Annotated in this window: 53 protein-coding genes; 20 read left to right on the forward strand and 33 right to left on the reverse strand. The window is 63.1% G+C overall.

Annotated elements, in window-relative coordinates; all coding sequences use genetic code 11:
* Nucleotides 1-21: 21 nt before the first annotated feature.
* The 4 genes from ACRYLO_RS14140 to ACRYLO_RS14155 all read left to right on the forward strand — a co-directional run bounded on the left by ACRYLO_RS14140 (nt 22) and on the right by ACRYLO_RS14155 (nt 1,411).
* Entirely contained in the window at nt 22-291 is a 270-nt protein-coding gene (locus ACRYLO_RS14140; protein WP_482660746.1) for a hypothetical protein, read from the forward strand.
* A 93-nt stretch (nt 292-384) separates the two neighbouring features.
* Nucleotides 385-603: a DUF2061 domain-containing protein gene (locus ACRYLO_RS14145; RefSeq protein ID WP_482660747.1), complete on the forward strand. Its 219-nt coding sequence runs from the start codon at nt 385-387 to the stop codon at nt 601-603.
* 60 nt (nt 604-663) lie between these two features.
* Nucleotides 664-1,200 (forward strand): PepSY domain-containing protein, encoded by a 537-nt coding sequence (locus ACRYLO_RS14150; protein WP_482660748.1) that lies wholly within the window; start codon nt 664-666, stop codon nt 1,198-1,200.
* A gap of 82 nt (nt 1,201-1,282) precedes the next feature.
* Nucleotides 1,283-1,411, forward strand: coding sequence for a hypothetical protein (locus ACRYLO_RS14155; RefSeq protein ID WP_482660749.1), 129 nt, complete (start codon nt 1,283-1,285; stop codon nt 1,409-1,411).
* 12 nt (nt 1,412-1,423) lie between these two features.
* Here ACRYLO_RS14155 and ACRYLO_RS14160 read toward each other — a convergent pair whose 3' ends face one another.
* Nucleotides 1,424-2,062, reverse strand: a complete 639-nt coding sequence (locus ACRYLO_RS14160; protein WP_482660750.1) for an SOS response-associated peptidase family protein — start codon at nt 2,060-2,062, stop codon at nt 1,424-1,426.
* 9 nt (nt 2,063-2,071) lie between these two features.
* Nucleotides 2,072-2,422: a helix-turn-helix domain-containing protein gene (locus ACRYLO_RS14165; protein WP_482660751.1), complete on the reverse strand. Its 351-nt coding sequence runs from the start codon at nt 2,420-2,422 to the stop codon at nt 2,072-2,074.
* 111 nt (nt 2,423-2,533) lie between these two features.
* Here ACRYLO_RS14165 and ACRYLO_RS14170 point away from each other — a divergent pair, with 111 nt between their 5' ends.
* Nucleotides 2,534-3,280, forward strand: coding sequence for a glucose 1-dehydrogenase (locus ACRYLO_RS14170; protein ID WP_482660752.1), 747 nt, complete (start codon nt 2,534-2,536; stop codon nt 3,278-3,280).
* A gap of 290 nt (nt 3,281-3,570) precedes the next feature.
* Here the strand turns inward: ACRYLO_RS14170 and ACRYLO_RS14175 are convergent, their stop codons facing one another.
* Nucleotides 3,571-3,879, reverse strand: coding sequence for a LysR family transcriptional regulator (locus ACRYLO_RS14175; protein WP_482660753.1), 309 nt, complete (start codon nt 3,877-3,879; stop codon nt 3,571-3,573).
* A 333-nt stretch (nt 3,880-4,212) separates the two neighbouring features.
* On the opposite strand from ACRYLO_RS14175, the gene ACRYLO_RS14180 reads away from it, so the two are divergent.
* Nucleotides 4,213-5,784 (forward strand): P-loop ATPase, Sll1717 family, encoded by a 1,572-nt coding sequence (locus ACRYLO_RS14180; protein WP_482660754.1) that lies wholly within the window; start codon nt 4,213-4,215, stop codon nt 5,782-5,784.
* A 97-nt stretch (nt 5,785-5,881) separates the two neighbouring features.
* Here ACRYLO_RS14180 and thiC read toward each other — a convergent pair whose 3' ends face one another.
* The 3 genes from thiC to ACRYLO_RS14195 all read right to left on the reverse strand — a co-directional run bounded on the left by thiC (nt 5,882) and on the right by ACRYLO_RS14195 (nt 9,895).
* Nucleotides 5,882-7,756, reverse strand: coding sequence for a phosphomethylpyrimidine synthase ThiC (gene thiC / locus ACRYLO_RS14185; protein WP_482661749.1), 1,875 nt, complete (start codon nt 7,754-7,756; stop codon nt 5,882-5,884).
* Nucleotides 7,757-7,963: 207 nt separating this feature from the next.
* Nucleotides 7,964-8,827, reverse strand: a complete 864-nt coding sequence (locus tag ACRYLO_RS14190; RefSeq protein WP_482660755.1) for a hypothetical protein — start codon at nt 8,825-8,827, stop codon at nt 7,964-7,966.
* 213 nt (nt 8,828-9,040) lie between these two features.
* A complete protein-coding gene (locus ACRYLO_RS14195) occupies nt 9,041-9,895 on the reverse strand; it encodes a MipA/OmpV family protein (RefSeq protein WP_482660756.1) in 855 nt (284 codons plus the stop codon).
* A gap of 121 nt (nt 9,896-10,016) precedes the next feature.
* On the opposite strand from ACRYLO_RS14195, the gene ACRYLO_RS14200 reads away from it, so the two are divergent.
* The gene (locus tag ACRYLO_RS14200; protein WP_482660757.1) at nt 10,017-10,385 is read left to right on the forward strand and encodes a type II toxin-antitoxin system RelE/ParE family toxin; all 369 of its coding nucleotides are present in this window, start codon (nt 10,017-10,019) and stop codon (nt 10,383-10,385) included.
* Nucleotides 10,382-10,705: a helix-turn-helix domain-containing protein gene (locus ACRYLO_RS14205; protein ID WP_482660758.1), complete on the forward strand. Its 324-nt coding sequence runs from the start codon at nt 10,382-10,384 to the stop codon at nt 10,703-10,705. Before ACRYLO_RS14200 ends, ACRYLO_RS14205 begins: the two co-directional genes overlap by 4 nt.
* A 360-nt stretch (nt 10,706-11,065) precedes the next feature.
* Here ACRYLO_RS14205 and ACRYLO_RS14210 read toward each other — a convergent pair whose 3' ends face one another.
* Nucleotides 11,066-11,479, reverse strand: coding sequence for a DUF2141 domain-containing protein (locus tag ACRYLO_RS14210; RefSeq protein ID WP_482660759.1), 414 nt, complete (start codon nt 11,477-11,479; stop codon nt 11,066-11,068).
* Nucleotides 11,409-12,200 carry a sterol desaturase family protein gene (locus ACRYLO_RS14215; RefSeq protein ID WP_482660760.1) on the reverse strand — a complete coding sequence of 264 codons (792 nt, stop codon included), beginning with the start codon at nt 12,198-12,200 and terminating at the stop codon, nt 11,409-11,411. The genes ACRYLO_RS14210 and ACRYLO_RS14215 overlap by 71 nt, the downstream gene beginning before the upstream one ends.
* Nucleotides 12,201-12,254: 54 nt before the next feature.
* On the opposite strand from ACRYLO_RS14215, the gene ACRYLO_RS14220 reads away from it, so the two are divergent.
* From ACRYLO_RS14220 to egtD, 5 genes are read left to right on the forward strand one after another with little or no spacing between them, the layout of a single operon-like run.
* Nucleotides 12,255-13,268, forward strand: coding sequence for a glutamyl-Q tRNA(Asp) synthetase (locus ACRYLO_RS14220; protein WP_482660761.1), 1,014 nt, complete (start codon nt 12,255-12,257; stop codon nt 13,266-13,268).
* Nucleotides 13,269-13,277: 9 nt separating this feature from the next.
* A complete protein-coding gene (locus ACRYLO_RS14225) occupies nt 13,278-13,508 on the forward strand; it encodes a twin transmembrane helix small protein (protein ID WP_482660762.1) in 231 nt (76 codons plus the stop codon).
* Between the two features lie 18 nt (nt 13,509-13,526).
* Nucleotides 13,527-14,096 carry a cob(I)yrinic acid a,c-diamide adenosyltransferase gene (locus ACRYLO_RS14230; RefSeq protein WP_482660763.1) on the forward strand — a complete coding sequence of 190 codons (570 nt, stop codon included), beginning with the start codon at nt 13,527-13,529 and terminating at the stop codon, nt 14,094-14,096.
* Nucleotides 14,097-14,151: 55 nt separating this feature from the next.
* Nucleotides 14,152-15,411, forward strand: coding sequence for an ergothioneine biosynthesis protein EgtB (gene egtB / locus ACRYLO_RS14235; RefSeq protein ID WP_482660764.1), 1,260 nt, complete (start codon nt 14,152-14,154; stop codon nt 15,409-15,411).
* Complete coding sequence (gene egtD / locus ACRYLO_RS14240; protein WP_482660765.1) at nt 15,411-16,388, forward strand: L-histidine N(alpha)-methyltransferase; 978 nt, start codon at nt 15,411-15,413, stop codon at nt 16,386-16,388. Before egtB ends, egtD begins: the two co-directional genes overlap by 1 nt.
* Here the strand turns inward: egtD and ACRYLO_RS14245 are convergent.
* Entirely contained in the window at nt 16,385-17,482 is a 1,098-nt protein-coding gene (locus ACRYLO_RS14245) for a GNAT family N-acetyltransferase (protein ID WP_482660766.1), read from the reverse strand. The genes egtD and ACRYLO_RS14245 overlap by 4 nt on opposite strands.
* Nucleotides 17,483-17,554: 72 nt before the next feature.
* On the opposite strand from ACRYLO_RS14245, the gene ACRYLO_RS14250 reads away from it, so the two are divergent.
* Entirely contained in the window at nt 17,555-18,016 is a 462-nt protein-coding gene (locus tag ACRYLO_RS14250) for a DUF2721 domain-containing protein (protein WP_294019327.1), read from the forward strand.
* A 184-nt stretch (nt 18,017-18,200) separates the two neighbouring features.
* Here ACRYLO_RS14250 and ACRYLO_RS14255 read toward each other — a convergent pair whose 3' ends face one another.
* The 14 genes from ACRYLO_RS14255 to ACRYLO_RS14320 all read right to left on the reverse strand — a co-directional run bounded on the left by ACRYLO_RS14255 (nt 18,201) and on the right by ACRYLO_RS14320 (nt 37,020).
* Nucleotides 18,201-18,839 carry a DsbA family protein gene (locus ACRYLO_RS14255; RefSeq protein WP_482660767.1) on the reverse strand — a complete coding sequence of 213 codons (639 nt, stop codon included), beginning with the start codon at nt 18,837-18,839 and terminating at the stop codon, nt 18,201-18,203.
* A gap of 162 nt (nt 18,840-19,001) precedes the next feature.
* The gene (locus tag ACRYLO_RS14260; RefSeq protein ID WP_482660768.1) at nt 19,002-19,745 is read right to left on the reverse strand and encodes a FadR/GntR family transcriptional regulator; all 744 of its coding nucleotides are present in this window, start codon (nt 19,743-19,745) and stop codon (nt 19,002-19,004) included.
* A gap of 86 nt (nt 19,746-19,831) precedes the next feature.
* Entirely contained in the window at nt 19,832-22,681 is a 2,850-nt protein-coding gene (locus tag ACRYLO_RS14265) for a TonB-dependent receptor (RefSeq protein WP_482660769.1), read from the reverse strand.
* Nucleotides 22,682-22,787: 106 nt separating this feature from the next.
* Nucleotides 22,788-23,651 (reverse strand): rhamnogalacturonan acetylesterase, encoded by an 864-nt coding sequence (locus ACRYLO_RS14270; protein ID WP_482660770.1) that lies wholly within the window; start codon nt 23,649-23,651, stop codon nt 22,788-22,790.
* Nucleotides 23,648-24,400, reverse strand: coding sequence for an SDR family NAD(P)-dependent oxidoreductase (locus ACRYLO_RS14275; protein WP_482660771.1), 753 nt, complete (start codon nt 24,398-24,400; stop codon nt 23,648-23,650). The genes ACRYLO_RS14270 and ACRYLO_RS14275 overlap by 4 nt, the downstream gene beginning before the upstream one ends.
* On the reverse strand, nt 24,401-25,678 hold the full coding sequence (locus tag ACRYLO_RS14280; RefSeq protein ID WP_482660772.1) for an MFS transporter: 1,278 nt from the start codon (nt 25,676-25,678) through the stop codon (nt 24,401-24,403). It lies immediately after the preceding gene.
* Nucleotides 25,675-27,852 carry an alginate lyase family protein gene (locus ACRYLO_RS14285; protein ID WP_482660773.1) on the reverse strand — a complete coding sequence of 726 codons (2,178 nt, stop codon included), beginning with the start codon at nt 27,850-27,852 and terminating at the stop codon, nt 25,675-25,677. The genes ACRYLO_RS14280 and ACRYLO_RS14285 overlap by 4 nt, the downstream gene beginning before the upstream one ends.
* A complete protein-coding gene (locus ACRYLO_RS14290; protein ID WP_482660774.1) occupies nt 27,849-30,032 on the reverse strand; it encodes a chondroitinase-B domain-containing protein in 2,184 nt (727 codons plus the stop codon). Before ACRYLO_RS14290 ends, ACRYLO_RS14285 begins: the two co-directional genes overlap by 4 nt.
* A 131-nt stretch (nt 30,033-30,163) precedes the next feature.
* Nucleotides 30,164-30,331 (reverse strand): hypothetical protein, encoded by a 168-nt coding sequence (locus tag ACRYLO_RS14295; RefSeq protein ID WP_482660775.1) that lies wholly within the window; start codon nt 30,329-30,331, stop codon nt 30,164-30,166.
* Between the two features lie 72 nt (nt 30,332-30,403).
* The gene (locus ACRYLO_RS14300) at nt 30,404-31,123 is read right to left on the reverse strand and encodes a Crp/Fnr family transcriptional regulator (RefSeq protein WP_482661750.1); all 720 of its coding nucleotides are present in this window, start codon (nt 31,121-31,123) and stop codon (nt 30,404-30,406) included.
* Between the two features lie 311 nt (nt 31,124-31,434).
* The gene (locus tag ACRYLO_RS14305; RefSeq protein WP_482660776.1) at nt 31,435-33,126 is read right to left on the reverse strand and encodes a TniQ family protein; all 1,692 of its coding nucleotides are present in this window, start codon (nt 33,124-33,126) and stop codon (nt 31,435-31,437) included.
* Nucleotides 33,126-34,034, reverse strand: coding sequence for a TniB family NTP-binding protein (locus ACRYLO_RS14310; protein ID WP_482660777.1), 909 nt, complete (start codon nt 34,032-34,034; stop codon nt 33,126-33,128). Before ACRYLO_RS14310 ends, ACRYLO_RS14305 begins: the two co-directional genes overlap by 1 nt.
* On the reverse strand, nt 34,031-36,310 hold the full coding sequence (locus ACRYLO_RS14315) for a Mu transposase C-terminal domain-containing protein (RefSeq protein WP_482660778.1): 2,280 nt from the start codon (nt 36,308-36,310) through the stop codon (nt 34,031-34,033). The genes ACRYLO_RS14310 and ACRYLO_RS14315 overlap by 4 nt, the downstream gene beginning before the upstream one ends.
* Entirely contained in the window at nt 36,307-37,020 is a 714-nt protein-coding gene (locus tag ACRYLO_RS14320; protein ID WP_482660779.1) for a hypothetical protein, read from the reverse strand. Before ACRYLO_RS14320 ends, ACRYLO_RS14315 begins: the two co-directional genes overlap by 4 nt.
* 427 nt (nt 37,021-37,447) lie before the next feature.
* On the opposite strand from ACRYLO_RS14320, the gene ACRYLO_RS14325 reads away from it, so the two are divergent.
* Together ACRYLO_RS14325 and ACRYLO_RS14330 are read left to right on the forward strand one after the other, a co-directional pair.
* Nucleotides 37,448-37,627: a hypothetical protein gene (locus ACRYLO_RS14325; protein ID WP_482660780.1), complete on the forward strand. Its 180-nt coding sequence runs from the start codon at nt 37,448-37,450 to the stop codon at nt 37,625-37,627.
* 57 nt (nt 37,628-37,684) lie between these two features.
* Nucleotides 37,685-38,254 (forward strand): hypothetical protein, encoded by a 570-nt coding sequence (locus ACRYLO_RS14330; protein WP_482660781.1) that lies wholly within the window; start codon nt 37,685-37,687, stop codon nt 38,252-38,254.
* A gap of 345 nt (nt 38,255-38,599) precedes the next feature.
* Here the strand turns inward: ACRYLO_RS14330 and ACRYLO_RS14335 are convergent, their stop codons facing one another.
* Nucleotides 38,600-39,493: a helix-turn-helix transcriptional regulator gene (locus tag ACRYLO_RS14335; protein ID WP_482660782.1), complete on the reverse strand. Its 894-nt coding sequence runs from the start codon at nt 39,491-39,493 to the stop codon at nt 38,600-38,602.
* Nucleotides 39,494-40,005: 512 nt separating this feature from the next.
* Between ACRYLO_RS14335 and ACRYLO_RS14340 the strand changes: the two genes are divergently transcribed.
* On the forward strand, nt 40,006-41,952 hold the full coding sequence (locus ACRYLO_RS14340) for a hypothetical protein (protein WP_482660783.1): 1,947 nt from the start codon (nt 40,006-40,008) through the stop codon (nt 41,950-41,952).
* Between the two features lie 118 nt (nt 41,953-42,070).
* On the opposite strand, the gene ACRYLO_RS14345 is transcribed toward ACRYLO_RS14340, so the two are convergent.
* From ACRYLO_RS14345 to ACRYLO_RS14375, 7 genes are all read right to left on the reverse strand, one after another.
* Complete coding sequence (locus tag ACRYLO_RS14345) at nt 42,071-44,605, reverse strand: GIY-YIG nuclease family protein (protein ID WP_482660784.1); 2,535 nt, start codon at nt 44,603-44,605, stop codon at nt 42,071-42,073.
* On the reverse strand, nt 44,598-46,217 hold the full coding sequence (locus tag ACRYLO_RS14350; protein WP_482660785.1) for an Eco57I restriction-modification methylase domain-containing protein: 1,620 nt from the start codon (nt 46,215-46,217) through the stop codon (nt 44,598-44,600). The genes ACRYLO_RS14345 and ACRYLO_RS14350 overlap by 8 nt, the downstream gene beginning before the upstream one ends.
* Nucleotides 46,201-47,181 carry a DNA methyltransferase gene (locus tag ACRYLO_RS14355; RefSeq protein ID WP_482660786.1) on the reverse strand — a complete coding sequence of 327 codons (981 nt, stop codon included), beginning with the start codon at nt 47,179-47,181 and terminating at the stop codon, nt 46,201-46,203. The genes ACRYLO_RS14350 and ACRYLO_RS14355 overlap by 17 nt, the downstream gene beginning before the upstream one ends.
* Nucleotides 47,151-49,391 (reverse strand): GmrSD restriction endonuclease domain-containing protein, encoded by a 2,241-nt coding sequence (locus ACRYLO_RS14360; RefSeq protein WP_482660787.1) that lies wholly within the window; start codon nt 49,389-49,391, stop codon nt 47,151-47,153. The genes ACRYLO_RS14355 and ACRYLO_RS14360 overlap by 31 nt, the downstream gene beginning before the upstream one ends.
* Nucleotides 49,392-49,899: 508 nt before the next feature.
* Nucleotides 49,900-50,823 (reverse strand): ankyrin repeat domain-containing protein, encoded by a 924-nt coding sequence (locus ACRYLO_RS14365; RefSeq protein ID WP_482660788.1) that lies wholly within the window; start codon nt 50,821-50,823, stop codon nt 49,900-49,902.
* A gap of 70 nt (nt 50,824-50,893) precedes the next feature.
* Nucleotides 50,894-51,379 (reverse strand): DUF3592 domain-containing protein, encoded by a 486-nt coding sequence (locus ACRYLO_RS14370; protein ID WP_482660789.1) that lies wholly within the window; start codon nt 51,377-51,379, stop codon nt 50,894-50,896.
* A 15-nt stretch (nt 51,380-51,394) separates the two neighbouring features.
* The gene (locus tag ACRYLO_RS14375; RefSeq protein ID WP_482660790.1) at nt 51,395-52,303 is read right to left on the reverse strand and encodes a hypothetical protein; all 909 of its coding nucleotides are present in this window, start codon (nt 52,301-52,303) and stop codon (nt 51,395-51,397) included.
* Between the two features lie 203 nt (nt 52,304-52,506).
* Here ACRYLO_RS14375 and ACRYLO_RS14380 point away from each other — a divergent pair, with 203 nt between their 5' ends.
* The 3 genes from ACRYLO_RS14380 to ACRYLO_RS14390 are packed head-to-tail and all read left to right on the forward strand — an operon-like array spanning nt 52,507 to nt 55,282.
* Entirely contained in the window at nt 52,507-53,586 is a 1,080-nt protein-coding gene (locus tag ACRYLO_RS14380; RefSeq protein WP_482660791.1) for a sensor histidine kinase, read from the forward strand.
* Nucleotides 53,583-54,326, forward strand: coding sequence for a LytR/AlgR family response regulator transcription factor (locus tag ACRYLO_RS14385; RefSeq protein ID WP_482660792.1), 744 nt, complete (start codon nt 53,583-53,585; stop codon nt 54,324-54,326). Before ACRYLO_RS14380 ends, ACRYLO_RS14385 begins: the two co-directional genes overlap by 4 nt.
* Nucleotides 54,323-55,282, forward strand: coding sequence for an alpha/beta fold hydrolase (locus ACRYLO_RS14390; RefSeq protein WP_482660793.1), 960 nt, complete (start codon nt 54,323-54,325; stop codon nt 55,280-55,282). The genes ACRYLO_RS14385 and ACRYLO_RS14390 overlap by 4 nt, the downstream gene beginning before the upstream one ends.
* Here the strand turns inward: ACRYLO_RS14390 and ACRYLO_RS14395 are convergent.
* Together ACRYLO_RS14395 and ACRYLO_RS14400 are read right to left on the reverse strand one after the other, a co-directional pair.
* On the reverse strand, nt 55,273-55,653 hold the full coding sequence (locus ACRYLO_RS14395) for a hypothetical protein (protein ID WP_482660794.1): 381 nt from the start codon (nt 55,651-55,653) through the stop codon (nt 55,273-55,275). The two genes, ACRYLO_RS14390 and ACRYLO_RS14395, sit on opposite strands and share 10 nt — an antisense overlap.
* A gap of 85 nt (nt 55,654-55,738) precedes the next feature.
* Nucleotides 55,739-56,044, reverse strand: coding sequence for a hypothetical protein (locus ACRYLO_RS14400; protein WP_482660795.1), 306 nt, complete (start codon nt 56,042-56,044; stop codon nt 55,739-55,741).
* Nucleotides 56,045-56,134: the final 90 nt, after the last annotated feature.

Consider the following 56,134-nt stretch of genomic DNA (forward strand, 5'->3'; position numbering starts at 1 on the left):
CATCAACAGGAGGAAAATTCAATGAAATCCATCTTCAAGGCGGCGCTGGCCGGTACCGCGCTGGTTGCTCTGGCCGCATGCGGCGGCGCCGACGACCGCGCGGCGGACAATGTCGAGGCCAATGCCGAGGCGATGGCCGACAATCTCGAGGAACAGGCCGACATGGCTCCCAACGAGACGATGGAAGAGGCGCTCGAGCAGCAGGCCGACAATGTCGAGGAGGCTGGCGAGGCCAAGGCCGATGCGATCGACGACGCCGACGATGCGCGGATGGAAAACCGCGCGAACTGATCGAGCGGGGCGATCACTGAAGGCGTTTCTTCGCGTTTCAGATCGATTTCCCCGAACACCATATGGGCGGCATATCTTCACAGGGTGCCGCCCATGTCGCGTGATCTGACCAAGACCTTCACCTATCTGTCGATCCACCTGACGGTAGGATTCAGCGTCGCTTATGCGTTTACCGGATCGGTCACGCTGGCGGGCGGGATCGCGCTGATCGAGCCGTGCATCAATGCGGTCGCGTTTTTCTTTCACGAGCGGGCGTGGCAGCGATTCGATGCGCGGCGGCGGGCTGTCGGCACGCGGATTGCGACGGCCTGAGCTTGCATCCAACGCGCATGGCGCGCACGATGACACCGGTAACCTTCCCAGGAGAACGCGATGCGCTTCCTTGCCCTGCCCCTGATCGCGCTGGCCGCCTGTTCGCCCGGCGGCGGCAATGACGCGGCCCCGGCCAATGGCGTGCTGGCCGAGGGTCCGGAGACGGCGGTCACCAACGTCGCGGCGACCGATCTGCCCGCCGGCGTCGCCGAGCTGGCCGAGGCGACGGTGCCAGGGATGCGGATTGCCGAAGCCGAGCGCAAGGACCGCGACGGGCGGACCTATTATGATGTCGAGGGTAGCCGACCGGACGGCAGCGAGGTCGAGATCGACATGCTGGTCCAGCCCGACGGATCGTTGAAAGCCGTCGAGGTGCAGCGCGATATTGCCTGGGCGCAAGCCCCTGCCCCCGTCCGCGCCGCTGCGGCCGCGACCGCCGACGCCTTCAACCCCGAGCGGGTGATCGAGAGCCGGCAGGTCGAGGACGGCCGGATCCTGTACGAACTGTTCGCGCCGGGCAGACCCAAGGAACCGGCGATGGAGATCGCCTGGAAGGACGGCAAGGCGACGGTGCTGACGCAGCGCGCGGTGCATTGACCGGGGCGGCGAATTCGCAAGCCAGCGCGCCGCAAAGCGCCTAGGCTTTCCGGCGGGCGCTATGCCCGCGAAGGAACAGGTCATGGCCAAGAGCCAGAAGAAGTCGAACCGCGAAATCCGGAAGCCCAAGGCGGAAAAGCCCCCCAAGGGCAATGCGTCGAACCCGACGACCAAGGACAAGCCGGTCGCGATGGTGACGATCAAGGGGTGACATCGCCGCCGCCTATCGCACCCGCGCGGCGACCAGACCGCCGGCGGGAAGCGGGCGGCACAGCTTTGCGCTGGGCGTTGCGGGGTCGAGCCAGCGCGCCCAGTCGTCGGGTCGCAGCACCACCGGCTGGCGGTCATGGACCGGGGCGACATCCGGGCCCGGCGGACAGGTAAGCATCGCCCACGCTTCCCCCACCGCCGGGTCGCTGCGCCAGATTCCGGCGATGGCGAACCCCTCCGCCCCGGCCAGTGTGAAGGTCCATTTGGCCTTGAGCGGCTTGCCGGGTCGCGCCGGCGCGGGGGTGCCGAACAGGTCGGGCGCCCCGTCCTCCACCGGCGCATCGCCATATTCGTAAAAGCCGTCGACTGGGATCAGGCAGCGGCTGGCATGGGCGATCGCGCGGCCATCGGAGCGGAAATTATACACCGGTTTGCCATTGGCTGCAGGCCAGCTCCAGCGGCGGGTCACCATCTCTGCCACGCCGGGGACATCGGCCGCGGGGCGGATGATTTCCACCCGGTCGGTGATGCGAAAGCCGTCGAGCGGAGCGAAATTGGGCCGCCCCTCCGGAAAGCGCAGCGTCACATGCTGGGTCGGCCAGCTCGCGATCAGCTTGGCGAGTTCGCGCTTGCGATAGGCTTCGTTGCACATCGATGGAGGCTAGCGCGAGGCTGGGCGCGACGCTTCCCCAGCCCCGGCATAGGCGCCCATGATCGCCTTCAGCAGACCGGGGAAACGCCCGTCGATCTCCTGGCAGCGGGCATAGTTGCGCATTTCGACGCCGTGCCGTTCGGAGCGGATCAGTCCGGCTTCGCGCAATATGCGGAAATGCTGGGACAGCGAGGATTTGGGGATCACCCGCTCGCCCGTGTCGGCGAGCGTCGCGCAACCCTGCACACAGCCCAGCCCCGCGATTTCGGCATAGATGCGCGCGCGCTCCGGATCGGCGAGCGCGTGCAGGATCGCTTGGGGGCTCACGCTGTCGACGGGGGGGTGGACGAAAGGGCGCATGATAAAATTCAGATAGGCCCCCTTGCCGCAAGGTTCAACAGTTCCATATTCCCGAACTATCGTACTAACGCTGCCAAGCTGGCAGCGGGCGAAAGACAAGGAATTGCAGTCATGAGTCGTTTGCAGGGCAAGGTCGCGGTCGTCACCGGCGCGTCCAAGGGGATCGGCGCGGCGATCGCACGGGCGCTGGCCGCCGAGGGTGCGGCGGTCGTGGTCAACTATGCCAGCAGCCGCGAAGGCGCGGACGCCACCGTCGCGGCGATCGAGCGCGCCGGCGGCAAGGCGCTGGCGGTGCAGGGCGATGTCGCCGACGCAGCACAGGCCACCGCACTGATCGATGCGGCGACGCGCGAATTCGGTCGCGTCGACATCGTGGTCAACAATAGCGGCGTCTATGCCTTCAGCCCGATCGAGGACTTCGACCCGGTCGAATATCACCGCATGTTCGGGATCAACGTGCTGGGCCTGCTCAACGTGACCAAGGCGGCGGTGCCGCATCTGGGCGCGGGGGCGAGCATCATCAACATCTCGTCCAACATCACCCGCATGAAGATGCCGGGCGCGTCGCTCTATACCGCGAGCAAGGCGGCAGTGGACGCGATCACCCGCGTGCTGTCGAGCGAGCTCGGCCCGCGCCAGATCCGGGTCAACGCGATCTCGCCCGGCATGACGATGACCGAGGGCACCGACGCGGCGGGCATCGTCGAGGGATCGGACTTCGCCAACCAGATCGTCGCACAGACGCCGCTGGGCCGGGTCGGTCATGTCGACGACATCGCGGTGGCGGCGGTGTTCCTGGCGTCGGATGACGCGCGCTGGATCACCGGCGAGGTGATCGGGGTAAGCGGCGGGGCGTGACCCGCAGCGCCGTCGCGCGCGCCGCAGATCGCGGCGGCGCGGCGGCGTGTCGCTTCCGGGAACGGGGAGTTGCGCCTGACACCTTCCGGCGAAGCTGACGAAACCATGCGGGTTGCGGGGCGAGGCGACGGGATGACACCCACGAAGCGCCTGCGACGCGACAGGTACGCGACACATGCGCGACAGCCGCGCGACGGGTGCGCGCCGCGTGCCTGACAGCTTCACGACGCGATTTGAGCGCGAGACGACGGGCGCGCGATTGCTTGTCGACACGGCGCGACGACGGGGCGTCAGCGCGGCGACGGCGGCGCGGCGGGCGTGGGCTTTGGGGCGCGGGGGGCGGCGGGGTCGCGCGGGGCGAGCGGATCGGGGCCGAAGGGGTCGGCGAGCCGCGCCGCATGCAATTCGAGCGCACGGCTCCACGCATAGTCCAACGGCGTGCCGGTTAGCCGATTGCGCAGCGCATGGGCGCTGGACCGCGACATGCCCGCGGCACGCGCAGACCGCGCGATACTGCCAGTTTCGACAAGCGCGGCGAGGAAGACGCGCTGTTTGGCCGGCGTCCAATGCGCGCGGACGGGTGGGGTTTGCTGGGTCATCCGACAGGATGAAGCCGACTGCGGGCGTGTAGGACAGGGGGGCGCGGGGCGTGTTGGATGGATTTTGGGTGCGGTGTGGCGCGGGGGCATCCGTCAAACTTGAGGCATCTCGACCTCGACCCGCCAGCGGGGCGAGGGCGCGGCATCAGTTCCGAGAGCGAATGGGCGTCGACCGAGGAGGCGCTTTATTTACTGCGCTCCCCCGACATCCCGAGCGGTCGGGGGAGTACCCCCGCGACTACGTTTTGCATAAGCTTGGACTTTCCCAGTTCGTCGATCAGAGCTATAAAAGACCTGAGGAAAATATCACCCGCTAGATGTATGGGAACAGCGATGGCGATTGCGGTAGGCGACATCAAGTTCGGCGAGATTGACGCGAAGAATGAAGTTTTCGATCAAGACCGCTCGGGAACATTGGTATTCGAGAACTCTTTTCAAATCCCTCCCGGAGTTAGCTTAGACAAACTGCTGTCAGGCGCAAAATACTATATATACGGGCAGAAAGGTTGCGGAAAGACGGCCCTCCTTCTGTATCTCAAAAAGATGCTCGACGACAATGGCGCCGCAACAAAATCTATCTTGTTTAAGTCTGGGATCACAGAGCCTGAGAGGCGCAGAATCGCCGCCGGCAAAGGATTTGAATTCGTCAATACAGATAACATAACGTCTGTAGAGTACGATTACAAAATAAATTGGCTATGGTACATCTATCGTAATATTCTTAGGATGGTAAATCGAGAACAGGTTTACAAGAACTGGGAAATTATTGAATCCCTACGCAAGCTGGTAGGAATTGACGGAGAGGTTGCGACCTCCGCTCTCGCTGATCTGAATACTAATAAAATTAAAGCACACGCCAAAGCGGGATTCAAAACCGGCCCCTTTACTGCAGAAATCGGCGCAGAGGTTGAAGCCGTCGCCAAGCTGGGTAAAGATGACCTGGAAATCGACGTCATAGAAATAGTTGAAAGACACCTTCCGAATGTAGTATTTTATCCTAAAAAGCGCACCGTGCTTTTGTTCGATGAATTAGAGCTATTTTGGAACAAGCCCGATCAACGTGAGAGAGATCTATATCTTATTAGAGATTTGCTTTATTCTGTATCTCGTTTCAATCACAATATAGGATCAACAAGTGCATCTATGTGCATTGTTGCAGCGGTGCGCTCGGAGGTTTTACAGGAAGTAAATCACGTTGGCCCAGAAATTGGCCGCGACGTCGACGATTTTGGAGTGCGCGTGAATTGGAATATGCGCGTGGCTGATCGAGATCAGCCAATTTTAAAGATTGTTGAAGCAAAGGTAAATGCTTCGGAAGTCGATAGCGATCAACTTCCAACTGGAGATGTGTGGCGCGCGTATTTTCCAAATCGTGTATTTAATCGAGATTTTAGAAAGTACCTTCTTGATATCGCGATGTACAGGCCTCGCAATATCGTTAGCTTACTATCCCTTGCACAATCATATAAGCCCGAAGCTGACAGCATCACTTTTGACGCAATTGATGAGAGCCAAGCAGAATTTTCGAGGAGATCGTGGCGAGAAATCGAAGAGGAACTTCTAGGAGAATACACTCCGGACAAGGTGCGAGCAATCAAGTCTCTTCTAACTGGATTTGAGTCAGCATTCGCCATTCGTACCCTTCTAGGGAGACTTCGCGCCCTAGGATCAATAGATCGATCAGTAGCAAAGGCCATTCCTACCGAAGATGACGTGATCAGCATCGTAAAAACGCTTTACCGGGTAGGTGCGCTCGGTAACAGATATTACGTCGCAGGTCGAGACGGTAAAAAGGAACTTCGATTTGGTTGGGCTTTTAGAGATAATCACGACGCAGTCATAGATCGAGAATTCATCGTCCACGAGTCTCTTCGTAAGACATTGCAACTTTCTTTTAGAGACTAATGAGGCGCATCTCGCCCTGAATCACGCAGTAGCAACCATCATTCCGATTGCATCCTAAAATGGACTAGAAATTACTGGGGGTAGGGACGCGCGATGGTTAGTCACGCTCCCGCCCACCACTTCCCAGGTATAGCTCCCGGCCCATTTCGTCATACACCCGGCTCATCTGGGCCATGCCCTTCTCCGCTTCGGCAGCATCAACCGGCTGCGCCGCGATGAAGGCGTCCGCATCCTGATTCTGCTTCGCCGCGAAGTCGCGCACTTCCTGCGTGATCTTCATCGAGCAGAATTTGGGGCCGCACATCGAGCAGAAATGGGCGGTCTTGGCGCCTTCTGCGGGGAGCGTCTGGTCGTGATATTGTTCGGCCGTGTCGGGGTCGAGCGACAGGTTGAACTGGTCGCGCCAGCGGAATTCGAAGCGGGCGCGGCTCAGCGCGTCGTCGCGGACCTTCGCTGCGGGGTGGCCCTTGGCGAGGTCGGCGGCGTGGGCGGCTAGTTTGTAGGTCACCACGCCGACCTTTACGTCGTCGCGGTCGGGGAGGCCGAGATGCTCCTTGGGCGTGACGTAGCAGAGCATCGCGGTGCCGTACCAACCGATCATCGCGGCGCCGATGCCGCTGGTGATATGGTCGTAGCCCGGCGCGATATCGGTGGTGAGCGGCCCGAGCGTGTAGAAGGGGGCTTCGCCGCATGCCTGCAGCTGCTTGTCCATATTCTCCTTGATCTTGTGCATCGGCACATGGCCAGGGCCTTCGATCATCACCTGAACATCCTGTTCCCAGGCGCGCTTGGTCAGTTCGCCCAGCGTGTAGAGTTCGGCGAACTGCGCCTCGTCATTGGCGTCGGCGATCGAGCCGGGGCGCAGGCCGTCGCCGAGCGAATAGGCGATGTCATAGGCTTTGCAGATCTCGGTGATCTCGTCGAAATGCTCGTAGAGGAAGCTCTCGCGGTGGTGGCTGAGGCACCATTTGGCCATGATCGATCCGCCGCGGCTGACGATGCCGGTGACGCGCTTTGCGGTCAGCGGGATATAGGGCAGGCGCACGCCGGCGTGGATGGTGAAATAATCGACGCCCTGCTCCGCCTGTTCGATCAGCGTGTCGCGGAAGATTTCCCAGGTCAGCTCTTCGGCGATGCCGCCGACTTTCTCGAGCGCCTGATAGATCGGGACGGTGCCGACCGGAACGGGGCTGTTGCGCAGGATCCATTCGCGGGTGTCGTGAATGTTGCGGCCGGTGCTGAGGTCCATAATCGTGTCGGCGCCCCAGCGGATCGCCCACACCATCTTGTCGACCTCTTGCGCGACGTTCGACGCGACGGCGGAGTTGCCGATATTGGCGTTGATCTTGACCAGGAAGTTGCGGCCGATCGCCATCGGTTCGGATTCGGGGTGGTTGATGTTGTTGGGGATGATCGCGCGGCCGCGCGCGACTTCGTCCCGGACGAATTCGGGGGTGACGTAATCGGGGATTTCCGCGCCCCAGCTTTCGCCGTCGCGGACATATTCGGCGAGCATCTGGCGGCCGAGATTTTCGCGGGTGGCGACATATTCCATCTCGGGCGTGACGATGCCGCGGCGGGCATAGTGCATCTGGCTGACATTCATGCCGGGCTTGGCGCGCAGCACCTTCTTGCGGACATTGGGGAAGGGCTGGACGCCGCCGCTGCGGTCGGGGCCGAGCTGGCCGTTATCTTCCGGCTTTACCTCGCGCTGGGTCACCTCCTCGACATCGCCGCGATCGCGGATCCAGTCGCGGCGGAGCTCCTGGAGGCCGGCCATGATGTCGATGCGGGCGTTGGCGTCGGTATAGGGGCCGCTGGTGTCGTAGACGCGGACGGGCGGTTCGCCGCTCGACGGTTCGAGATGGATTTCGCGCATCGCCACCTTGCGCGGGCCGACATGGATCTTGGTGGAGCCGCGGATGGCGCCGGTGGTGACCTTCAGTTCAGGGTGCTGCGGATTGTCGGCCATGATGTTCCTCTCCAAGCGGAGGAAACGGGCCATGGATGCGGACCGCTCCCTCCCTACGCCGGTGTCAACCGGATCAGGTTCAGCGGGTCGAAGGCTCCTGCCCTCCTCTCAAGCGCGGATAGGGACCCCATCAAAGATTACTTTGATGGGAACCCAGCGGCGCTCCCCCGGGGATGGGTCGGGTTTAGGCGGGGGGAGCGGGCTTGTCTATCGTTCGGGTGCCGGTGCCTTGCTCGGGAGAATGCGATAGCCGTTCCGTTCGGATCGCAACTCTGCCCATGGCAGGAAGCGGCCGCTGCTGCGCAAGTGCCATTGGCCATCGACCTTTGCGACGCGCACGGTGATTCCGTCGACGACCGTCTGTTCTCCATCGCGGAGGGACAATTCGACAGCGGGCCAGTCGGGAACGCTGGACAGGACGGGCTTGCTCACCCCACGCAGCAAGAGCTGCAGCTGCGAAACCAGCGTCACCTGCTCCGCATCGACTGCGCCGACCCGCAGCTGTCGGGTGAGGGTAACCGCCACGGCATGCGGGCTGTCCGACTGCGCGGTCAGCGGCGTCCATGCCACGGACTGACCGATCGGCTGGATAATGACCGGATTTTCGGGAAGATAGGGCTCGGCCTTGTAGCTGTCGGGCGATCCGTCCTTGTCGCTGTCGAACAGGCAGAGCGAGGGATAAATCGCGCGGCGCGCGTCGACGAAGGGCTTATACATCTCACCCGACGCGCGGGCGATGCAATAGAGCTCCTCGCCGCCAATCTCCCTGACCTCACGGACGAAGACCGTGCCCGCCGCCACATCGCCGTTCAGGGGCTTGCCCAGCCTGAACGACCGGTCGAGCTGCCACGACTCCTGCAGCAGGCCGAGCTGCTCCCAAGCGAGCACGGCATCAACCCTCGCCGGGACATTGGCCTCCACCTGAGCCGTGAGACTGGAGAGCGCCCGGAAATATTTCTTGGAGACAGGGGATTTGGGCCGCGGGCTTGGCGGCAGATCCTTTACCGTGGCGCCCGGCGGCAACTTCAAATGCTTGCGCAGGGCTTCAGGAAGCGGTTCGTCTTGACCCACATAAATCTCTCGCCGCAGAACGGGTGCGTCCTTCGTCGCAGGCGAGTCCTGGGGAACGGCGTGCGCGATGGAGCCCGTGCCGGCGAGCACCAACAAGACCGCCGTCGCCCGTTTTCCGTTCAAAATGAAAGCCCTCCGGATGTTCGGCGAGCGTAGAGGGCTTGCGCACCGCTGTCGAGCAGGTGCGCGGTAAAATCCGGGGTGGCCGGCGCGTCAGAAGGTCAGCGCCAGCCCTGCCCCCGCGGTCCACTGGTGACGCGATCCGGCGATGGCGACGAGCGGGCTGTCGGCGACGTCGCCGACCAGTTTCTTGTAGGTGCCGCCCGCGACCAGGGCGAGGCCCTTGGTCAGATTGCCGGTGATCGCATGGGTGAACATGCCACCAAAGCTGATGTCCTTCTGCCCACCCTGCGGCGTGTAGGCGGGAAGGCCGCTGAGCACGCTGCCCGCCGGGGTGACGCCGAAATAGGTGCGGGCGTAGCGGTCGCCGACAATCTCTGCACTGGCGAACATCGTCACCAGCGCCTTGGTGCTGAGCGGGGTGGTGTAATTGACCGACGGGGTCCACACGCCGCTGCGGTGGATGCGTGTCACGTCGTGGCGGTAGCTGAGGCTGACCGACAGCGTATCGAACTCGTGGATGATCCCGGTCTTGGCGATGCCGCCATAGCCGCCGACCTCGACCGCAGTGTCGATCTCGCCCAGCGCGCGCACGCGGGGGTCGGCGATCGCGTCGCGATTGGTACGGTTCAAGTTGATGACCGCGACCGGGCCGAGCTGAAGATTCCAGTCCTTGCCCGCGACATCGGGGATGAGGTCGAGGCTGGCGCGGTTGCCGAGCACGGTAAAGCTCATCCCCGCGACGGTGCCGTTGGCGGCGGGCGCCGGGATCCAGCGATTGTCGTCCGACCCTTCATAATCAGGCAGCCACACGCCGCCGGCGGCGACCGTCAGGCGCGCGCGGCCCTCTTGCGCGGCTTCGGCCTGCTCGGGCGTCGGGGCATCGTCCTGCGCGAGCGCGGGGGTGGCGATTGTGGCAGCGAGGAGCGCGGAGACGAGGAGACGCATACGAGAAATTCCCTGAACCTGTTTCAGGGGCGCAACGCTGCACTGCGGAATTGGATGCATGGCGGACATGGAGGTCGTGGGCGATGCTTGAACAGCGTAGCACTCAGTGCTACATAAATTCATGGCTGATCCGCCACCCGGCCCGCGCGCATTCAAGACAGCCTGGTTCGCCCGGGCGGCGCGAAAGGCGAAGATCGCGGATGCCGCTCTGGCCCGAGCAATCGCGCAGGCGATAGCAGGTCAGGCCGACGATCTGGGCGGCGGCGTGTACAAAAAGCGCCTGTCGAACAACCAGTATCGGTCGATCCTGCTGGCTCGCGGTGGGGCGCGCTGGGTCTATGTTTATCTGTTCGCCAAACAGAACCAGGCGAATATCGACGAGGCGGAATTGAGGGCCTTTCGCCAGCTTGCGGCGCTCTATGGCGCAAAGAGCGATGCGGAGATTGACGCCGAGCTCGCCGCCGGAGAATTGAAGGAGATCGAGACATGACCGCCAAGCGCAAGTTCAAAAGCGATGCGTTCGAGGCGATCCATAGCGCGGTGGCCGGGATGCACCGCGCCGGGACGATCGACAAGGCGACGATGCGCGAATTCGACGCGGCGTGCCTGTCGGCGGTGCCGAATTATGCCCCGGCGGATATCCAGCGACTGCGCGAGGCGAACAAGGTCAGCCAGCCGGTCTTTGCCCGCTACCTGAACACCAGCGAGTCTACGGTCGAGAAATGGGAGAGCGGTGCGAAGCGGCCCAGCGGAATGGCGCTGAAGCTACTGGCGGTCGTCGAGAAGTACGGGTTGCAGGTGCTGGGGTGAATGCATGGATCGATGGGCTTCCTGTTCTCCACAGCCTTTACAGTGAAGAAAACAATTTCTTTTCAAATATATAGGCCCGCCAACCCTACTCATTTCAGGTTCTTTACATCCACCCCTCTTGATCAAGAAATTTAGAAGTGGGACAAAGTCCGAAGGACTGACGCCATCGATCCGATCACTTTTGTCTCTGCGGAGGACCGTGATGAATCGATGGCAGGCCGTTACCGAAGTTGTGAAGGCACTAGAGCGCGCAGATCGACCAGCCTTTGCACTTGTGGCGTGGCTGGCAGCGCTCGTTATTCCCTCAATCGGGTTAGTCGGTACGGCGCTGCTGTTGTTGCGATGAGGCGGCTTAACCGCTCAGAGCATATACTTCATCTTCACCTGCTGCTTCGCCCCATCGAGCGGGAAGCACGCTGCCTTGAACTTGGGCGGGCCAAAGGTGATCGTGGGGTTGCGGCTGAAGCCGAAGCCTTCCTTGGGGATGCCCATCATCGTGTCGAGTTTCTTGTTGCTGTTCGCGTCGTGGATCACCGCGACGGCGTAGGTGGCGGTCGCCAGCCCCTCGAACCGGGTCGCGGGATGCGCCGCCGAAATCGTGCGCGAGATCGCGCGGGGGTCGTCCTTGCAATCGGGGAAGCTGTCGGGCCGCGCGGTCAGGCAGATCTGCAGCACGCCCTTGGCATTGCGCAGATTGGTGACTTCAAGGTCGAAGCTGGCCACCGGCGAGGCCGCCGGGAGGAACAGCAGCGCTGCGGGCAGCAGCGCGCGCATGTGCTTTTTCGAAATCGCCAATCCCCCGGTCGGTGCCGCACAGCCGGTCCCAGAAGCGGAAATAGAGACCATAGTTGCACCCATATTGCTCATGATGCCGCTGATGATGGCTCGCGGTGATCAACCACGCTCCAAGTGGCCCCCGCCACATCACCCGCGGAAACACTTCCCACCCCATGTGATTGGTCACACCCATAACGGTCATGATTCCCAAGACCAAGCCCAATGCGCCAACGTGAATGGGAATTGCGAAGACCAGTGACGGAATCACCACGGCGCCGGTCAGCGCCTCGATCGGGTGAAAGCTCATTGCCGCCCATGCGGTTGGCGGGCGGCTTTCATGATGGACGGCGTGCGCGATGCGGAATGGCCGGGGGCGGTGCATCCAGCGATGCGTCCAGTAGAACCAGGTGTCGTGCGCGAAGAGGTAGAGGAATATCGACAGCGGCAGATACCAGAGCGGGTACGCAGACACGTCGGTATAGATCCGCGTCCAGCCCAGATTCTGCCAGCCCCAGGCGACCACGCCAGCGGGGATGCCATAGATGGCGGCGCTGGCGAGGCTCCAGAATAGCTCGCGCCGCATCTGGCGGTCGAGCCCGGCATAAAGGCCAGGATGCCGGACGCGCGTTGCCCAGGCGAAAGCGCCCGAGACGATCAGATAGCGCACTCCGACGATCAGCGTCATCGCAAGTGCCGACAAGAGGATGGCGAGCCACATGCGCCCGCTCTACATGAAAGCGGTGTCCGCCAACAAACGGAGAAACCCGTAATTTTGTCGCCATCTGCAATCGTCACCCGCTTCGCGCCGAGCCCGACCGGGCGGCTGCATATGGGCCATGCCTTTTCGGCGATCGCGGCGCATGATTTCGCGCGGGCGCGGGGTGGACGCTTCCTGCTGCGGATCGAGGATATCGACGGGACGCGCAGCCGGGCCGAGCATGTCGATGCGATTCTGGCGGACCTGAGCTGGCTGGGGCTGGAATGGGATGGCGATGTGCTGTTCCAGTCGACGCGGCTGGACGCGTATCAGGCGGCGCTGGACGATTTGCGCAACCGGGGCCTGATCTATCCGTGTTTCTGCACCCGCGCCGATATCGCCGCGAGCGCGAGTGCGCCGCATGGGCCGGAGGGGTTGGTGTATCCGGGGACGTGCCGGGGGCTGGCGGCGGCGGATTTGTCGCGGCCGCATTGCTGGCGGTTGGATGTGGGGACGGCGCTGGCGTCGATTCCTCCCCTGAGCTCGCTCAGGGGAGGGGGACCGCCGCGAAGCGGGGGTGGAGGGGCGGCGGTCAAAGACCGCCGGGAACAGCTCGGCAAAATTCCGCCCTCTGCGGGGCGGCCCCTCCACCAGCCTGCGGCTGGTCCCCCTCCCCCAGCAAGCTGGGGGAGGAATGGGTTGTGGTTCACCGACTCGCGGTTCGGCACCATTCTCGCCGACCCCGCCGCGCATGGCGATGTCGTGCTGGCGCGCAAGGATGCGCCGGCGTCCTATCATCTGGCCGTCACCATCGACGATGCCGCGCAGGGGGTCACCGATGTGGTGCGCGGCGAGGATCTGTTGGCGGCGACGCATGTCCATCGGCTGTTGCAGGCATTGCTCGGCCTGCCGGTGCCGCGTTACCATCACCACCAGCTGCTGACCGGGCCGGACGGGGAGCGGCTGGCGAAGCGGCATGGGGCGCCGACATTGGCCGCGCTGCGCGAAAATGGCTTGGATGGCAAGGCGTTGGCCGATGCCTTGCGGCAGGGCGAGGTTCCGGTTGGAATCGGCGCAGCGAAGCACTAGATTGGTGCCATGCAGCTTTTCCTGGTCCTCCTGCTCGTCGCCGCAATGCTGGCCACCCTCTTCGCCCTGATCAAGGGGATCGTCGCGTTTCTGCGCACGACCGAAGCGGATCTTAAATCGGGCGACGGGCCGAGCGCGTCGGCACTGAAATCGAACAAGGCGATGCAGCAGCGCATTCTGTTTCAGTTCGGCGCAATCCTTATCGTTGCGCTTCTGCTATGGATGGCGAGCGGCAAGTAAGCGGGACCGCCCCGCCCGATGGTCAAGCTCAACAAGATTTACACGCGCACCGGCGATGACGGCACCACGGGGCTGGTCGATGGATCGCGCATCGCCAAGCATGACGCGCGGCTGGCGGCGATGGGCGATGTCGATGAGGCGAACAGCGCCATCGGCGTAGCGATTGCCGCAATCGGGTCGGGGCATCCCGCGCCGCTGCTGGAAACGGTGCAGAACGACCTGTTCGATTTGGGCGCGGACCTGGCCACTCCGGGCGAGGATTTCACGCCGGGCGAGATGACGCTGCGCATCGTGCCGGCACAGGTCGCGCGGCTGGAGGCGGCGATCGATGCCGCCAATGCCGCGCTGCCGCCGCTCACCAGTTTCATCTTGCCGGGCGGATCGGCGGCGGCGGCGGCAATCCATCTGGCGCGCGCCATCGTGCGCCGGGCCGAGCGCAGCGCGACTGCGGCCGCCATCGCCATGCCGATCAATCCGCAGGCGGTGATCTACCTCAACCGCCTGTCGGACCTGTTGTTCGTGCTGGCGCGCGAAATGAACCAAAATGCGGGTGGCGACGTTTTGTGGAAGCCGGGGGCGCATCGCTGATCTTGGGCTGAGCTGAGGATTTGACGCTCGTCGCACTTCGCGTTAGGAGAACGAAATGCGAACGAAGGCGATGCCCGCCGCGTGCTGCACAACGCTAGAAGCGCGGTTTCGCGCGGTCCGTGCGTTATCTGCCGATCTGGTTATGCCGCTGTCCGATGCCGATGCGAGCGTGCAGTCGATGGACGATGCATCGCCCGCCAAATGGCATCTGGCGCATACGACGTGGTTTTTCGAAACCTTCGTGTTGCGCGATTTCGTATCCGACTATCGCCTGCACGACGACCGTTTCCCGTTCCTGTTCAACAGCTATTACGAGGCCGAGGGGCAGCGCCATGCGCGGTCGCGGCGGGGCATGGTGACGCGACCGACGCTGGCCGAGGTGCTCGATTATCGCGCGGCGGTGGATGCGGCGCTGGTCGCGGCGCTGCCCGACCTGCCCGCGGCGGCGTTGGCGCTGGTGGCGCTGGGGTGTCACCATGAGGAGCAGCATCAGGAATTGCTACTGACCGACATTCTGCACCTGTTTTCGTGCAACCCGGTCGAGCCGGCGATGTGGCCGGGCGAGCGCAAGATTCCGGTCGAAATGCCGGGGCCGCTGCGCTGGATCGAAGGTCCGGACGGCATTGCCGAGATCGGCGCGCAGGGCGACGGCTTTGCGTTCGATTGCGAGGGGCCGCGGCATCGCGTGCTGCTGCACCCGCATGCAATTGCCGACCGCACCGTGACCAATGGCGAATGGGCGGCGTTCATCGCCGATGGCGGCTATCGCGACCCGCGCCACTGGCTGTCCGATGGCTGGGCCTGGGTGAAGGCGCAGGGGATCGATGCGCCGCTTTATTGGGAGCAGCGCGACGGCGGATGGACGCGGTTCGGGCTCGACGGGCGGCGGCCGATCGACCCCGCCGCGCCGGTGACTCATGTCAGCTTTTTCGAGGCCGATGCCTATGCCAGCTGGGCCGGCGCGCGGCTGCCGACCGAGGCGGAATGGGAGGTTGCGGCGAGTGGGCATGACCCGGCGGGCGGCAACCAGCTCGACCGCGCCGGGCCGGTCGAACCGCGCCCTGCCCCAGCCGGCCCAGCGTTCTTCGGCGATGTGTGGGAATGGACCGGCAGCGCGTACCGCCCCTATCCCGGCTTTGCCACCGCGCAGGGGGCGGTCGGCGAGTATAATGGCAAGTTCATGAGCGGGCAGTTCGTGCTGCGCGGCGGGAGCTGCGCGACGCCGCGCGGCCATGCGCGGGCGAGCTACCGCAACTTCTTTTATCCGCACCAGCGCTGGCAATTCACCGGCGTGCGACTGGCGAAGGATCTGTAATGCTCAAGCAGGAAATCGAGGATGGTCAGGCGGGCCTGGCCGACCCGGCGTTTCGCGCCGATGTGCTGAATGGCCTGGCCGCCCGGCCTCGGGCGATCCCGGCGCGCTGGTTCTATGACCGGCGCGGGTCGGAGCTGTTCGAGGAGATCACGCGCCTGCCCGAATATTATCCGACGCGGACGGAGACTGCGCTGCTCGAGCGGGTGTGCCCGGAGGTGGCGCGCGCGACCGGGACCGGCGGCGCGGTGATCGAATTCGGGTCGGGATCGTCGGTCAAGACCCCGGTGCTGCTGCGCGCGGTGCGGCCGGCGGCCTATGTGCCGATCGACATTTCCGGTGACTTCCTGCGCGATTCGGCGCGGGAGATCGCCGCACAGTTCCCGGTCATGGCAGTCGAGCCGGTCGAGGGCGATTTTCTGAAGCCGCTGAAGCTGCCCGCCGGGATTGGCGGGCTGACTCGGCTGGGATTCTTCCCCGGATCGACGATCGGGAACATGGCGCCGGTCGCGGCGGTTGACCTGTTGCGGACGATGCGCAGCTCGCTGGGCGAGGGATCGGCGTTGCTGATCGGGATCGACCGGATCAAGGACCCGGCGGTGCTGGTCCCGGCCTATGACGATGCGGCCGGGGTGACGGCGGCGTTCAATTTGAACCTGCTCGAGCGGATCAATGCCGAGCTTTCGGGGACGATTCCGGTCGATGCGTTCGTGCATGTGGCCCGGTGGAACGACGATCGCGCGCGGATCGAGATGCATCTGGAAGCGATGCGCGCAGTGGCGTTCGAGGTCGACGGGCGCGGCTTTGCCATGGCGGCGGGCGAGACGATCCATACCGAGAACAGCCATAAATATGGCGACCGCGATGCGCGGTTACTGCTCGCGGCGGGCGGTTGGACGGTGACGCAGGCGTGGACGGACAATGCCGGGCTGTTCGGGCTGTACCTCGCTGAAGCGCGCGCGGTGGAGACGGCGCCCTAGGGCTGGCGGTTCCCGCTCGCGCGCCAACGCCCGCGCAGCAGCCGCGCCGCGAGCGCGGGAGCGCCGGGGCGGACGAACAGCCAGTCGCGGATCGCGGGGCCGGCATCGGCACCGATCACGCGCTTGTAGCCGCTGTCGCCTGCGCCCCAATCGACCATGGTGATGCCGTCCTCAATCGCGCGGACGAGGTTGCGGTAATAGAGCAGCTTCCCCGGCGAATGCTTGGCGACGCGCGGGTCGTAGCTGTTGGCGATGGCATATTTGAGCGACCCGGCGTTGAGGTCGAACGAGAAGGCGGTGGGCGCGCCATCAATGCGCAGCACCGCGGCCCAGAGCATATCGGCGATCACCGGGTCCTGTGCCGCCGCGCGCCAGAAGGCGCCATGGCCGGTATCGGTAAACTTGGCATCGCGGCCATCGGTGCGGTCGGCAATCCAGCTTTTGCGCTCGATATCGGCGAGGTCGTCGAACGCCTGCGCGCTCCAGCCCGCGCCGGACACGAAGCTCCAATCGGGTTCGCCATGTTCGGCGAGATGTTTTTCGTGGAAGCGATTCTTGCGCAGCGTCGAGTTGCGCGGCCAGGTGCCTTCGGCCTGCAAGGCGGCCATGTCGAGCAGGAAGCTTTCGGCGACGAAGCGGTCCAGCGCGACCCAGCCGCGCGTTGCGGCGGCGGCGCGCAGCCCCTCCAGCGCGGGGTCGCCGTCATACACCGGGCCGATGCGCAGCGCATTGGCGTGGCGGGCGAGCAGGTCGAGCGCGACCTCGAACGCTTCGGTCCCGGCATCCTGCGCGACCGGGACGCTGCGGAATGGCCAGTAGCAGCCGGGCACCTGCGCGATCCGCAGCGGCGCGGGGCCGGTGGCGACCAGCGGCACGGCGAGCACCGGTACGCCTTCGCGCGCGACCGTTAGCGTGCGCGCTTCGCCGCCATAGGCATGGAGCGCGGCGGCGAACCAGCCATAGCGCAGGAAGCGATGCGTCGGCGCGGCGGATGCGGCGACGGTGTCGATCGCGCTCGCCAGCCCGTCGCCGATGCTGGCAGTCAGCAGCGGGGGCAGGCGCGTGAAGTCGGCGAGCGGCATCGGCTTCGTCATGCGCGGGGGTCTAGCGCGAAGTCGTTACGAATGGGTTGGCGGTGGCGGGTTAGCACCATAAGCTCCAAACCCATGCAGGCACCCATGATCTCCACCGTCGCCGCGACGATCCAGATTTCGATCGCGCCCGTGTTCTTGCTGGCGGGCATCGCCGGCATCTTGAACGTGCTGGTCGGGCGGATGGCGCGGGTGGTGGATCGCGCGCGCAAGCTGGAGCAGCTGCACCCGGTATCGACCGGCGCGGAGCATGAACGGCAGGTGTGGGAGCTGCGCCTGATCGACCGGCGGCTGTCGATCATCAACACGTCGATCTGGCTGTGCGTGGCGAGTGCGATCGCGATCTGTCTGGTCGTCGCGCTGCTGTTCGGGGCGGAGATCGTCCATCTCGACATCGGCGTGATCGTCGCGGCGGCGTTCATCGCGTCGATGCTGTTGCTGACCGCCGGGTTGGTTGCGTTTCTGTTCGAAGTGCGCCTGTCGGTGCAGGCGGTGCATGTGCGCGAGGAATTGCTGGAGCGCGACCGGGCGGGGTGAGCGGGCCGTCAATTCCTCCCCCAGCGCGCTGGGGGAGGTGGCAGCGCGCAGCGCTGACGGAGGGGCCGCCCTCGCAGAGGGCGGAGTTTTGCCGAGATGTGTTCGGCCGTCTGCGCGGCCGCCCCTCCACCACCCGCTACGCGGGCGGTCCCCCTCCCCTGCTGCGCAGGGGAGGAATGGGTGGTCATCTCCGCTCGCGTGCCTGTGCCACCGCGCGCTTGAGCGTGGGCAGGTCGACCAGACCGGGGACGAGATAGGGGCCGACCATCATGCCCGGCGTCCCCGACAGGCCAAGCGTGCGGGCATGGCCGTTGGTGCGCGCGAGCAGGGCGTCGATCTCTGCCCTGCGCTTGACCTGATCGCGTTGCAGGCGCGTCCAGTCCACTCCAGCAGCGACGGCGGCGGCGCGAATCTTGGCCTCGTCGATCCGGCCCGATTGGGCGATCAGCGCGCGGTGGAACGGCAGATGCCGGTTCTGAAAGCTGGCGGCGATCGCGGCGCGCGCGGCGGCGCCGGAGCCGCCGCCAAGGATCGGCCAGTCGCGATAGACCACGCGCACCTTGGCATCGCTTGCCATCAGCGCGTCGAGCGTCGGACTGAACCGGCGGCAATAACCGCATTGATAGTCCGAGAAGACGACGATGGTGACGTCATAGCCGCGCGGCGCGACGGTCGGCGCAAGCGGATCGTTGCGGATCTTCTCACGGATCGCTTCGGCCGCATCGCGGCGACGGGTGTCACCGGATTCGGAGACGCCCTCATCCTGGGCAGCGCTGGAGAGCGGGAGGGCGAGCGCGAGGGCGGCGAGAAAAAGGGCTTTCATTTGTTTGCACTAACGTCGGATTGTCACAGGTTGAAGCGTCTGCGTCGTTCTCGCTCACCGTCGCACCGGACATGATCCGGGATCCCGCTTCTTCGACCGGTCAAGGCAGCCTGACCCCGGGTCAAGCCCGGGGTGACGAGGGGTTAAGAGCCACGCCGCGGGTCAGCGCAGCCGCGCGGTCATCAGGAAGCGTTCGCGGCTCTGCGCGGCCTTGCGGCGCAATTCGCTGATCTCGCGCTCTTCGGTCGCATCCAGCATCGCTTCGAGCAGGCGGTTGAAATGCTGGCGCATCGCGATGCGCGCGGCACCCGGATCGCCGACACGCAGCGCATCGACGATCGCGGCATGTTCGCGTTGACGGGTGCGGCCATCATGCTGGCACACGCTGGCATAGGTGGTGCGCACTTCGGGCATTTCGGTGCGCATGCGCCACAGCTGCTGGATGACATGGATCACCGCCTGATTGCCCGAGGCCGAGGCGATCAGCAGGTGAAATTCCTGATCCGCCGCGGTCGAGGCGGCGTCGTCGCTGTCGTCGCGGCCCATGATTTCGAGCAGTTCATCGAGCCGCGCGAGCATTTCCGGCGTGACGGTCGATGCGGCGAGCGCCGCCGCCTCACTCTCGAACAGCGAGCGTGCTTCGGTCAGTTCGAACGCGCTGACTTGCGGCGGCGCGTCGGTCGGCGCGGGTTTGCCGTCGGTGACATAGACGCCGGAGCCGGTCTTGATGACGATGCGGCCGATCGCCTGCAGCGCGATCTCCGCCTCACGGATCGTGACGCGGCTGACGCCGAAACGCTCGGCGAGTTCGCGCTCACCGGGCAAGCGGGTGCCGGGAGGGAACACGCCCTGATCGATCAGCGCGGTGATCTGATCGGCGATCCCCTGGTATAGCCGGTCAGCCATTGCGCTCCTCACCAATTCGCATGGCCCGATCCTTATTGCCTTCGCACCAAAGCGCAAGCAGAGACCGGGCCAAGCGAACCGTCCAACTACAGCCGGAAGCGCGCGCCGAGGAAATAGCGCGGTCCGTAATAGTGATATTGCCGGATGCTGCCGGGAACCGGCATGTCGGTCACCTTGGGCTCGTCGGTGATGTTGGTCGCCTCGGCCCGCAGCGAGATATTGCGGTTGACGTTGTACGAGACGCGCAGGTCAACCGTCTGATTGTCGCGGACATAGCGGTTCTGCGAATTGCCGCCGACGAAATCCTGATAATATTGCGAGCGGTAGTTGTAGATGCCCTGGATCGAGAAGCCACCGATCTCGTAGTAGAGCTGGGCCGACAGGACGTGCTTGGAATAGCCGTTGAGCGACGCGGGCGGGATGATGCCCGGCGTGATCGTCCCGGTGACCGGGTCGAGCGTATCGCCCAGTTGGGTGTCGGGCGTTTCGAAATTGGTGTCGGCGAAATTGTAGCTCAGCTTGCCGCCGAAACCGTCGAGCGGCTTGGGCAGCCAGGAGAAGCGGTTGGCCACCGTGACCTCGACACCCCATAGCTGGCTCTTGTCCGGGCTGTTGATGGTCCGGATCACCGGAACGCTGACCGTCTGGCCGTCGATCACAAAGTCTTCGTCGGTGACGAAGGGCATGAAGCCGCCGCCGAACTCCTTGAAATAGATCGTCGCGGCAAAGATCGAGTCGCGATTGGGGTAATATTCAAGGGCGATGTCGCCGTTCCACGACATCAGCGGCTTGAGCCCCGGGCTGCCCGTCGCGCGGATTTCGTTGATCGCGTCTTCGATCGACGTGCCGTTGGCATCGAGGCTGAAGTTGCGACCGGACCCCAGCGCACTCGGCGCCGGGCGCGACATCGCGCGATAGGCGGCGGCCCGCAGCAAGAGGCGGTTCGGTTGCAGCTCAAAGATCGCGTTGATGCTGGGCAAGACGCGCGTGGTTTCGCTCGTCTCGGTCAGCGACTGATAGCTCCCCGTAATCGGAACGAGCGTGACGGTGCCGTCGCCATTGTCGCGCAGATCATACTCGCTCCGCAGGCCGATCGACGTCACGCGGGTGTTGACGACGCGGACGCCGATATTGCCGCGGATCGGGGTGCCGCCCAGCTCCGACTGATATTCCGCCATGACATAGCCGGCCAGCGTGCGTTCGGTCACGTCGCGGTTGAGCGGCGAACGCAGGTCGGCGGGCAGGCCCGGATCCTCCGACCCGGCATATTCGCGCATCAGGCAGATCGGGTCGAACGTCGCCCAGCTGGTGATCGTGTTGCCTTGCGCCGCGTCGAGGAAACCGGTCTGCGGGAATTGCGTCCGGCACAGCTGGTTGATGCGGCGATCCTCGGACATCGCCGGGTTCAGGTTGAGTTCGTTGCGGACGTCATAGTCGGCGAAGGTCTGTTCGGCCCAGCGCGCGCCGACCTTGACGCTGCTGAGGAAGCCGTCGAGCCGATAGGTGCCGTCGGCGCGGAAGCCCCAAATCTCATTCTGGCGGCGCGATTCGTCGCGGCGGGTGCGGGCGTCATCCCAGAATAGGTCGTGATTGGTGATGTCGAAGCGCGGATCGATCGTGATGGTCGGCGCGAAATTGCCCGGCAGCAGTTCGTAGCGATAGGGAATGCGCTGGTTGTTCACCGCTGTCCGCACGCCATTGACGGCGAACGCATCGGTGCGCAGGCGAACCTGGCGTTCGATCTCGGTTCGGATCGTGCGCGAATAGGCTCCGTCGAGGTTGAGGGTAAAGCGGTCGCCGAAATCGAGGCGCAGATTGGCGCCGACGCCGAGATATTCTTCGGACCGTTCCAGATTGCTGGCGGTCGATTCGAACGAGCTCGACCCGTCGAAGCTGCGCAGCACATGATTGTCGTCGAACACGACATTGGTCAGGCTGCGGCGCATTTCGGAGATGTTGAAGTCGCGGCGGTTCTCGACGAACTTCCGGTCCGAATATTGCGCGTCGACATTGAGTTCGACGCGGTCCGAAAACGCCCACTGCACCGCGCCGAAGATCGCGTCGCGGCGATCGACTTCGCTGATCTGGCGCCAGGCGATCGAGTTGGGGACGAGGTAGAAGGGTGTGCCGGCAGCGACCTGAGGCTGAGTCACTTCCTGGCAGTTGTTGTTGATGACGGTGACGTTGCCGTTGCACGCGACCCAGGTCGAGCTGCCCGCCATGGTTTCTTCGGGATTGTTGGTGCTGTTACGCTGAGCACCCAGCGCGATGCCGACCTCGCCCAGTCCGCCGAGCTTGAACTGATCGACATAGGAGAGAGTGCCGCGCCAGCCCCAGGCGGACGATCCGGTGATCTTGTCCTGATAGGGGCTGTAATTCGCCTTGATCTCACCCTGCACGCGCATCTTGCCGAAATCGAGCGGGCGCAGCGTGCCGATGTCGATCGTGCCGGCGACGCCGCCTTCGACCAGATCGGCCTGTTGCGACTTATAGATCTTGATGTTGTTGACCAGTTCCGAGGGGAACTGGTTGAAATTGACCGAACGGTCGCCCGATCCGTTGGTCGCCTCGCGCCCGTTGAAGGTCGAGTTGCTGAGGAAGGGGCCGAGGCCGCGCAGTGCGATTTCGGACGCGTCGCCCTTTTCGCGGTGCGTGGTCGCGCCGGTAATCGTCTGGATCGCCTGACCCACCGACAAAGCGGGGAGGTCGCCGATCTCGTCGGTCGACAGTGCATCGACGATCGCGGTTTCGCGCTTCTTGACGTCGATCGAGCTGCGCAGCGTTTCGCGGATGCCGGTGACGACGACCTCGTCCTCGGCCGTGGTGTCGGCGTCCTGCGCCAGCGCGGGCGCTGCGACGAGCAGCGGGAGCGCGGCTCCGGCCAGCAGAATGTTGCGAAGTGCGCGCGGCGCGCGTGCCTGATCGAGCATGGCCATCAGCCCTCTCCCCTGAGTTTATCTTATGATCGCAGTGGTCGCCGGTCAGGGCGATTCTGTCAACCTGTTATTTAGTCCTATTTTCGTAATTGGTCCTACCAGTTGGTCAGGGCACCAATTGCGACGCCAGCGCCGGGACCGCACGGGCCAGGTCGTCCGCCATCAATCGCGCGAACACCCCAGCCCCGGTTTCGCCGAGATGCGTGTAGTCGAACTTGCGTGTGTGCTGGCCGCGCGCGCCGCCGGGGCGGGTCGGCAGATCGGGTTCGCGCGCGTCCTCGGTAGAACGCTGCTTGAGCGTGGTGCCGGCCTTGGCGGCGGCGCGCTCCTCGGCGGTGGGGTCGGCCTGAGCGAGTGCCATCGAGTCTTCGGCCCCCAGCTTCTGCACCACGGCTGCGCTGCGGCGGTTGAGGTCGACCAAGGGCGTCTTGGTCGCGGCGGCGACCTTGCGCACCTCCTCGGACCATTCGTCCAGAGTGTTGTCGAGCTTGCCGTCCTTGAACACGCGGCGGGTCAGCGGGGTGACGAGCACGGGGATTGCGCCCGCCGCGCGGACCTCCTCGACCATCTTGGTCAGGTTCGCCGGGAATTCGGTGGTGCGATCGGTCCAGCGCTCCGAGGCGCTCGACTGGTCGTTATGGCCGAACTGGATCAGGACATAGGTGGCGCGGTAGCCGGGTACCTTGGCCTCGGCCAGCGCGATGTCCCAGCCGCCTTCCTGGCGGTAGCTGCGGGTCGAGCGGCCGCCGCGCCCGGCATTGAGGCAGGCGACCGAGGATTTGACGTGGCGCGCGCAGAACATCGACGCCCAGCCGCTCGCCACCGCCATGGTCGAATCGCCGACCAGCACGATCTTGTACGGCTGAAGCGGTGGCGCGTCGGTGCGCTCCTTGGTCTGCGCGTGCGCAGCGGCGGGAAGGAGCGCGAGCGCCGTGGCGACCAGGGCGGCGGTGGCGAGCGTGCGGGTCATGAGAAGGCGAGTCCCCCGTTGATGTCCATGTTGAGCCCGGTGAGGAACGAAGCCTCGTCCGACGCGAGGAAGGCGACCGCCGCCGCGACCTCATCCGGGTGACCCTCGCGGCGCAGCGGGGTGTTGCCGGCGACTGCGGCGCGCCCCTCGGGCTTGGAGAAGATGTCGTGGAAGCTGGTGCCGATCAGGCCGGGGCACAGCGCGTTGACGCGGATGCCCTGCGGGCCCAGCTCCTTCGCCCAGCCGCGCGTCAGTGTGGTCAGCGCCCCCTTTGACGCGGCATAGATGCTCGCGCCCGGCCCGCCACCGTCGCGCGCGGCGAGCGAGGACAGGTTGACGATCGCCGACCCCTTGGCGAGGTGCGGGAGCGCAGCCTTGGTGACGAGGAAGGCGGACTTGAAATTCAGGTCCATGACCGTGTCGAAGAACGCTTCGTCCATGTCGGCCAGCGTCTTGCGCGCGACCATGCCGCCCGCGCAGTTGACCAGCACGTCGATCGTGCCGCCGCCGAAGTCGGCCGCTGCGGCGATCAGGCCGGCGACTTCATCGGACTTGGTCACGTCGGCGCGGTGGAGCAAAGCGGTGCCGCCTGCAGCCTGAACCGCCGCCAGCGTGTCCTGCGCCGCGGCTTCGTCGCTGCGATAGTTGATGACGACCTTTGCGCCCTCTGCCGCCAGCCGCAGCGAGATCGAGCGGCCGATGTCGCGACCACCGCCGGTGACGATGGCGAGCTTGTTGTTGAAACGCATTTATGCCCCTTGGTCTTGAGTGTCGGATTGGACGGGCTGGATGCGCCCGCCGATGAAGATGCAGATCAGCGACAGCGGCACGAGCGCGGCGCCGAGGATGAAGATCGGTGCGAAGCTGACCTTGGTCATCGCCGGGACGAGCCAGGTGGTGATCAGCGTGCCGGCGACTGCAGCGGTGCCGCTGATCCCGGCGAGCGAGCCGACTGCGCCGCCGCCGAACCAGTCGGACGGCAAAGTCTGGATGTTGTTGATCGCGACCTGGAAGCCGAACAGGATCGCGGCGATCAGCAGCACGGCATAGAGCGGCGTGGCGGCAGTCGCGGTGAGCAGCAAGGCGGGGAGCATGATGATGCAGCCCAATGCGATCACGCTCTTGCGCGCCTTGTCGGTGCTCCAGCCGCGCCGGATCAGCTTGCCCGACAGCCAGCCGCCCGACAGCGATCCCGCCATCGCGCCGACGAAGGGCACCCAGGCGAACATGCCGATCTGCTTCACGTCAAAGCCGAAGCTTTCGTTGAGGTAGATCGGCAACCACGAGACGAACAGCCACCAGATCGGATCGAGGAAGAAGCGGCCCGACATCACCGCCCATGCCTGACGATGGCGCAGCAGCTGGCCCATTGAGGGGGCGTAACCCGCCGCCTTTGGTCCGCCTGCCGCCTCATTCGCGCCGAGGATATGTTCGCGCTCGGCCTTGCTCAGCCAAGGGTGCGCGTCGGGGTCGGACTTGTAGACCCAGATCCAGGGCAGCAGCCACAGGAAGCCGAACACGCCGACGATCACGAAAGTCGTGCGCCAGCCGACAAAGCCGAACAGGATCGCGATCAACGGCGCCGAGACGATTGCGCCCAGCGAGGCACCGGCGTTGAAAATCCCCTGTGCAAAGGCGCGTTCGGAGCGTGGGAACCAGGTCGCGTTGGCCTTGGCCGCACCGGGCCAGTTGCCTGCCTCACTCACCCCGAGCGCGGCGCGCAGCACGCCGAGCACCAGCATCGAACGCACGAGGCTGTGCGCGGCGATCGAGATCGACCAGACCACGATCGAAATGGCAAAGCCCATGCGGGTGCCGACCACGTCGAAAATTTTGCCGAAGATCGATTGGCCGAGCGCGTAGAAGACCATGAAGATGGTCACCAGCAGCGCGTAATCTTCCTTGTCGGCGCCGATGTCCTTGGCGACTTCGGGCCACATCACCGCGAGCGCGTTGCGGTCGATGTAATTGATGACCGTCGCGATCGCGATCAGGCCGATGATCCACCAGCGGAACCCGGATTTCATTTGCTCTCTCCGTCGAAGCGCCCGACCGGGCCGCTCCAGTCGAGCTTGCGCCCGTTCACGGTGACGCTGTGCGCCTTGCCCGCAGTGGTATCGGCGGCGATGGCGATCAGGATCGTCTTGCCGCCGGTCAGGGTGATCGTGGCGACGCGCGCGCCGGCACTTTCGGTGAGGGTGAGGCCGGCCACGCCGCTGCGGCTGCCGGTCGTGGTCTCGGTCGCGGCGTCGTAGCGGCCATGGGGTTCGAGCAGGCTGAGGAACGCGGCGTCCCCTGCCCCGCTCAGCCGCTGGATCAGCACCGGTTCGCGGCGCAGGTTGAAGCGCGGGTCGTTCGCGCCGCTTTCGGCGACGATCAACTGCGCGCCCGGCGTAGCCATGCGGTAGCTGTAGAAACGGCCCTGGTTGATCCAGGTGACGCGGCCTTGTCCGTTTGCGAGCGGCCCGGTCGCGTCGACCCAGAGGTGCTGATAGCCATTGGCCGTGCCCAGCACCGGTCGCGTCGCGACGTTCGACGCGAGCTTGACGTCGGTATCGATGATGTGACCGGCAAAGTGCAGCGGCAGGTCATAGGTCGCCTTGCCCGCATTCTTCACCGTCATCAGGTCGAGGACGAGCGGGGCGTTCTTGCCCATATCGACCTGCACCAGCGCGCGGCGGAAGGTGATGCCGGGATAGGCGCCCGCCATCTCGCCGATGCTGAAGCGCAGCGGGCCTTCGCCAACGAATGCCAGCTGGGTCGGCGCGATCTCTTCGGCAGGCTTCAGCTGGGCGTCGAAATGGCTGGTTTCGTTGACCACCAGCGTGTTGTGCGCGACGGTCTGCTTCGCCCAGCTTTCGTTTTCGGGGAGGTAGCGGCCACCCTCCTTCGCCTCGATATTGAGGAAGCGGGCGGCACCATAGTCGGTCACGACCGCTTGGCCATTGTCGTAGAGCAACCAGTTCAGCTTGTCGAAATGGCCATGGCCCATGCCCTGGGCGGTGTTCTTGGCGACCACGACCTGAGCATTTTCCTGCGGGCCGGAGCGCAGGATGGCGAGCGCGCCGTCCTTGCCCTGTGGCCCGTCGCGCAGCAGGGTCGAGGCGAAGGCGAACGGCTTTGCCTTGCCGCTCGCGATGTCGCGCGCGACCGCGAAGCCCTCGGGAGAGAGCGCGACCTTGTTCTGCCACTTTGCGATGTCGAGCAGCCCCGCGTCGCCGGTCGCGGCATAGCCGATGGCGACGCCCTGATAGAGCTCCTCGGTCCTGAGGCTCTTGTCGGGCATCGCGTCGTTGATCGGGAAGAAATAGCCGCCATAGCTGGTCTGGATCGCGGTGCGGATCGCCTTCAAGACGATGCCGTCGCGGTAGGCGAAGATCTTGCGGCCCGGCTCGTTTGCTTCGATCGCCTGTGCGAACACGACGAAGGGCTGAAGGGCGTAGCGCTGATAATAGGGGCCCTCGGCATAATAGCCGTCGGGGGAGAAGAGCAGGTCGAGCTGGCGCAGAAAGCCGACCTTGCCGCTGCGGTCGCTGCCCTTCAGCGCCTGTTCGACCAGTACGGGGTCGCGCAGGACATAGCCCGCCATGCCGACCCCGGCATTGGCCCAGGTGGAGTGGTTGTGGATGCGATCGAAGGTCCGCGCTTCGCTGGTCAGGAACGCGGCCATGCGGCGGAACACCTGTTCGTCGATCGTCTTGCGTTCGGCGGGGGTCAGGTCGGCGCGGACGGCGTCATAGCCCTGGATCGCGTGGACCAGCCAGACGCTGTCGTTCAGGCTCTGCCAGAACAGTCGCCCGGGCACCTGATCCGATGCGGCAGGATGGTTGGCCAGCGTGGGATAGAGTTTGGCATAAGCGAGCAGCAGGTCGCGGACATAGTCGGCATATTTGCGCTCACCGGTCAGGCGGTAGAGCGCGCCCGCCTGCTGGATCAGCTTGTAATTCGCCTTGTGCCGCTCGTGCGTCGGGCCGCCGCCGCGATCGTTGGGGGTCGGCACATCGATCCCGGCGCGGATGCCGGCATCGACCGATTTGCGCGCGGCGGCGAGTTCGCGGGCGAACAGCGGGGCGCTCTGCGCTCCAGCGGCCATGGTGCGCCAGGCGTCGAGGCTGGTGAGCACCGGCGCGGTCGCGGCATCCTGCGCGAAGGCGGGCGCGGCGCCGGCGAGCAGCAGTGCGGCGAGCGTGGTGCGGATCATCGCAGCGCCTCCATCTGATTGTCGGCAAGGACGATGTCGGGTGTCCCCTGCGGATACAGGCGGGTGATCGCCGGTTCGGGCGTCGCGGCGAAGACATTGGCGGTGATGCGCACCACCGGCGCGCCGACGCTGTTGGCGATGGCGATACCGTTGGCGCGGTCGAAGCGGTTGCCGGTGATCGCGACAGTCTGGACGCCCGAGAGGCGCACCGCGCCGCCACCGGTGACGCGGTTGCCGGTCATCGCGAACCACGGGCCGAAGGTGCTTTCATCGGTGCCGAGCCGCGCGACATCGGCGATCGTCGCGACATCGGTGAAGTCGTTGTCGGCAATCGTAATCCGCTCGGCGCTGTAGAGGCCCTTGCTGCCGGTTTCGGCGGCGGCGGCGACGACTGCGCCCGACACCTCCGCGAAGGTCGAGCGGCGGATTGCGATGTCCTCGGCGAACGTGCCGGGGGTGGTGGCGATCACGTCACCCGCGTCGCGCACCGCGACGTCGGACAAGCTTACGCGATAGTTCAAAATGCTCACCGACTGCGGCGCGCGGATGAGGGCAGCGCGCTCCGCAGTCGGTGAGGCAGCGGCGCCGGAGAGGGTGACGCCGCTGAGGTGAAGGCTGCCGCCGGGGGTCAGCTGAAACAGGGTCGGTGACGCGCTTTCGAGGATCGCGGCGCGTGGACCGGTGACGGTCAGGCTGTGGCCAACGGGAATCGGCGTGGTCACGCGATGGGTGCCGGGAGCGACGCGGATCGTGTCGCCGGGGCCGGACTGTGCGACTGCCTGCGCCAGCGCGCCCGGCGCTGCGTCGAGCGTGCGGCCAGTCGTGGCGGGTGCGTCCTTGGGATACCAGGCCGGGCCGGCATCCTCGCGCTTGAGCATGACGAGGTCGCGGGGGGCGCCGACTGACGCCAGCGCGGGGTCGGCGGGATAGAGCAGGCCGTTGGCGGCGCGGACCAGCTTGATGTCGCTCTGGGCAAAGCCGGTCAGCCCCTTGGGCGGCGGGCCGGACTGGACATTGCCCGCCATCGCGATGCCCGCTGCGTCGCCCTCGACCCGGACGATGTCCTTGGCCGAGGCGGTGTAGATCAGGTTGCGGTCGAAACGGCTCGACACCGGCGGGGCGCTGCGTTCGGCGTCCGCCCCTGCGCCGAAGGTAATGCGCGCGGCATCGACGATCGTATTGCGCTCGATCACCGCATTGGCGACCTGATGATAGCGATTGACCGCCGAGTCCGGCACGCCGTTCATCACCGCGATCGCGCTGAGGAATGAGGTGCCGGTGACGTTCTCGAGATAATTGTGGCGCACGATCTGATCGCGGTTGATCACGCGGATGCCCCCGGTCGACGCCTTGCCGCGGCCGAGGAAGATGTTGCGCTCGACCAGATTGCCGTTGCCGTGCCGCAGCACGATCGCGCCCTGCGATTCGACCACCATGTTGCCGCGAATGACGTTGCCGCCGGATTTGACCGAGACGATCTCGACCTCGCCATCGCAGCCTTCGAACCAGTTGTTTTCCACGACCGAGCGCGAATCGCTGAGCGATTCATCGCTGGTGCCGATGCGGATCGTCTCGCCGCCGTTCGAGCCGAGCGGCGGGCGCGGGCCGAAGAAATTATGGTCGATGCGCGCGCGGTTCTCGCCCGGCTGGCCCTTGGGACGGATCACCGCGAGGGTGACGCCCCCATTGCCCTTGCCCGCAAACCAGCTGTGATCGACGCGGTTGTCGGTACCATAGATCGCGACCCAATGATCCTCGGCGCGGCGATCGGGGTTGGTGAAGCGATCGACCACGATGCCGGTGAGGCGGGTGTGCGATGCGGGCGTCTTCGAATCGCGGCGAAACGCGATCAGCTCCTTGGTCGGGGAGTATCCGTCGCGGAAGACGAGGTTGGAGACGACGAGATGCTCGCCGCCGATGCGCAGGTTCGACTGGCCCGACAGGATCACCCCGCCGGGCGTCTGGGCGGTCAGCGTGATCGGCTTGTCGGCGGTGCCGCGTCCGGTGAAGACGATCTGGAAATCGCGCCACACGCCATCGCGCAGGATGATGCGGTCGCCGGGCTTCGCTTTCTTGACCGCAGCGGCATAGGCGGCGGGATCGGCGACGAGATGGTCGGCGGCGACAGCGGGCAGCGGGGCCGCCACAACCGTACAGGCAATGAGCGCCGCAAACCGCATCCCGATCCCCTCAATTATTCTCTATACCCATTGGACTAACCAATTGGTCGGAACACTTCAAGGGGTCTTCATACCATTTCGCCGCAATGGTTTGGTTCAGCAACGCTCAAACGGTTGCGGCACCGGCCCGCTCACCCGCGCTCGACGATGCCGAGGTCAAGCTTCTCGCCCGCCGCCCCGCGTTCATACCGCTCGGCCATCGCCGTATGCGCACGACGGACGGCGGGGTCGGTTGCCGCCGCCGCGCGGGCGCGCTCCTCGGCGGCGCGGGTTCGATAATAGTCGAGATCGGATTGCATGGCCTGTCCTCCTGTTGCGCGGGAGGGTAGCGCGCCGCGATGGGTGATCCGGCTAACCGATGTTAATCGCCGTCAGAGCGGGTCGGGGTCGAGATACAGATAGTCGGGATCGAATTCGGCGATTGCGCGCAACGCCGCCGCATCGGTGATCTCGACCCGCCCGGCGCGGAAGGTGACCACCTCCATTTCGCGCAGCCGCCGCAGCGAACGGTTGACGTGCACGGACGTGAGGCCGCGGCATTCGGCCAGGTCGGCCTGGCTGAGATCGAGCGCATAGCCACTGGCGTCGGCGAGCCCGACCATCTTCAGCCGCACCTGCAGCTCGCAGAACAGGTGCGCGATCCGTGCGAGGGCGTCGCGGACGCCCATCGACAACACCCATTCGCGATGCATCGATGCGTCGAGCGTGGTCGAGAACCAGTAGAGCCGCCCGAGCCGCGGGAAGTGCTCGACCAACTCCGCGATGCGGGCGTGCGCGACCGGTGCGACCCGGCACGGCGTCAACGCCATCAGCGCATGATCGAGCCGCTTCAAGGTAAAGCTGTGCAGATCGGCGAAGTCGCCGGGAACGTGCAGCGCGGTAACTTGGCGCTGGCCGTCGCGCAGATCCTTGTAGCGGGCAGCGATGCCGTCGAGGATCAGGGTGCTATGGTCGAGCCGGGCTCCCGCCTCGATGAAGCTGCTGTGCGCTGCGACATCGCGCGCGGGGGCGATGGTCGCGCGGATCGCCTGCTCCTCCGCTACGCTGAGCGCATGCCGGGCGCGGATGCGGGCGATGTGGCGGTCGATCATTTCGGTCACGACGCATGAACGCGCTACGCCCGGCTTGGGTCCGCACCCGCCGGACATGGCCGAGAAGCAGCCAAAACCCGCCGGTGCAGGCCGCGACGCTTTCAATCGATGTCGTTTCGTCCATAAGGGGTCAACTTCGAGGGAAGTTTCCGAGGGGCAGCCTTGAGGTGCTGTCCTACCTCAAGTCACATTGGTGCTCATAAGCGGTAATCTTATCGCGATTTTTCTCCATAAGGCGTCATTACGGGAAACGGGCGCATAAAAAAGCCGGCCCTCGGCCGGCTTCGCTTGGTGACAGCAATTTTTTGCCTCTAGGACCGGCGGGATTCCACGAGGTCCAGCGCATCAGCGACGCTGTAGAATCGCTGCCGCAACTCTCGGGTTGGATATTTCCAGGTCTTCGTTTTGGATCGAATGCGAGGATTGTCTTCGAGATACGGCAGGTGTCGGCCAGGCCAGAGCTCTTCGAGAAGTGCGTACACCTGCCCCGAGCGATAGAATGCGTCGCGAGCGCGAGCCCGCGAGGCGCGCTGTTCTGGCGACCGCATGAGCAAGCGCGCAGACGACGCAGCGTTCCGCGCGCATTGGACCAAATCACGGCGACAGATTTGGAGTGACTGAAGCCCGCCGCCGCCCTTATCGGATAAGCGCTTCACACGAATCCGGCCGGCGAGAACGTCACTCAACGCGTCTGATCGTCGATAGTGTTCGTTGTAGACGAAGCGCGTGCTCCAATCCTTGCTCGACAAGCCATCTTCAAATTCGCTCGATTCGAGCTTCGAGATCGTCGTCACCGTCGCGTCCACCGAAGCCATGCTGACCTTCCTGCCCACCATTTCAATCGCGCCAGCATCAACCCACGCCGAGATGCAAAGCAGGTTGCCGCCCCTGCCTTCCAAGCGCCGAAGAGCATCGGCGACATCGATCGGAACATCTCCCTTGACGCTGACCTTCGGTCGACGACGGCCGTCGATGTAAATGCCGCGCTCCTGAAACAGCCAGTCCTCCAGCGCATCATCGATCACCCGAATCACTGCGCCATCCGCAGATTTGATCCGGCCCAGCAGACGATGTCCGGCAATCGTCGCGAACATCGCGTGCACGGGGTGACGCTGTGACGGTGCAGGATTTCGGTCAGCGAGCGACGAGAAGAGCGCGCCAGCCCCTGCTGGCCAATCGTGCATGATTGGGTCGGCGGCGCTCACGATTTCTGCGATTTCGGACACGCCAAGGTCTGCGCTCATCGCAGCGCCGGTATACGGACGCTCAACTGCACTCGCCGGCGGATCCGTCTCCGGTGAGGTTGTTGCCAGGATGCCGATTTTAGAGGCGACGGTAAGCAGCGAGTCCAAGTCGAGTTCGGAAAATGGGGGAGGCAGTCGGCGATGACGGCCGGCCGATCTACCCTGGGCATTTGGTTCGTGCCCCAACTGGCGCATGATCGTTTGCGACATGGATACAGCCCCCTCGGGGGCGATCGATGCCGCCATGTCCGTCATCTCACGACCACACACGCATGCCCATGCCTTGGTCTTCAGCGCTTGTTCGATGGGGCGACCGCATTCGTCGCATTTTTCGACCAGAAGAGTGCGATGCCGGGGGCAGGCGCTCACCTGGAGCAGCTGCCAGGCCTGGTAGTGGATTCGTTGCTCTGGAGGGCCATCTTCCGCGAGGCAGGCGGGGCAGAAACGCAAATACTGCGTCTTCAGATAGCCTGCGTGCACCAGATGTCCCAGCACGACCGCCGTCGCACCTCTCCGCACACCATCACGTCCGGTCCAGCGCATGAAATCAAGATCCGCCGGCCCAAGGCCCGCCAATTGGGCCAAGCGCGAGAACTTCGTCCGCGAGCTTCCCGGCACCACCTCGTTGAGGCCAGTGACGTCCCGAAACGCTCCCAAGCTCTCATATCTGGTGCACGCTGCGAAACGGCGTTCGTAGCCATAGATGCTTTCTCCCACCGCTGGGATAGGGCGGCGAGGGAAAGGAGTAGCCACGGTCATCACTTGAAAATCCCGTTTCGATCGAACGGATTGCCCTTCACGTCCGGTATCTTCGGCAGGCGGTGATAGCCCGCGGCCAGATCGTCCCAAGTGATGAGCTTGCCGCTATTGCCGAGCGCCCGATTGACAGCGACCCGCAGGATCGCCCGGAGCCTGCGCAGGTTTCCATCGGTGCACACAAACAAGGTACGGGCCGTTTCCTTCTCGGAAAGTTCGGAGCGTTCGTTGAACGGGAGCTGGAGATCGATCTTCGCGAGCAACGCCCGCCAGGCGAAGCGGCTACCCGAATCTTCCCAGTCGTACGTGGTGATCACCGTCGGCTCTTCCGTGAGACTGTGCAGCTGCTCGTCGGCCTGAATGATCTGCACCGTCTCAGGCATGCCTGCGAGAACGAACGGAATGTTCGTCGACTTGACGATGTCCTTGAGCCAGTCCGCGACCTCGCTCTTCCCCTTTCGACCCTCATCGCGGACATGCTGAAACTCGTCGGCGATGACGAGCTCGGTCTTGAGGTCGATGAGCATCTCCTTGATCCGCTGCGTGAGCGCCGTTCGGCTACCACGGAGCGAGCCAGGACCGGCGAGGGCCGCCAAAAACACCTCGGCTGCGCCTTTCAGTGTCGGGCTAGGTGGGAATGGGACGTAGACCACCGGACGGGTGATCGTGACGACGTTGCCCTCGACGACACGCTCCTGTGGATTATCCTCGGCGTAGCGCTTCAGGAAGGCGCTCTTGCCCACACCCTTCTCTCCGACAACGACGAGACACATCGCCTCGGCGCCCTCCTTGGAACCGTCCCGCAGTTCCTGCATGGCGCTGACGAACTCGTCGGTGAACCCGCGTGGTACGAAAATCGCGTTGGCAACTTCCTTGCGCGCTTTGAGAGAGACCGCCTCCCAATCGGTCATGCTTTCACCTCATCACTGTAGAAGTCGAAGTCATCATCAGCCACAGGCAAGGCCGCACTCGGCATTGCGATCCGCGGGCGGCTGCCAGGTTGCGCTCGTTTCCGTGCCGTGGCTGGTGGAGGATCGCTACGACGCTTGAATTGGCGGCCGGTCCGTTTCGAAGACCGAACAGTCCGCGAGGGCTCCACGAGCTCGATCTCGTCCTGCATGGGTGCAACGGGTACACCCCAGCTGTTGTCTAAGCTTTCGACAGCGCGCCGCTGGCGTTCATCCTCGGGGCTGCCGACCGGCGTTGTGCGTATGCTGTCGCCAAACGGCGCAATGCCGCCAATCTGCCGAACGCGGGCGTTACGGGCCGCGCTGCGAATCTTCTTCGCGCCCGGCGTATCGCGATCAAGGCTGGCGATCAGCTTGGCCTTGGCTGCATCGAGGGCAGGAAGATCGATGGATTGGATTGCCGCATCGCGCAGCGTCTTGACGATTGAATTGTGAGCCCAGACCGAAAGGCCGCGGGCGTACTCACGCGAGCGGGCCTCGACAGGCACTCGCAGATGCATTGTCTGCTGCCCTCGCGCGTGTGGCAGATACACGTGAATGTGGTCGATGCTCGATGGATCGTAACGGAATCGCACCACGACATCGCCGCGAACATCACGCGACGCTTTGAGAAATTCATGGTTCGACAGCAGCGCCATCAGGTCTGGCGAGATGTAGAAGAGATGCTTCCACCTGATGCCATCACGGCGAAGCGTCCGGTGCTCGATCCGCCCGAACAATGGTAGGAGCTTTTCGACGTTCTCGACCTGCCGCGGCATGTAGCTCGCGATCTTCTTGTTCCACAGCTGGATCGGAACATCCCTGATGCCGTGGTGATAGCGGCGCATATAGACATCGATCAGCCAGTGATGGAGCCGCTCAAGCAGCTCCTCGTAGGTGAGGACGGCGTTCTTCCTTGGATCGTAGTCGTCCCGAACCACAACATTGGAGAAGGTCGTGCCCCGCTGCTCCTGCAGTAGCGTGCGGTTGAGCGTACCCAGCATCCGCTCGATCCCGCCTTTCAGCCGCCCCTTGCGTCCCGCCTTCGCTTCAATCTCTTTGATGGGAAGATCGACGCCGAGTGCCTGCATGTCGTGGTTGATGTTCTCGGCCCCGCGATCGACCGATAGCTTCTTCGGGCGCCCGAACGATGGCCACGATCCACTGATGTCCCAGGCGCCGGCTTCCGCATAATGTTGCACATAGGTCTTCGGCAGGAGGCCATTGCGCATGCACTGCATGACCGTGTGCACACTAGGCGGATCGAAGCCGACATGCATGCCCCAAGGCATGGCGGTGCAGCGATCGACGCCGATCACGATCGTCGGTCGTCCCAATGGGGCGCCGGTGAGCCCGTCCACGAGGAACAAGTCGCAAGTGGTGTGATCCATCTCGATTTCGTCGAGCGGCTGTTCCGGCCGTGTGCGATAATGAACTGGGCCAACCGCGTCGTACGCCTTGTCCGCCCCATGGCGCCTGCGCAAAACTTCATCGCGCGGAAGGCTTGCGATCGCGTTATCGATAGCCGTTCGCCCAGGCAGCTTAAGCTGATCCTCGGGGGTTCGCAGCTCGTTCGCCAACCGCACCTTATGGCGAGCGACCGATACTACCGTCGTTATCGACCGACGTTCGGGCGTAAGGTAAACCTCCTCGATCACATGGTGAATGATCTTGGAGACCTCGAAGCACACGCGTGAGGTCCGGTTTCCCTTGAATCCATGCTGCGGCACGTAATCTGACACCGAGGTATCGGATGAGATTCGGCCTCCGGCAGCAGCACGAGCGTCCCCCTTCTTCATCCATCGCTTGACGAGATACGGGGCTGGCGGCTGGGGGTCCTGAATGCGCTTCGCGACGTGTGCGATGGCGGCCATCAGCTCCGTAGTCGCAGGCCGATATGTCAGGCGGCGCAGCTTCAGCTCATCGGTGTAGGCCATGATCCGACGCGCATCGGCAACCGCCGGACCGGGCAACGTCGCCAAGTCGGCGGTCGCCGCCGCGTATTCCTGATCCTTGGCCGAGGCATTGCCTCGCACGATTTTCGCTTCGCCAAGCCCGATCAGCCCACCCAACTCCTCATCGGTGCGGGTGAGCAACTCACCATTGCGCGGATCATGAAAGTCGAGCTGATCGCCGCGCCGCTGTGCTAAAGCCCAACTCGAGCCACGATAGACAAGACGATCCGCTAGCGTGATGTCGTACCGCGGCGTCAGAACCTTTGCCTGGGCCACGCGCGTCATTTTCCGGTCCCCCGGACGCGCAGGTTGAGGAACGGCATAGGTGCGGCATCGGCTCGGGGTGCCTTGATAGCTTCGTCGACCGTCACGAAGGGTAACGTCCGCGCACGAACCGGCCCGGAGTTGCGATTCCATACGACGCTGTCCAGCGTCAGCAGCTCTGTGACGTCGAAATCAACGATTCCCGCGGCGATCATCGCAAGCAGGTCCGGCCATGAGCCACGCGCTCTGGGCCCGTCGACGTGCACCGCTGTTCTTGCAAGCAGATCCGATGCTGTAAGGGCCCCATCATCAAGGATCGCAGACGTTCGCAGTCGCAGGTCGAGGTCAATTTCGTCATACGGTACGAGCTCGCGCCAGAGCATGTCGGTATTCGAGCGAAGCGGCTCCGCGAGCAGCGCGCTTTCCAATGTAACGCTGTAGCGCCAGCCCGGATGGCGTTCGACCTCATCGCGGATCGCCAACAGCTCGGACTGGACGTCCGGTTTCCGGCATTCCGCGTCCTGTTTCGTTTCATGTAGCTCGGCACGCCCGTCGATCATCACGGCGAAGTCGGGAGCACGCCTTCGGATCCGGCCATCTTCTGGCACGCGCAGCAAAGTCGGCTGAGCACGCACTTTGGCGACCCGCGAATCGAGCTGGGCAACCTTCAGAAAGCGAACTTCGCAAGACGACTCCGCAGCGCGCATGCCGAGCGGCAACGTGGAGTACACAAGGGCGGTATTCCTCCGCCGACTGCGAGTATGGACTCGCCGCACGGGTTCAGCCTCGACGGCGATGCCCGCTGGCCATGCCGACACGTGGTTGGCTACGTCACCAATCTCGCCATGCCGCCGCCGACGGTACACCCTTTCAACTGACTTCTTATAATCTCCGGACACTGCTATCTCGCCTTTCCGGCGATTCATTTAATGCATGTTTTTGCGGAGTGCTAGTACAGCTAAACTAACACTGCTCTTTTATCGGTATTCCACGAGATGTGCACTTAGGACAAATCTTTAGTATAGGTATAGTGTTCTTGGAATTGTGAGCTATACTACGATTTCACTTGACATTATTTACGGATGGCGCGTATAAACATGGCTCGCTTACTTTGAGCGATATCGTCGCCAGTGAGAGCTCTTGCGCTTCCGTTTCTCCATGATCGGTTCATCCCAAGTTCTGATCGTGCAGATGCCGGTTGGAAGTATGGCCGAACTCGCGACTCAAATGGGCCAGGGCCGCTTCCTTGTTGGAGAATTGCTCGAGGCCGACGGCTGTGAGGTTGGCTGCGATGTCTTGATTGCAGTGTCGCGGGTTCAACTCGTCACCGAAGCGTGATTGTCGCAGGCAACCGCGCTTCTTTAATCTCCAAAAACAGAGAGAGAGAGAGAAACTATGCCGCAGTTTCGGGCCACCCAAGTGTCCTTCCGCTCTCGCGAAATCAAGGCGCTTGTCGACTTCTCCAGTTTCGGGGGAATTGAACTTTACGATGAGTATAAAAGACATGGCCTATTTAATACGCACGACTTGGATGTCGCCGCTGCGATCGGCATTCCCATGCTCGGCGCGCTTACCAAGGCGGGCATTCCGAAGGGGACGACGTCTCGTCATTTTGGGGAAGTGGTATATGAAGGTCTAACCAGCCTGGGGATCAACTTGGACCTTTGGCGTTTTCCGGGCGCGCCAGAGGAAGCTGAGCAATGTCGACAATGGATCGCGACCGGAACACTGACGGAGCGCAAGCGTAAGATACAAGAACTCCTGGGAATTCAGGAGCGTCGATCGAGCCGCTATCTGCTGGTCAACGGCGAGGGTGCCTGCAGCACAACGAATAGCTTGGCTGAAGTCAGTGAGCCGTCGATCTTTGTGATCAATGCCTTCGGTTTTGCGGACAAAGTGAGGGCTTCCCGTTCAGGTGCTCTTTTCGCCCTTGAGCGCGAAGACCGCTTATCGCCTAGCCGGTAAGGCGGCCTGCCAGTTGGTGACGTGTGGCATGGGGCGGTTGCACAAAGGTTTGCGCAATCGAGTCTCCAGCCCGTTCCCCCAGCCTCCCAACCGCACCGACGGGCTTATGGCTTATCCGAATCGAGGGCGTTGTCAGCGCGCCTTTTCGCATCCTCCTCCATCGTCGCTTCCAGGCCAATCCAGAAACTTGCTGGCCTCTTGCTAGAGGTTCGAAATCGCCGAGTGTGAGGAAATGGATCTTCTGGCACCTCGTGTGCCGGCTTGTCATCAACTAGCCGATGACCAGCGGCGGTGAGCTTTTCACGAAGAGCGCGGAGGGATCGAGGGCCAGGGACCTTGGGGGATTTAGTCATCCGATTTCTCCCACGCAGCTTCAAGTTCGATCAGAGGAAACTCGATCAGGCGAAGCATGTTTGCGTTTGAGAAGCACTCGAACTCGCCCTCCTTAGCAGGGAGATCGATGAGGCCCAGTGGTGCCCCAGCTCCAATGTATAGAAACAGATCGGCAAGCGACGCCCGATCGGCTTCATAGCTGAACTTCTGCCCATCCGTGTAATAAAGCGTAGTGTACAGTAAAAGGTCGCGAAGCTCCGTAACGCGGTCGGAGTATCCGCAGCGATGGATTTTGGACCAAACCTCTTTCTGCACCTTCTTTGGGATGCTAGTGAAGAACTTGTTTTCACTCTCTAACTCACTTTCAACCCAGGCTGCCATTGCTCTGTAGATTTCAAGCGACGTGACTTCTTCGTCCAGACTTGACGCGAACTGGAAATCATTGACGGGCTCGCCGCTGGCATCGTCGAGCAGCCAAATACGCTGCATCTCCTTCGGACGAAACGCCAAGGCTCGGTTGTTAAGTGTCAACGCCACCAACCAGCCTGAAACGTCATGGCCGGTTGCCAAGTTTTGACGGACTCTCGACGCCTGTCCTTCCGACACAGGATACCAGTTCGTGAAAGCTGCTCCAGGCAGTCGCAGCCCGATATGACCCCAAGGGTAGCCAGCTTCGCCGATCAGATCGTCAAGGCGGTGGCGAGCCGCGAGCGAGGCGGGACCGGGCCCAAGGATGTGGTCTACACTACTTTGAAAAATGCGCGCGATTTCGCGAAGGGCTTTATGTGGTGGCTCCGCCTTGCCACTTTCCCACCGAGCATACGTTTGCTGCGAAACGCCAAGTTGAACAGCAACCTCTCTCTGGGTGCGGCTGCTGGCAGTACGCAACTCCTTCAAACGGCTCATTACATCTCCCTTCTCCTGATATTTAACACGTTATCTGTGTATACATACACTCTTTATGATAGATAGAGCAAAAGAAGGTTAATTAATAAGTTTGTAGATGGGTGCCGTATCGCCGATCATAGAGTTGATGGCACCCTCTGTTGGAGCGCGCCCGCGTGAGCTCTCGGCATCACGCCGATTGCAGAATGTTCCTGTATTGTTCTAATAATGGTGCCTCGCCGATTCGCGGTGACCCGACCTTTTGGAGCTTGAGCATGGAGCATGATCTCCCGCTGCGTGCGGCTGCGCGCGCGATATATGACGCCTGCTATCCCAGTGAGGATTGGGCACCCGTCGGCTTCAGCGAGGCGGAGCGATACCGCACTACGCATTATCGCCAAGCGATCGATGCTGCGCAGAAGGCACGCTCTCTTCTGGCTCAGCCGTCAGAGCAGCCAACGCTGTTTCCCTTAGCACAAATCGGCATGACGAGAGCGGGCTGAGCAGCCGAGCAATCGCGCCTTCAACATGAAATGAGACAAGTGACTCGACATAAGCAATTGCCAGGCAAATCTGCCGCGCCCGTATGCGTTTCTGGTCCGGCCAAGCGAGGTCGAAAGCCAAAGCTCATCATCGAACATCCGACGCCACTCACGACCGAGTGGGTCGACCCATCAAGTTTCAGCGCAGCGCTCAATCTCCACGTCCGACGGCATGGTGATACGCTCGCCCATTTGCACAATGCGGTAATCCACACCGGGGAGCGCTTTGACCGCAAGATCCTCTATAATTGGGCAAATGATAGCAAAGTGCCCGGGACCACATTCAGTCTGGCGGTACTGGAGCGGATCGAGCATCGATATCGCCTTCCAGCCGGCTACTTTCGCGCCAAGCTACCCGAAACAGGAAAGGCGCCGCGTGGTCATAGCCTTCCAAAGCTGACGCTTGCGCAGCGCCGGCGGTTCGCCTGGCATCTGCCTGACGACTTTGACGCTTTGCCAGCAAAGAAGCGGGCCGAGATCGTCGAATGGGTGGAGCGAGTGATCGTGTCCGGTCAAACCGACTACCGCCAGTTCCTCTCCGACGCGATGAAGAGTCGTTATGCTCTCCGCTTTCCCGGATCGGTGTTGCCAGGCTGGAAGAGCGCCAAGGGTACGCCCCATGCGGACACACGCGACGCGCCGCCTCGACTGGTCGAAGAAGTGACCGCGCTGATGCGGTTCAAGACCAAGGCGCTCACGACGATCGGCGAGCGCCGTATCGGCGTATGGGGCGAGGAAACCGCAAGCCAGAAGATCGAGCATCTGGCGCTGATGTTCGGCGCGCTTTGTGCTGATCCCAACGGGCCACAGGCTGGCGCGGGCCTGCCAATTGAGAACTGTGCAATCGGCCATATGATCCATCCCGCGGTTTGGGACTGGTATCTCGGTTGGCGTGAACGGCGGCGCGGCTTCTTCACGAGTTGGGAGGTGAACATGCTGGCGCTAGTCCTGTCCCTCACCCGAAAGGAAACTGGCTGGCTTTGGCAAAACCCCTCGCTGGCTGAGGGCCTTTGCCCAATTTCGGATTTGGTTAGTGCTGAGGATGTCGAGCGGGTGGCCAACGATTGGCAGGGCGCCTGCGAAAAGATGCACCATCACGCGGTGGTCCGGGCTGGCGAGGTTCGACGCCTATCGCGGGTTCACCGCGACCCATTCGAACCGATACTTGCCGTTTTGGACACCGACAGCCCGGTCGGGGTCTATCGTCAGATCACCACCGAGATTCTCTCACGGATGCCCGATGCTCGCCGCCACCCTGTCGCGGCGGCTGAGCTGTCACGCGGTTTCCTCATGCTGCGCTTGGGGCTGCATTTGGGGCTGCGGCAGAAAAATCTGCGCCAGCTCATGGTTTGCCCGAAAGGACAACGACCACGCAGCGAACGCCAACTCGAGCTTGCAAAGCGCGGGGAACTTCGGTGGTCCGACCGCGATCATGGCTGGGAGGTCTTGATCCCCGCAGTAGCGTTCAAGAACGCGACGTCGTCCTTCTTCGGGGGTAAGGCTTTTCGGCTGGTGCTGCCGGATCTGGAGCATCTCTATCGTGAGATTGATCGCTATCTGGGCCGGCATCGCGACTTGCTGCTGAATAGCGCTACCGATCCGGGCACCTTCTTCGTTAAGACGGTCAAGCGGACCAGTAGTGATGCGTCGTACGACCAGACCAGCTTCTACGAGGCGTGGCGGCTGATGATCCAGCGATACGGGATCTACAATCCGTACACCGGCAAGGGGGCGGTCAAGGATCTGCTGCCGCATGGGCCGCACAGCGTGCGCGACGTGTTGGCGACGCACGTTTTGAAGCAAACAGGTTCATATGAGCAGGCGAGCTATGCGATACAGGACACGCCTGAGATGGTTGCCAAGCACTATGGCCGTTTCCTCCCTCAGGATAAGGCATCGATGGCGGCCAAGATATTAAACGAAGTGTGGGCCGCTTGAATGCCCTGCGTGCTTGCTCGTCCGAGTCGATGAGAGGCTAGGTGTGACAACCATCAGTGCTAAATTGCAGGCAATCAGAGCGACGCTCGAGGAAACCAGATGCTGGCCATCGTATGAATCATTCCCGAGCCACGACCGTATCGTACAGCCCGTAGCGAGTAAGCCCCTCGTGGCTGTCGATGCCGGTGTAGCGTAGCGAGGCATCCTCGTAGCGGCGAAAGGCGAAGACCGCTTCGTTCATGCGTTCAGTGTTGAACACCTTGAGCCGCACCAGCAGGTGAAAGTCGGCCACCGATAGGCCGGTGACCGATTGGAACAGCTCTGGCTCCAGCTTCGTGATCACGTCCTGAAGGGTGTTTTCGCGGAAGTCGGTGAGGTACATGAAGGCGGGGATGCGGGTAGCAAACTTGATCAGCTTCTCCTGAACGAGCTTGCGTTTCGACTTGTACTCCTTCTCCTCCTCCGTCAGCTCCCGCTTCTCGGCCGTGCTCAGGTCCTTGCCTTTTGCCTTGGCCTTAAGCTCCTTCACCTTCTCGCTTTTGTTGATGATCGTCTCGATGATGTTGTCACCGAGGTTGCGCCACCCCTCGATCCGCTCAACGGCTGCCAGCGCCTCCGGGTTGTCGAGCACCCGCCGCAACGTCTCGTTGTCCACGTTGACCAGCATTGCCGATTCCCACTTGCGGGCGAGCAGCGTCGCGGAGGTGCCGGCCATGGCGATGTCGAGAATGCCGCCGGCGTCGATCTGCGTCATGTTCGCGCCGTCGTAGGCGAGCACGGGTAGGAACGAGACCAGATCGCGGACGGCATTCTCGGGGTTGGGCTCGCCCGGCGACAGGCCGAGGCCGTATTCGGAGAGCTGCCGCAGCGCGCGTGTCGGCGCGAAGTCGAACACGAAGCACGCCGGCTTCAGGATTTCTTCCTCGTTCGGGTTGTCGCCGTTGGGGTTCTTGATAGACCATGGCGACTGCACTCGGAACGCCGCCTGGAAGTAGGTCTCAGGCGATTTCAGATTCCGCAGCATCAAGATCGACGACCATTGCGGCACCGTCACGCCCGTGGTCAGCTTGCCGCACGAAAGGGTGATGGTTTTCGTGTCGAACCCGCCGCCGATCGCATCGCGCACCGGGCCAAGCGCATCCAAACCAATGCCTGCGGCGGTGCCTGCCGCGACCACGACCTTATAGTCGGACCACCAAGCATTCTGCGGCTCCTCCAGCAGGTTCGCCATCGCCTGACACCCCGCCACGTTCGGCAGAAACCAGAAGCTGTGCTGGAGATAAGGCAACAGCCGCACGTCCGAGTAGGGGAACGGTGGCTTGGTCCCGGTCTTCAGCGCCTCAACCGTCTGCGGCGCATAGGCTCCCCGGATGATGCTGAGCCACTTCTGCACCTCGTCCTTGTGTACGAACTGCGCCAGCACGCGGGTGCCGGTCGCCCGGAAAAACTCGTTCAGATCGAACTCGTCGAACTCTCCCGCGCTGGCGATCTGAAGCAGCTCGTCGGGCATCTGGTACGTGAGCAGCCGCATCTGCGGCAGCGCGCCATAAGGATTGCGCTTGTCGGGATGTGCCTCGGCGAACTCGGCCTTCGCCCGCTGCTCGTCCGTGTAGGTCCAATTGAAAATCTGCTCTTCGATGAACTCGCCGGTGGCGAGCGCCTTGAACGGCGTGCCGGAGAGATAGAGGTAGGCGCGCGTGGTGATGGGGAGGAACTCGGCCTCCTTGGCGGAGAGCATTTCGAGGTCTTCGTTTACCGCCTCGAGATCGGCTTCGAGCTTGGCTGCCGCCTTTACGACCGGCGCCTCCTCGCCCTCAAACAATTCTTTGGCGGTGTCCCGCCACGCGCCGAAATGGTACTCGTCGAAGATTACGAGGTCCCAGTTGATCGCGTGAATCCACTCGTTCTGCGGCTTGATGTTGCCCGCCGCATCACGACCGAGTAGGTCCTGAAACGAGCCGAAATAGACCACCGGCTTGCCCGGCGCGATCTGGGTAGGATCACGCCCCGATGATTTCGACAGATATTGCCAGCCGTCGAAATCGACATGGCTTACGAGGTCGGTCCGCCATGCGTCCTCGACCGCCGGTTTGAACGTGACGACCAGCACCCGCTTGGCCCCGAGCTTCTTGGCGAGATGGTAGCTGGTGAACGTCTTCCCGAACCGCATCTTCGCGTTCCACAGAAAACGTGGAACGGCGCGCATGTCCTGCTGCCAGCGCGAATGGAAATAGGCGTAGGTCTGGTCCACGGCCGCCGCCTGCTCCTTCCGCATCGGAAAGGTCTCGTGATGCGAGCCGGTCAACTGCTGGCCCGAGCGCAACTCCCTCAGCACGGTCTTCACGTCCGCGACGGCGCAGCGCATCCATTCGAGCTGCGGGTTGGCGAAGCCCTTCTGCTTCAGCCTTTCGCGCACGGCGTGGTCGGTGATGATCGCGCCGTCATCGCGCTCGCCGCTTTCATCGAGTTCGATGGTGTAGTTGGTGATGGCAGCGGTCTTGAGCTGCTCCGCTACGCGCTGCTTCACGTCGCGGGTGGTTTGGCCGACCTTCAGGAGTCCGGCGTGCGCCGGGTCGGCGATGGTGTAGGCGTAGATGCGCGGGCGGGATTCGGGCTTGGCAATGAGGATTTCATCGATGTTAGGCTTAGACAACGCCAGCCTCCCAAGGTCGGATCGTTGACGTGATCAGCCCGATCTCCTCTTGGGTGAGCTCATATTTGTCGAAGAGATCGTCATCCGACCAAGGTCGAGAAAAATCCTGAAGAGGGACGAAAGAATAGGCAACCCGAGGAAGGTCTTGAGCGGACGCGCGCGCTGCAACGAGGAAACGGAAGAACCGTGTCGTCACATACGAAAAGCAATTTCGTGCGCTATCTTCGTCGTCATATGTGCCGAGTAAAACGTAGGTCTCGGTCAGCACCGATGCCGGTGGCAAAACGCCGGAGAGCGATAGAACCTTTCGCATGCCGTTCCGGTCTACCTGTCCAGCGTGCTCCGCCGATGACTTCGATGTGAAAACCTTCCACTTGTCGATCAGGTGTGTGTTCTCGACGACTTCGGTACGCGCTGCCCAGGCGCGCCCGCCGCTCTGAAGCACGACTAAATCGTCCAAGTTCACTTTGGCGGGCGTCCCACGGTAAAATGTTCGCAAACCGAAGGGTTTCTGCCCGCTAACCTGCTGATCGAACCTTAGCTCTCTAGGAAGGACTACCCCTTCTTTGCGGGTCTCTTTTCTAACGATTTTCCTCAAGATCGCGATGTGTTCGTTATTGCGGATGAATATGTCACATCCCGGCTCCAGTAGTGGCCGAATGCTCTCACTCTCGTGGCCGCCGAAGCCGTGGCTTACGACGCGGCAATCACCTTGTTTATCACGGTCCCAAAGAAAGTAACAAATACCGCCCGCAACATCGACATTTGGGAAGCACTGCCGGCTGTCCGGAAAATCAACGATCTGCTGAATATGGCGGTCCTCCAGCATGCCCTTCCGGAAGGAGTCTAGGCCGCGCCCGCCGAAGAACCAGCGGGCCGGGATAACCATCGATAGAAACCGGGGTTGTAGAGCCTTCGCCTGCTCCACAAACTTGTTGTAAATGGGAATCGCACTAGCGCCCTGCCCCCCATCGGAAAGTTGATAGGGCGGGTTGCCGATGACCACATCGAACTGCATTTCGGCTCCAAACAGCTCGCCCATGCGAGCCTTGATGTTGTTGGTGTGAATGAACGCATAGGCGTGGTTGTCGAGTGGGGCGGGCCGATTGAATACCTCACGCGGCGCACCGCAGAAGGTGCATCGGGCCTCGCTCCACCGGTGCTCGCTCCGCTCGAACCAGACATTGCCCGCCTCAGTCGTGAAGCTCTTCGCAACCGAATGCTCGCCGTTGGCAAACTTCGAGCAGTAGAGGCTGCGCCGCGCGAGCAGGGCAGTGAGCGTCGTGATGCCGATGCCAAACGCCTGCTTGGTCAAGATGTGATCGACCCGCTCCTGCAGGTCGGGCACCTGCTCGGCTAACCCGGCGATCAGCCGCGTGGTGATCTCGCGCAGGAACACGCCCGATTTGGTGAATGGGTCGAGGAACCGGACGGTCGGGTCTGCCCAGATGTTCGCGCCGCCATTCCCTTTCGCCCAAGCCTCCGCCAGCGTGTCGAGCATCCGGTTGGCGAACTCGGGCGGGGTAAACACCTCGTCGTTCGACAGGTTGGCGATGCAGGTCAGAACGTCGGGGTTGCGCCCGCGTAGCGTGAAACTAGCCTTGTCCAGCATCCACTTCCGTCTCCCCGTCCGCCGCCGCCAGCTCCCGCACCGTCATCGGCGGATAATCCTCGACAGGTGTGAACACCTCGTGCCGTCCTAGCCCCCCAAATAGCGATGCCTGCTCCCGGACGCTCGACTGCCGAAGCTCGCCCGCGCGAGTGAGCGAATCAAGCCGAAAATCCCGACGGTTAAACTTCCCTTTGCCGACGGACGACCATTCAGTAACGCGGATGGGCTGACCATCGGCCGCGACCATCTTCATCGCGTCGCCATGGATCAGATTGAGCGACAGGACGTGGCTGGCCGCCCGGTACAGCTCGTCCTCCTCGTCAATGCCGAGGTAGGCGGCGAACACCTCCAGCATGTTCGCCCGGCACTCGGCGATGTTGTCCGCCAGCAGCTCGATCCCGTACAGGCTGGTGAGCGCGAGCAGCGCATAGTGCCGCTTCTCGAAACTGGATCTGCCATACTTCGCCTCGACGGCGGCAAGCTTGCGCTGGAGGATCGGCAGGAGGAAGTTGCCGCTGCCGCAGGCCGGTTCCAGAAATCGGGAGTCGATCCTCTCGGTTTCACCTTGCACCAGATCGAGCATCTTCTCGACTAGCCACGGCGGGGTGAACACCTCCCCGTGATCGGCAACGCGCTTCTTCGATTTGATCAGACTTTTGGACGACACAACTACCCGCTTGCGCGTTGCGGGCGCGCAACGCAACGGCGCGGAGACATTTTCTGTGATTGCTATCGCCGGATCGGCGGTCGCTGCCCCGCTTGCTACGGCATAGGTGCAGATCAAATCGAGCGACCGGATGACGTGTGGCGGCGGTTGTGCCGCGCCTTCGTCCCACGCCAAAACGACCTCTGCTGGAACGCCGAATCCCATGGCTATCGCTTCGACCGTAAAGCCAGCTTCCTGTCGCCGCACCGCAAATGATTGCGTGATAGTCACGCCGCTGCCAGCGCTTGATCGAACCATTTGATGGCCGCTTCGCCATCATGACGCGCGATGTCGCTGACCGTGCGGCTGTGACGGATGGGATTGCGCAGACCGCAGAGTTGGCCGAAGCGAGTGTTTAGCTGGTCATTGGCCGGAAACACATCCTTGAACCGCGTCTCCCCGCTTGCGGTAATAATCCCCAGCAGCTCGGTGATGTCGGCGAACTCCAGTGCCTGGGCTAAGCCCTTATAGCGATCAGGGTCTCCACCAGGATTACGTTTCAGCTCGGCAGCAATCTTTGGGTCCATCTTCTGCCGGATGTGCCCGGGCAACTGCGCCAGATCGTTGCCTAGCCGGGTAGCAATGAGCGCCCTTAGCGAGAGCTCGATCCGCTCGATCGCCTCATCCAGCACACGCAAGTCGGGCGGCAGGTCCGCGCGTCCGCCGATTAGCTGCGATTGAACGGCATGCGTAATCGTGCGCTGGCGCTCGGTAATGAATGCAGCAAAGTCTTCAGGACCGAAGGGCGCGCGCAACAGGATATCGAGCGCGGCCGGGGACACGAAATGCGTTGCCATCAACGCTTCAACTGTCTCGCGACCGTTCTTTGCGATAAGTTCTGGAAGGTATTGGTTGGGCAGCCGATCACAGATAACCTTTCGATTGGTATCGCTGGTCAACGGCGTTCGATTAAGAATTGTATCGATGCTGTTGCCGCCTAGATTTTTCGCGCCCCAGCTTTTTGGCACGATGTGATGGTCGTCCAGCTCTCCGGCTTGCGGCACCATGCCACTTACCCAGTCCTTCGCCCCCTGGATGACCAACAAGTTGAAGATGGCATTGTAGACGGCGTCGCCCTTCTTCACATAGCCGCGCAGGTCGAGCGTCAAAGCACGCTGGCGGAACTCGGCGATCAGCGCAGGTTCCGCTGCGGCGTCCGCGAACCAAGCGCGCAGGTCTTGAATGTCTCTCGCGGCCGTCGTTTCGCTCGATGCTGAATAGCGGTTCGTGAAGATCGATGCCCAGTACCACAGGCGGAAAGCCCGCTCTGCCGCTAGTTGATTGTCCGCTGGCTGCCCCTTTACTTCCGACAAGGCGGCCGCAAATACTGGGAGGATCGCGAAATATGGAAGATAGTCGGATTTTGTAACACCAAATTCGTGTGGGTGGCGCAGTCGCGCGATAGCATTTTCGAGCGCCTTTACTGCTGCGTCCCAACGCGCATGAAATTCCTCCGGGTTCGACACCATGACCTGTGTCTCGAAACTTCCGTCCTCGGCTCGCGTTTTCCTCTCCACCCCGGGCAAAAGATAGTAGAGATATTGGGGCGACGAGTAGATCTGACGAATGATCGACATGACCTGAAGAATGTAGACGTTCACCTTGCCGCTTTCGATGAACTCTAGCCGAGGCCTCGCCGCGTGCCACATTGCCTTTAGCTGGATACCCTTGGGCTTTAACAACGCATTGAGCAGATCGAAGACGTCGAGCCGGACGCCCTTGCTGTTGATCTGGGTGAAGATGTCGCAGACCTTATCGATAGGTAGCTCTTGATCGAGCGCGATATAGCTGACCTGAAAGGTCTCCGTAATGCTTTTGAGATGCTCACCGAAAGCGACCGCATTCTGCGTATACAATTGCGCGATGGCGCGATCCGCTTCGTTCTCCGCCGCGTCGCCGCGGGCCTCCCAGTGCTTCGCGTAACCCTGCACCCAGTTCGACAAGTCCCATCCGCCTGAACCGACGATCGCCAGCGGGAAGATATGGTTGTCATACTGGCGGTCGGCGTCGCCATAGACTTTCTTGAAGCCGGCGGCGCCTTCGCCGCGCCCAGGGGCGACGTACCAGAAATCGAATGCGTCGTCGTATTGCTCGGCCATGAACTTATCGACGCGCACGAAATATAGCGCACGGTTGGCACGGGTGGGCAGCTTGATGTCAGGTGCGACGAAGGCGTAGTTGATGGCAGTGAGCCGTTGCTGCCCGTCGAGCACAATGTATTCCGCCTTGCCCTCGGGACGCCCGTAAAGCGGAGTGCACGACAGGTTGCTGTAGTGCTCTGCCGTACCTTTCCAGAGCAGCAAACTGCCGATGTAATAGTCTAGGAAAATCGATCTGGTCAGGTCGCGGATATCGCGCGCCTTCCACTCGAAATCACGTTGGAAATCAGGAACAGCGTACCGGCCATCCTTGAGCCGGGTTATCAACGAATTAAGCCCGACATGGTCCGGCTTTTGAGCTTCGCGCACTAATCTGATCCCCCGACAGTATCTTGATTTGATCCAAGGTTAGTTTCCAACCGCTGCGCTGAAAAGGCCAACGGCTGGATATCGGCCAACCTGCAAGGAATTTCTGAGGGCGAGCAACATTCATCAGCCCCGACCGTCCGAGCAGGCGGGGAAATGGCGGCTGTTGGGCCGTTAGCTGACAGTCAGCTCTTGGCTTAGAATGTGCGAAAGCTGCCATGCGCAAAATCGAGTACTCGACCGTTGATCAGTGGGTCGAATGTGGGCGGGGAGCGGAATGCTCACTCTCAACTCAGGCGGCGGGTAAAGCCGACGATCAGATTCAGACCGAAGGGCGGCGAGGTTGATTTCGCTGCTGATCGTCGGACTCCAACGCCCACCAATCGCGTCGGTCGGACGTCTGTCTCGTCTCCTGGAAGCGGTGGCCGGCGAAGCGCAACAAGAGTTCGGCATGCTCTGCCCACTGGGCAAGTACGCAGTGTTTCCAATCCCGGTGGAACTGGGTCCGCTGCTACCAGTAATTGCCAGTCTTTAGACATTGCTGCCATTTGCGCATCGAACGCATCCGGCAGGTGGAATCGGAGCAAAGTGCTGCATCGGCCCGATATTTCTGCTGGCATTCGATATCGCGCGAGGTTGCTGGCTTCGCCGTCGCGACGGAGCCGCCGAGCAGCGCCTTCATCTCAGGCGAGGTGGCGAGTTGCCCCGGACTCTGGCCATCTTTGTTGCGAAGGGCCTTGTTAGCGCCCTTGTTCAGCAGAATCTTTGCCAGCTCGACTCGATCCCGCTGCGCCGCCTGATGAAGCAGCGTCCAGCCATATTCATCTTGTTGGTTCACCGGTACGCAATCTTCGAGCAGACCGGTCAACTCGTCAGGCTTGTTGTACCAGACTGCATCCTTCGCTGCGAGAAACGGTCGCAATGCGGGCGATCGGCTGCTGCTCGCAGGATCGTTGCGCACCATTTCGCACATGCCATTCGACTTGACGGGGGCGGCCTTCGCCGCGCCCCTGGGCGATGCTGCGCCGCCAGCCTCGCGGGTCGGGGCCTGCGCGCCGCCCATCGCCTTGCGCAGTTCGGCTTTGACCGACGTTGAATAGGCCATCTGATAGGGTGTGTACCCCACCGAATTGTTCTTGGCGTTCGGGTCGGCACCGCGGGCAAGCATCGCCTTGACCAACTCGAGATCGCCCGCCTCCGCCGCAAAGTGAAGGAGCGTGTAGCCCTCCTCATTCTCCAGATTGATGTCGAACTGACCGCTGTCGATGATCCTGAGCGCTTCAGCGCTGGATTTCACGCTGATGAGGTAGCGTGCGTTGTTCCATGGATCCACCTGAAGGGTGCGAATGCTACCCGTCCATGCGGCACTAGCGCCTGCAACCAGTCCAAGCGCGATCAGCGTCGCGATGGAAATCATCGTGAAGGTCTTCCGCATAAACTGCTCCCACACCTGGCGCGTACAGGTCGGGACCGCCCGGACCTGTCGCAACGAATTGACGGCGCGCTCAGGCGAGGCCTGCAAGCAGCGCCGCGCCCAACCCCGCAAAACCACCGCCGACGATCACCATTGCCGCCGCGACGAAAAGGCTCGGCTTGTCGAGAACCGGTGCGCTGTCCTGAGGTTGATCGGGGTCGTACCAGAGGTCGATCACCTTGCCCGGCGGATGCGCCAGCAGCCACTGCTGCGCCGGTGGAAACAGCGAGAATCGAAGCGCCGTACAAAGGGCGGTTCGATCCCCCTCGAACACCTGCCCGGCTACGGTGTAGCGATACCGAAGTTTTGGCTCATACCAGGTCGTCGAATCGCCGTCGCTATCGGTACTCTCGCGATCAATCAGTTGCGCATCGATCACTTCCGCATCGGTCCGCTTCCAGTGCGCCCGTGCGCTGGCGAAACGCCGTCCTTGCTTGCGATAGCGGTCGATACCGAACCAGGCGATCAGAATGCCGAGCAGGATCAGGCCCAACGAAACTGCGGTAAAGACGTCCATTTCCTTCCCCCGAACTCAGCTGCCGAACCGCGCGATGCACTGGTCGCCGATCTGGTCGAGCCGCCCGGACTCGGCGACCGCCTTGATCGCGGCCTCAATCCCCTCCGGAGCGGGTGTAGGCATCGCCGAGAACCGCGCGTGCACAGTTCGATAGGCGGCCGCGTAACGCTTCGCGAGCGCACTCGCCTTCGCGTCTTTCGCCAGCCCGCCTTCTTCCGCGAAGCTCAAGACATCGTCGCAGATCGTCAGAGCGGCCGCGTCGTCCGTGGGCAACGCGGTCGCTGCCTTGTCGATCTTCGGATCGCTCTTGCGGCACTCCGCCGCCCATGCCCGGGTCGTACCGGCGGTCATCACCTGCCCGAGCCGCGTGGTGGCGTCGTCATTGGCGGTGGCCAGCTTGTCGGCGCCACCTGCAAGGATCGCAGCCTTGTGCAGCAGATATCCGGCCTGTGGATCGTAGATGATGCGTGCCTCGGCATCCATGTCCCGGCCGCCGAGATTGTCGTAGGCGATCGCCGCCGCGCAAACGACCGTGCGTTCATAAGGTTCGCGTGGCAGCTCAGGAACCGGTTCCTCCTCGATGCCATAGGCTTTGAAGCAGGTGTTGATTGTCGTCGCCCAGTGCGACCCTACCGCCGACTGGATCGCTGCTTCGGTTCCCAGCGCTTTGCCTGGATCCTCGTTGCTTCCCGGGAAAAGCGAGTAGAAGCCGTTCGCATTCGCCAGTTCGCGGCCCTTCGCCGACACCCGATCGAAGCGTTCCTTGTCCTTCGGCGGCGTCGCCCCGATGAGCATTACGCCTGCGCGGGTGCACAGCAAGGCGCGCTCTTTAGGGTCCTCGGGCAGGTCGCCAAAGTCCCGCGCTCCGCAGCCGGACACCAGCAACGAAGCGGAAACGAGCAGAATGATCGGAAAGCGGGTCATAGGCCTCTCGTGCGACGATATTGCTGATCCTGCTTGCAGTCCGGCGGTCCGGGCACGAGTGGCGCGCGACCAGCGGGGCCCTGGCGCCGCCCGGCGGGCCCCAATGCGACAAAAGCGCTTGGCAGCACGACCGAATTGCCGCATTCCCGACAAGGGTTGGGGCGAATTTTCCATAGCGTACAGAGGTTTGCGTGCAGCGTATCTTGCGTAGCATCATGCGTGGAACCGCCATCCGGCTTTGTGCGGTGCTGTGGCTGTTCGGATATGCTCTGGTGATCGGCGGCGCGATTGCTCAAGGGCGTTTTGCGGGCGGCATGATGGTGGCTGCCAATGTCCCGCTGCTGCTGCTCGGCATCGCGCAGGCCGCGGCGCTTAGCCTGCTGCTCGACTACCTGGAGGGACGGGCCGGACACGTAAAATGGCTGCTCATGGCAGCTGCCGGACTGGTAGCGGCGATGATCCAGACTTCAGCCGACCAGGCGCTGCTTCAGCTGCTTGCCCTCACCATAGTGCCAAGCTGGCAAGACTGGGCGGTCGGTATGCAGCCCCAGCGTCTGGTGCTGATGCTGATCCTCTATTGCTGGACCATGTATCTGTCGATCGCGCTCGTCTGGGCTGCGCGCGCGACCGATATGGCCCGGCTGAACGAGGCACGTGCGATAAGCTTTGCCGCCGCGGCGAGCCGTGCCGAGGCGGCGGCGCTGCGGCTTCAGCTCAACCCGCATTTTCTGTTCAATACGCTCAACGGGATCTCCAGCCTGGTGGTGCGGGGACGCGATGACGAGGCGGAAGACATGCTCGGGCGCCTAGCCGACTTTCTGCGTGCGGCGTTGGTCTCGCGACCTGATGCGATGGTGCCGATCGCGCAGGAGCTGGGGACAATCCGCGCCTATCTGGAAATCGAACGCGCCCGCTTCGGCGACCGGCTGAACCTGACGATCGAACTCGACCCCGGTCTGCAGGAACTGCTGGTTCCGAATTTCCTGCTCCAGCCTCTGGTCGAGAACGCGGTGCGCCATGGCGTGGCCGAGACCCAGGGACCGGGGAACATTCGCATCAGCGTGACCGGCGATGGCCGGGTGGCTCGCATTGAGCTGTTCAATACCAGCACTGGCCGCAGTGGTGCAGGACGGGGTCACGGTATCGGCATCGAAAACAGCCGGAGGCGGCTCCAGCTGCATTATGGGGACAGGGCAGCAATCGAACATGGCCCTGTGGCGGACGGGTATCGGGTCGCGATCGACCTTCCGATGGCGGCACACGAACGAGAGAAGGTGGGATGAGGATCGCGATCGTCGATGACGAACCGCTCTCGCGCGAGCTGACGCGCGCATTGCTCAGCGAAGACGGCGGCATCGAGATTGTCGGGGAGGCCGACAATGGTCTTGCTGCTCTTGCGCTGATCGCCAACGCGGCACCCGATGCCGTCATCCTCGACATCAGCATGCCCGGCAAGACCGGCATTCAAACCGCGATCGAGTTGGTGCCGCAGGACATCGACATCGTGTTCCTCACCGCGCACGAGGAATATGCGGTCGATGCCTTCGAACTGGGTGCTGCAGATTATGTGCTAAAGCCGCTCCGCCGGCTGCGCCTCGCCAAGATGTTGACGCGGCTACGCGAGCGCCAGGCCGCCCGACGCGCCGGAGCGCCGGCGCCAATCGCCATGCCAGTCGAATGCCAGGAAGAGGATGTGTTCTGGGTGCCGGTGCGCACCGGGCTCGCGCGCGTCAGCGTCGAGAGCATCCAGCGTGTGGAAGCGGCGCGCGACCATGTCTATTTTCATACCGCCGACCGGGCCTATCTCTACCGGATCACCATGGCGGAGCTGGAATCGCGAATGATCGCCGGTGGACTGATTCGCGCGCATCGCTCGGCCTTTGTCCGGCCATCCGCGGTGCGGGGAATCAACCGGAGAGGGAAGGTTCTCAAGCTGACCCTGGCAGATAACAGCGTGGTCCCGGTCGGACCGCTGTACAGGTCCCAGGTGCTGGCCGCCGTCACCGGGGCGATCGAAGAGTGAGTGGGGCGCAGGTCGGGGCGCTGCTGCGGCGGCGGGTGCACGACGATGCGTCGGTCGGATGGCACGAGACCGACGATGCCTACCCGCTTCGCACATTCCGGTGGGAGGCGGACGCGCCGCGCGGATCGATCTTGTTCCTGGGCGGGCGCGGCGACTTTTTCGAGAAGTATCTCGAGGCGTTCGGGCATTGGCGCGCGCGTGGCTGGAATGTCGACGCCTTTGACTGGCGCGGGCATGGGGGGTCGCCCCGCCTGACCGCAGACCCGCTGATCGGGCACAGCGGGAGTTTCGCGCGCCTTGTTGCAGACCTCGCCGACATCGCCACAGCGTGGCGGGACCGCACAGCGGGACCACATGTCGTGATGGGCCATTCGATGGGCGGGCATCTGCTGCTGCGCGCGCTGGTCGAACGCAGGATCGTGCCCGATGCGGCGGTGTTGCTCTCGCCAATGATCCGTATCCGTACACCGCTCGGCGTCCGCCTGAGCGAGGTCATCGCTTCCTGGCAGGTCCGTCGCGGCAATGGAGCGCGCGGGCCGTGGAAGGAAAGCGCGAGCGCGGCGAACCAGATCGACAGCATGTCGATGATGACGGGAGACCTCGAGCGGTATCTCGACGAGCAATTCTGGCTGGACGAAAATCCGGCATTTCGCCTGGGGCCGCCGAGCTGGAGCTGGCTGGCCGAAGCGTTTTCCTCAAGCAGGGAGCTGCGCGCAAACCCGGAGGTTGGGGGTCTGCATATCCCTTTGCTGCTGATGGTCGCCGATCGCGACCGCCTGACTCATAGCGGGGCCGCGCTACGCCTGATCGGGCAGCTTCCGCATGTGACCGTGCGTCGGTTCGGCAAGGGCGTGGCGCACGAATTGTTGCGCGAGCGAGAGCCGATTCGGAGCGCGGCAATGGCGGCGATCGACGACTTTCTCGCCGCGATCGCCGCCCCTGGGGGTCAGTTCTGAGTCCAGACCCGCAGGTTCAGCCCCCCCGCTGAAACGACGTTGCCACCGCCTGCCGACACGACATTGCCACCGCCCGCCGCAACGACGCCGCTGGCACCGTTCACCACCGGATAGTCTCGGCCGTTTACGTTCACGACTGCATGTCCGTCCTTGATCGTGATCCGGCTGCCCCGCGGTGCCTGGATCGTGACCTGCTTCTTCTTGTAATAGGGGTACTGCGGCCCGTTGTTGTTGTCCCAAGGGGCACAGCCCCAAACCAGAATGTTGACCACGCCGTTGCATCCGGTGCCGGCGTGAGCGGGGGAGGCGAAGCCGATGGCGGCCGCTGTGGCCAGTCCGGCCAAGGCAAGCTTGACAGGCGTTGAAGTCATGATGGTTTCCTCGCTGAAGTGAGGGGTGCCTTGTCATTCGCTAGTCGCTGTCTTGGCCAGCAGGGCGCGACGGCAATGCCCGCGCTTACGACGAAGATGCGTCTGGACGGGATTCGGCTATGCGGGCGAATAGTCGCAGCAGGCCTTCCAGCGCGCACGCGATCCCGCCGCCCACTGCTGCGCCCAAGAGCAGCATGACCGGGGCGAACAGCGCGAGCGCGAGCCACTCGCCCGGCGATTGAGGACCAGCCGGACTCTGTGCACCGCAACAACGGACCGAAGCCACTAGGCTGACAAGCGCGACAATCAAAAGTTCGAACGACGCGAAGCCGATCCAGCCGGCCAGCTTTGCGGACCGGCGCAATACATATGCCTTGGATGAGATCGTCATCGTCGTTCGATGCCACGCACTGCAACCGGCACCAGCTTTTCGTCACCACTGCGGACGGATTCCGCACGAAACGACGAAGCCGCCCTGAAA

It is taken from the genome of Sphingomonas sp. SDUR79 (genome assembly GCF_056821745.1).

Bases quoted from the DNA above. Each gene is read 5' to 3' on its own strand.
- ACRYLO_RS14140 (WP_482660746.1), top strand. From the start codon at position 22: ATGAAATCCATCTTCAAGGCGGCGCTGGCCGGTACCGCGCTGGTTGCT.
- ACRYLO_RS14145 (WP_482660747.1), top strand. From the start codon at position 385: ATGTCGCGTGATCTGACCAAGACCTTCACCTATCTGTCGATCCACCTG.
- ACRYLO_RS14150 (WP_482660748.1), top strand. From the start codon at position 664: ATGCGCTTCCTTGCCCTGCCCCTGATCGCGCTGGCCGCCTGTTCGCCC.
- ACRYLO_RS14155 (WP_482660749.1), top strand. From the start codon at position 1,283: ATGGCCAAGAGCCAGAAGAAGTCGAACCGCGAAATCCGGAAGCCCAAG.
- ACRYLO_RS14160 (WP_482660750.1), bottom strand. From the start codon at position 2,062: ATGTGCAACGAAGCCTATCGCAAGCGCGAACTCGCCAAGCTGATCGCG.
- ACRYLO_RS14165 (WP_482660751.1), bottom strand. From the start codon at position 2,422: ATGCGCCCTTTCGTCCACCCCCCCGTCGACAGCGTGAGCCCCCAAGCG.
- ACRYLO_RS14170 (WP_482660752.1), top strand. From the start codon at position 2,534: ATGAGTCGTTTGCAGGGCAAGGTCGCGGTCGTCACCGGCGCGTCCAAG.
- ACRYLO_RS14175 (WP_482660753.1), bottom strand. From the start codon at position 3,879: ATGACCCAGCAAACCCCACCCGTCCGCGCGCATTGGACGCCGGCCAAA.
- ACRYLO_RS14180 (WP_482660754.1), top strand. From the start codon at position 4,213: ATGGCGATTGCGGTAGGCGACATCAAGTTCGGCGAGATTGACGCGAAG.
- thiC (WP_482661749.1), bottom strand. From the start codon at position 7,756: ATGGCCGACAATCCGCAGCACCCTGAACTGAAGGTCACCACCGGCGCC.
- ACRYLO_RS14195 (WP_482660756.1), bottom strand. From the start codon at position 9,895: ATGCGTCTCCTCGTCTCCGCGCTCCTCGCTGCCACAATCGCCACCCCC.
- ACRYLO_RS14200 (WP_482660757.1), top strand. From the start codon at position 10,017: ATGGCTGATCCGCCACCCGGCCCGCGCGCATTCAAGACAGCCTGGTTC.
- ACRYLO_RS14205 (WP_482660758.1), top strand. From the start codon at position 10,382: ATGACCGCCAAGCGCAAGTTCAAAAGCGATGCGTTCGAGGCGATCCAT.
- ACRYLO_RS14210 (WP_482660759.1), bottom strand. From the start codon at position 11,479: ATGCGCGCGCTGCTGCCCGCAGCGCTGCTGTTCCTCCCGGCGGCCTCG.
- ACRYLO_RS14215 (WP_482660760.1), bottom strand. From the start codon at position 12,200: ATGTGGCTCGCCATCCTCTTGTCGGCACTTGCGATGACGCTGATCGTC.
- ACRYLO_RS14225 (WP_482660762.1), top strand. From the start codon at position 13,278: ATGCAGCTTTTCCTGGTCCTCCTGCTCGTCGCCGCAATGCTGGCCACC.
- ACRYLO_RS14230 (WP_482660763.1), top strand. From the start codon at position 13,527: ATGGTCAAGCTCAACAAGATTTACACGCGCACCGGCGATGACGGCACC.
- egtB (WP_482660764.1), top strand. From the start codon at position 14,152: ATGCGAACGAAGGCGATGCCCGCCGCGTGCTGCACAACGCTAGAAGCG.
- egtD (WP_482660765.1), top strand. From the start codon at position 15,411: ATGCTCAAGCAGGAAATCGAGGATGGTCAGGCGGGCCTGGCCGACCCG.
- ACRYLO_RS14245 (WP_482660766.1), bottom strand. From the start codon at position 17,482: ATGACGAAGCCGATGCCGCTCGCCGACTTCACGCGCCTGCCCCCGCTG.
- ACRYLO_RS14250 (WP_294019327.1), top strand. From the start codon at position 17,555: ATGCAGGCACCCATGATCTCCACCGTCGCCGCGACGATCCAGATTTCG.
- ACRYLO_RS14255 (WP_482660767.1), bottom strand. From the start codon at position 18,839: ATGAAAGCCCTTTTTCTCGCCGCCCTCGCGCTCGCCCTCCCGCTCTCC.
- ACRYLO_RS14260 (WP_482660768.1), bottom strand. From the start codon at position 19,745: ATGGCTGACCGGCTATACCAGGGGATCGCCGATCAGATCACCGCGCTG.
- ACRYLO_RS14265 (WP_482660769.1), bottom strand. From the start codon at position 22,681: ATGGCCATGCTCGATCAGGCACGCGCGCCGCGCGCACTTCGCAACATT.
- ACRYLO_RS14270 (WP_482660770.1), bottom strand. From the start codon at position 23,651: ATGACCCGCACGCTCGCCACCGCCGCCCTGGTCGCCACGGCGCTCGCG.
- ACRYLO_RS14275 (WP_482660771.1), bottom strand. From the start codon at position 24,400: ATGCGTTTCAACAACAAGCTCGCCATCGTCACCGGCGGTGGTCGCGAC.
- ACRYLO_RS14280 (WP_482660772.1), bottom strand. From the start codon at position 25,678: ATGAAATCCGGGTTCCGCTGGTGGATCATCGGCCTGATCGCGATCGCG.
- ACRYLO_RS14285 (WP_482660773.1), bottom strand. From the start codon at position 27,852: ATGATCCGCACCACGCTCGCCGCACTGCTGCTCGCCGGCGCCGCGCCC.
- ACRYLO_RS14290 (WP_482660774.1), bottom strand. From the start codon at position 30,032: ATGCGGTTTGCGGCGCTCATTGCCTGTACGGTTGTGGCGGCCCCGCTG.
- ACRYLO_RS14295 (WP_482660775.1), bottom strand. From the start codon at position 30,331: ATGCAATCCGATCTCGACTATTATCGAACCCGCGCCGCCGAGGAGCGC.
- ACRYLO_RS14300 (WP_482661750.1), bottom strand. From the start codon at position 31,123: ATGATCGACCGCCACATCGCCCGCATCCGCGCCCGGCATGCGCTCAGC.
- ACRYLO_RS14305 (WP_482660776.1), bottom strand. From the start codon at position 33,126: ATGACCGTGGCTACTCCTTTCCCTCGCCGCCCTATCCCAGCGGTGGGA.
- ACRYLO_RS14310 (WP_482660777.1), bottom strand. From the start codon at position 34,034: ATGACCGATTGGGAGGCGGTCTCTCTCAAAGCGCGCAAGGAAGTTGCC.
- ACRYLO_RS14315 (WP_482660778.1), bottom strand. From the start codon at position 36,310: ATGACGCGCGTGGCCCAGGCAAAGGTTCTGACGCCGCGGTACGACATC.
- ACRYLO_RS14325 (WP_482660780.1), top strand. From the start codon at position 37,448: ATGATCGGTTCATCCCAAGTTCTGATCGTGCAGATGCCGGTTGGAAGT.
- ACRYLO_RS14330 (WP_482660781.1), top strand. From the start codon at position 37,685: ATGCCGCAGTTTCGGGCCACCCAAGTGTCCTTCCGCTCTCGCGAAATC.
- ACRYLO_RS14335 (WP_482660782.1), bottom strand. From the start codon at position 39,493: ATGAGCCGTTTGAAGGAGTTGCGTACTGCCAGCAGCCGCACCCAGAGA.
- ACRYLO_RS14340 (WP_482660783.1), top strand. From the start codon at position 40,006: ATGAGACAAGTGACTCGACATAAGCAATTGCCAGGCAAATCTGCCGCG.
- ACRYLO_RS14350 (WP_482660785.1), bottom strand. From the start codon at position 46,217: ATGCTGGACAAGGCTAGTTTCACGCTACGCGGGCGCAACCCCGACGTT.
- ACRYLO_RS14355 (WP_482660786.1), bottom strand. From the start codon at position 47,181: ATGGTTCGATCAAGCGCTGGCAGCGGCGTGACTATCACGCAATCATTT.
- ACRYLO_RS14365 (WP_482660788.1), bottom strand. From the start codon at position 50,823: ATGCGGAAGACCTTCACGATGATTTCCATCGCGACGCTGATCGCGCTT.
- ACRYLO_RS14370 (WP_482660789.1), bottom strand. From the start codon at position 51,379: ATGGACGTCTTTACCGCAGTTTCGTTGGGCCTGATCCTGCTCGGCATT.
- ACRYLO_RS14375 (WP_482660790.1), bottom strand. From the start codon at position 52,303: ATGACCCGCTTTCCGATCATTCTGCTCGTTTCCGCTTCGTTGCTGGTG.
- ACRYLO_RS14385 (WP_482660792.1), top strand. From the start codon at position 53,583: ATGAGGATCGCGATCGTCGATGACGAACCGCTCTCGCGCGAGCTGACG.
- ACRYLO_RS14395 (WP_482660794.1), bottom strand. From the start codon at position 55,653: ATGACTTCAACGCCTGTCAAGCTTGCCTTGGCCGGACTGGCCACAGCG.
- ACRYLO_RS14400 (WP_482660795.1), bottom strand. From the start codon at position 56,044: ATGACGATCTCATCCAAGGCATATGTATTGCGCCGGTCCGCAAAGCTG.